Source organism: Pseudomonas pergaminensis (genome assembly GCF_024112395.2).
Classification (GTDB): Bacteria; Pseudomonadota; Gammaproteobacteria; order Pseudomonadales; family Pseudomonadaceae; genus Aquipseudomonas; species Aquipseudomonas pergaminensis.
This window is the reverse complement of sequence record NZ_CP078013.2, coordinates 4,520,620-4,576,476: the sequence shown is the minus strand read 5'-3', so window position 1 is coordinate 4,576,476 and position 55,857 is coordinate 4,520,620. Positions and strand designations below refer to the sequence as shown.

The 55,857-nt window shown below is 61.0% G+C and carries 53 protein-coding genes, 4 tRNA genes and 1 riboswitch (2 of these 58 cut by a window edge); of the genes, 34 read left to right on the top strand and 23 right to left on the bottom strand.

Annotated features, from left to right (window positions below):
• Positions 1-673, bottom strand: the 5' portion of a protein-coding gene (locus KUA23_RS20675) for an Ldh family oxidoreductase (protein ID WP_214497913.1). 374 nt of this gene lie to the left of the window's left edge; 673 of the gene's 1,047 nt are visible here — the first part of the coding sequence; the start codon lies at positions 671-673; its stop codon lies beyond the left edge, outside the window.
• A 94-nt stretch (positions 674-767) separates the two neighbouring features.
• Here KUA23_RS20675 and KUA23_RS20670 point away from each other — a divergent pair, with 94 nt between their 5' ends.
• On the top strand, positions 768-1,655 hold the full coding sequence (locus KUA23_RS20670) for a LysR family transcriptional regulator (RefSeq protein ID WP_214497912.1): 888 nt from the start codon (positions 768-770) through the stop codon (positions 1,653-1,655).
• 2 nt (positions 1,656-1,657) lie between these two features.
• Here KUA23_RS20670 and KUA23_RS20665 read toward each other — a convergent pair whose 3' ends face one another.
• A complete protein-coding gene (locus KUA23_RS20665; RefSeq protein WP_252992765.1) occupies positions 1,658-1,924 on the bottom strand; it encodes a LysE family translocator in 267 nt (88 codons plus the stop codon).
• A gap of 304 nt (positions 1,925-2,228) precedes the next feature.
• Here KUA23_RS20665 and KUA23_RS20660 point away from each other — a divergent pair, with 304 nt between their 5' ends.
• Positions 2,229-2,963: a BPL-N domain-containing protein gene (locus KUA23_RS20660; RefSeq protein WP_252992764.1), complete on the top strand. Its 735-nt coding sequence runs from the start codon at positions 2,229-2,231 to the stop codon at positions 2,961-2,963.
• A 181-nt stretch (positions 2,964-3,144) separates the two neighbouring features.
• Here the strand turns inward: KUA23_RS20660 and KUA23_RS20655 are convergent, their stop codons facing one another.
• A complete protein-coding gene (locus KUA23_RS20655) occupies positions 3,145-4,401 on the bottom strand; it encodes a hypothetical protein (protein WP_252992763.1) in 1,257 nt (418 codons plus the stop codon).
• 146 nt (positions 4,402-4,547) lie between these two features.
• On the opposite strand from KUA23_RS20655, the gene KUA23_RS20650 reads away from it, so the two are divergent.
• The gene (locus KUA23_RS20650) at positions 4,548-5,267 is read left to right on the top strand and encodes a hypothetical protein (protein ID WP_252992762.1); all 720 of its coding nucleotides are present in this window, start codon (positions 4,548-4,550) and stop codon (positions 5,265-5,267) included.
• On the opposite strand, the gene KUA23_RS20645 is transcribed toward KUA23_RS20650, so the two are convergent.
• The 3 genes from KUA23_RS20645 to KUA23_RS20635 form a co-directional block, all read right to left on the bottom strand.
• Entirely contained in the window at positions 5,251-5,631 is a 381-nt protein-coding gene (locus KUA23_RS20645; protein WP_252992761.1) for a hypothetical protein, read from the bottom strand. The two genes, KUA23_RS20650 and KUA23_RS20645, sit on opposite strands and share 17 nt — an antisense overlap.
• Positions 5,632-6,502: 871 nt before the next feature.
• Complete coding sequence (locus KUA23_RS20640; protein WP_252992760.1) at positions 6,503-7,198, bottom strand: DUF1963 domain-containing protein; 696 nt, start codon at positions 7,196-7,198, stop codon at positions 6,503-6,505.
• 41 nt (positions 7,199-7,239) lie between these two features.
• Positions 7,240-8,103 (bottom strand): LysR family transcriptional regulator, encoded by an 864-nt coding sequence (locus KUA23_RS20635; RefSeq protein WP_078049457.1) that lies wholly within the window; start codon positions 8,101-8,103, stop codon positions 7,240-7,242.
• A gap of 111 nt (positions 8,104-8,214) precedes the next feature.
• On the opposite strand from KUA23_RS20635, the gene KUA23_RS20630 reads away from it, so the two are divergent.
• Entirely contained in the window at positions 8,215-8,823 is a 609-nt protein-coding gene (locus KUA23_RS20630; RefSeq protein ID WP_252992759.1) for a LysE family translocator, read from the top strand.
• Positions 8,824-8,938: 115 nt separating this feature from the next.
• On the opposite strand, the gene KUA23_RS20625 is transcribed toward KUA23_RS20630, so the two are convergent.
• The 5 genes from KUA23_RS20625 to KUA23_RS20605 form a co-directional block, all read right to left on the bottom strand.
• Positions 8,939-9,415, bottom strand: a complete 477-nt coding sequence (locus KUA23_RS20625; protein WP_100490155.1) for a DUF3757 domain-containing protein — start codon at positions 9,413-9,415, stop codon at positions 8,939-8,941.
• A gap of 135 nt (positions 9,416-9,550) precedes the next feature.
• Positions 9,551-9,700 carry a hypothetical protein gene (locus KUA23_RS20620; RefSeq protein ID WP_252992758.1) on the bottom strand — a complete coding sequence of 50 codons (150 nt, stop codon included), beginning with the start codon at positions 9,698-9,700 and terminating at the stop codon, positions 9,551-9,553.
• A 135-nt stretch (positions 9,701-9,835) separates the two neighbouring features.
• A complete protein-coding gene (locus tag KUA23_RS20615; protein WP_252992757.1) occupies positions 9,836-10,351 on the bottom strand; it encodes a flavin reductase family protein in 516 nt (171 codons plus the stop codon).
• A gap of 8 nt (positions 10,352-10,359) precedes the next feature.
• Positions 10,360-11,388, bottom strand: coding sequence for a methionine synthase (locus tag KUA23_RS20610; protein WP_252992756.1), 1,029 nt, complete (start codon positions 11,386-11,388; stop codon positions 10,360-10,362).
• Positions 11,389-11,415: 27 nt separating this feature from the next.
• Complete coding sequence (locus KUA23_RS20605) at positions 11,416-12,399, bottom strand: DUF1852 domain-containing protein (RefSeq protein ID WP_252992755.1); 984 nt, start codon at positions 12,397-12,399, stop codon at positions 11,416-11,418.
• A gap of 279 nt (positions 12,400-12,678) precedes the next feature.
• Here KUA23_RS20605 and KUA23_RS20600 point away from each other — a divergent pair, with 279 nt between their 5' ends.
• A complete protein-coding gene (locus KUA23_RS20600; protein ID WP_100490160.1) occupies positions 12,679-12,912 on the top strand; it encodes a hypothetical protein in 234 nt (77 codons plus the stop codon).
• A 50-nt stretch (positions 12,913-12,962) separates the two neighbouring features.
• Here KUA23_RS20600 and KUA23_RS20595 read toward each other — a convergent pair whose 3' ends face one another.
• Together KUA23_RS20595 and KUA23_RS20590 are read right to left on the bottom strand one after the other, a co-directional pair.
• Complete coding sequence (locus KUA23_RS20595) at positions 12,963-14,495, bottom strand: GMC family oxidoreductase (protein WP_099493017.1); 1,533 nt, start codon at positions 14,493-14,495, stop codon at positions 12,963-12,965.
• A gap of 96 nt (positions 14,496-14,591) precedes the next feature.
• Positions 14,592-15,347 (bottom strand): alpha/beta hydrolase, encoded by a 756-nt coding sequence (locus KUA23_RS20590; RefSeq protein ID WP_252992754.1) that lies wholly within the window; start codon positions 15,345-15,347, stop codon positions 14,592-14,594.
• A gap of 104 nt (positions 15,348-15,451) precedes the next feature.
• Here KUA23_RS20590 and KUA23_RS20585 point away from each other — a divergent pair, with 104 nt between their 5' ends.
• The 7 genes from KUA23_RS20585 (at position 15,452) to KUA23_RS20555 (ending at position 20,849) form a co-directional block, all read left to right on the top strand.
• Complete coding sequence (locus KUA23_RS20585; protein WP_078049449.1) at positions 15,452-16,891, top strand: HD domain-containing phosphohydrolase; 1,440 nt, start codon at positions 15,452-15,454, stop codon at positions 16,889-16,891.
• Positions 16,892-16,953: 62 nt separating this feature from the next.
• Positions 16,954-17,523, top strand: a complete 570-nt coding sequence (locus KUA23_RS20580; RefSeq protein ID WP_099493018.1) for a nucleotidyltransferase family protein — start codon at positions 16,954-16,956, stop codon at positions 17,521-17,523.
• Positions 17,524-18,186: 663 nt separating this feature from the next.
• The gene (tspO, locus tag KUA23_RS20575; RefSeq protein ID WP_078049447.1) at positions 18,187-18,627 is read left to right on the top strand and encodes a tryptophan-rich sensory protein TspO; all 441 of its coding nucleotides are present in this window, start codon (positions 18,187-18,189) and stop codon (positions 18,625-18,627) included.
• A complete protein-coding gene (locus tag KUA23_RS20570) occupies positions 18,627-19,571 on the top strand; it encodes an alpha/beta hydrolase fold domain-containing protein (RefSeq protein ID WP_252992753.1) in 945 nt (314 codons plus the stop codon). The genes tspO and KUA23_RS20570 overlap by 1 nt, the downstream gene beginning before the upstream one ends.
• Before the next feature lie 35 nt (positions 19,572-19,606).
• Positions 19,607-20,086: a GNAT family N-acetyltransferase gene (locus KUA23_RS20565; RefSeq protein WP_346356353.1), complete on the top strand. Its 480-nt coding sequence runs from the start codon at positions 19,607-19,609 to the stop codon at positions 20,084-20,086.
• A 44-nt stretch (positions 20,087-20,130) separates the two neighbouring features.
• Positions 20,131-20,355 carry a hypothetical protein gene (locus KUA23_RS20560; protein WP_252992751.1) on the top strand — a complete coding sequence of 75 codons (225 nt, stop codon included), beginning with the start codon at positions 20,131-20,133 and terminating at the stop codon, positions 20,353-20,355.
• Positions 20,352-20,849 (top strand): GNAT family N-acetyltransferase, encoded by a 498-nt coding sequence (locus tag KUA23_RS20555; RefSeq protein ID WP_252992750.1) that lies wholly within the window; start codon positions 20,352-20,354, stop codon positions 20,847-20,849. The genes KUA23_RS20560 and KUA23_RS20555 overlap by 4 nt, the downstream gene beginning before the upstream one ends.
• A gap of 47 nt (positions 20,850-20,896) precedes the next feature.
• Here the strand turns inward: KUA23_RS20555 and KUA23_RS20550 are convergent, their stop codons facing one another.
• The 3 genes from KUA23_RS20550 to KUA23_RS20540 are packed head-to-tail and all read right to left on the bottom strand — an operon-like array spanning position 20,897 to position 23,669.
• Positions 20,897-21,661 (bottom strand): ABC transporter ATP-binding protein, encoded by a 765-nt coding sequence (locus KUA23_RS20550; protein WP_252992749.1) that lies wholly within the window; start codon positions 21,659-21,661, stop codon positions 20,897-20,899.
• Positions 21,658-22,662 carry a FecCD family ABC transporter permease gene (locus KUA23_RS20545; protein ID WP_100490166.1) on the bottom strand — a complete coding sequence of 335 codons (1,005 nt, stop codon included), beginning with the start codon at positions 22,660-22,662 and terminating at the stop codon, positions 21,658-21,660. The genes KUA23_RS20550 and KUA23_RS20545 overlap by 4 nt, the downstream gene beginning before the upstream one ends.
• The gene (locus tag KUA23_RS20540; RefSeq protein ID WP_100490168.1) at positions 22,659-23,669 is read right to left on the bottom strand and encodes an ABC transporter substrate-binding protein; all 1,011 of its coding nucleotides are present in this window, start codon (positions 23,667-23,669) and stop codon (positions 22,659-22,661) included. The genes KUA23_RS20545 and KUA23_RS20540 overlap by 4 nt, the downstream gene beginning before the upstream one ends.
• Before the next feature lie 116 nt (positions 23,670-23,785).
• Positions 23,786-23,980: riboswitch (cobalamin riboswitch) on the bottom strand.
• A 103-nt stretch (positions 23,981-24,083) separates the two neighbouring features.
• Here KUA23_RS20540 and KUA23_RS20535 point away from each other — a divergent pair.
• Positions 24,084-24,527, top strand: a complete 444-nt coding sequence (locus tag KUA23_RS20535; protein WP_078049441.1) for a hypothetical protein — start codon at positions 24,084-24,086, stop codon at positions 24,525-24,527.
• 958 nt (positions 24,528-25,485) lie between these two features.
• Here the strand turns inward: KUA23_RS20535 and KUA23_RS20530 are convergent.
• Positions 25,486-26,412: a DNA/RNA non-specific endonuclease gene (locus tag KUA23_RS20530; RefSeq protein ID WP_078049440.1), complete on the bottom strand. Its 927-nt coding sequence runs from the start codon at positions 26,410-26,412 to the stop codon at positions 25,486-25,488.
• 128 nt (positions 26,413-26,540) lie between these two features.
• On the opposite strand from KUA23_RS20530, the gene KUA23_RS20525 reads away from it, so the two are divergent.
• Positions 26,541-27,605: a M4 family metallopeptidase gene (locus tag KUA23_RS20525; protein WP_252992748.1), complete on the top strand. Its 1,065-nt coding sequence runs from the start codon at positions 26,541-26,543 to the stop codon at positions 27,603-27,605.
• 14 nt (positions 27,606-27,619) lie between these two features.
• On the top strand, positions 27,620-27,925 hold the full coding sequence (locus tag KUA23_RS20520; RefSeq protein WP_252992747.1) for a protealysin inhibitor emfourin: 306 nt from the start codon (positions 27,620-27,622) through the stop codon (positions 27,923-27,925).
• 3 nt (positions 27,926-27,928) lie between these two features.
• On the opposite strand, the gene KUA23_RS20515 is transcribed toward KUA23_RS20520, so the two are convergent.
• Positions 27,929-29,128, bottom strand: a complete 1,200-nt coding sequence (locus KUA23_RS20515) for an MFS transporter (RefSeq protein ID WP_252992746.1) — start codon at positions 29,126-29,128, stop codon at positions 27,929-27,931.
• Positions 29,129-29,239: 111 nt separating this feature from the next.
• Between KUA23_RS20515 and KUA23_RS20510 the strand changes: the two genes are divergently transcribed.
• Complete coding sequence (locus KUA23_RS20510; protein WP_252992745.1) at positions 29,240-30,145, top strand: LysR family transcriptional regulator; 906 nt, start codon at positions 29,240-29,242, stop codon at positions 30,143-30,145.
• Between the two features lie 34 nt (positions 30,146-30,179).
• On the opposite strand, the gene KUA23_RS20505 is transcribed toward KUA23_RS20510, so the two are convergent.
• Positions 30,180-31,562, bottom strand: a complete 1,383-nt coding sequence (locus tag KUA23_RS20505) for an aldehyde dehydrogenase family protein (protein WP_252992744.1) — start codon at positions 31,560-31,562, stop codon at positions 30,180-30,182.
• Between the two features lie 103 nt (positions 31,563-31,665).
• Here KUA23_RS20505 and ptrR point away from each other — a divergent pair, with 103 nt between their 5' ends.
• Positions 31,666-32,535, top strand: a complete 870-nt coding sequence (gene ptrR / locus KUA23_RS20500) for a putrescine utilization regulator PtrR (RefSeq protein WP_078049434.1) — start codon at positions 31,666-31,668, stop codon at positions 32,533-32,535.
• Between the two features lie 26 nt (positions 32,536-32,561).
• Here the strand turns inward: ptrR and KUA23_RS20495 are convergent, their stop codons facing one another.
• Both KUA23_RS20495 and KUA23_RS20490 read right to left on the bottom strand, forming a co-directional pair.
• Positions 32,562-32,771: a hypothetical protein gene (locus tag KUA23_RS20495; protein WP_017847720.1), complete on the bottom strand. Its 210-nt coding sequence runs from the start codon at positions 32,769-32,771 to the stop codon at positions 32,562-32,564.
• 157 nt (positions 32,772-32,928) lie between these two features.
• On the bottom strand, positions 32,929-34,125 hold the full coding sequence (locus KUA23_RS20490; protein WP_078049433.1) for an amino acid aminotransferase: 1,197 nt from the start codon (positions 34,123-34,125) through the stop codon (positions 32,929-32,931).
• Between the two features lie 344 nt (positions 34,126-34,469).
• Between KUA23_RS20490 and uvrB the strand changes: the two genes are divergently transcribed.
• From uvrB to KUA23_RS20430, 12 genes are all read left to right on the top strand, one after another.
• Complete coding sequence (gene uvrB / locus KUA23_RS20485; protein WP_078049432.1) at positions 34,470-36,485, top strand: excinuclease ABC subunit UvrB; 2,016 nt, start codon at positions 34,470-34,472, stop codon at positions 36,483-36,485.
• Between the two features lie 200 nt (positions 36,486-36,685).
• A complete protein-coding gene (gltX, locus tag KUA23_RS20480; protein ID WP_025856465.1) occupies positions 36,686-38,167 on the top strand; it encodes a glutamate--tRNA ligase in 1,482 nt (493 codons plus the stop codon).
• Positions 38,168-38,314: 147 nt separating this feature from the next.
• Positions 38,315-38,390, top strand: a tRNA-Ala gene (locus KUA23_RS20475).
• 78 nt (positions 38,391-38,468) lie between these two features.
• Positions 38,469-38,544, top strand: a tRNA-Glu gene (locus KUA23_RS20470).
• Positions 38,545-38,594: 50 nt separating this feature from the next.
• A tRNA-Ala gene (locus KUA23_RS20465) sits at positions 38,595-38,670 on the top strand.
• Between the two features lie 78 nt (positions 38,671-38,748).
• Positions 38,749-38,824 (top strand) — tRNA-Glu (locus KUA23_RS20460).
• A gap of 180 nt (positions 38,825-39,004) precedes the next feature.
• Positions 39,005-39,544 (top strand): TetR/AcrR family transcriptional regulator, encoded by a 540-nt coding sequence (locus KUA23_RS20455; protein ID WP_252992743.1) that lies wholly within the window; start codon positions 39,005-39,007, stop codon positions 39,542-39,544.
• Between the two features lie 14 nt (positions 39,545-39,558).
• The gene (locus tag KUA23_RS20450; protein ID WP_099494215.1) at positions 39,559-40,392 is read left to right on the top strand and encodes an alpha/beta hydrolase; all 834 of its coding nucleotides are present in this window, start codon (positions 39,559-39,561) and stop codon (positions 40,390-40,392) included.
• Positions 40,393-40,432: 40 nt separating this feature from the next.
• A complete protein-coding gene (locus KUA23_RS20445) occupies positions 40,433-40,867 on the top strand; it encodes an acyl-CoA thioesterase (RefSeq protein ID WP_100490178.1) in 435 nt (144 codons plus the stop codon).
• A gap of 55 nt (positions 40,868-40,922) precedes the next feature.
• Entirely contained in the window at positions 40,923-41,882 is a 960-nt protein-coding gene (locus KUA23_RS20440; RefSeq protein WP_078049431.1) for a tRNA dihydrouridine synthase, read from the top strand.
• A 543-nt stretch (positions 41,883-42,425) separates the two neighbouring features.
• Positions 42,426-44,138, top strand: a complete 1,713-nt coding sequence (locus KUA23_RS20435) for a hypothetical protein (protein ID WP_252992742.1) — start codon at positions 42,426-42,428, stop codon at positions 44,136-44,138.
• A 163-nt stretch (positions 44,139-44,301) separates the two neighbouring features.
• Complete coding sequence (locus tag KUA23_RS20430; protein ID WP_346356352.1) at positions 44,302-46,242, top strand: hypothetical protein; 1,941 nt, start codon at positions 44,302-44,304, stop codon at positions 46,240-46,242.
• Here KUA23_RS20430 and KUA23_RS20425 read toward each other — a convergent pair.
• Both KUA23_RS20425 and KUA23_RS20420 read right to left on the bottom strand, forming a co-directional pair.
• The gene (locus tag KUA23_RS20425) at positions 46,239-49,535 is read right to left on the bottom strand and encodes an EAL domain-containing protein (protein WP_252992739.1); all 3,297 of its coding nucleotides are present in this window, start codon (positions 49,533-49,535) and stop codon (positions 46,239-46,241) included. The genes KUA23_RS20430 and KUA23_RS20425 overlap by 4 nt on opposite strands.
• Before the next feature lie 66 nt (positions 49,536-49,601).
• Positions 49,602-50,492 (bottom strand): LysR family transcriptional regulator, encoded by an 891-nt coding sequence (locus KUA23_RS20420; RefSeq protein ID WP_099494213.1) that lies wholly within the window; start codon positions 50,490-50,492, stop codon positions 49,602-49,604.
• Between the two features lie 140 nt (positions 50,493-50,632).
• Between KUA23_RS20420 and leuC the strand changes: the two genes are divergently transcribed.
• The 5 genes from leuC to asd form a co-directional block, all read left to right on the top strand.
• Positions 50,633-52,051: a 3-isopropylmalate dehydratase large subunit gene (gene leuC / locus KUA23_RS20415; RefSeq protein ID WP_252992738.1), complete on the top strand. Its 1,419-nt coding sequence runs from the start codon at positions 50,633-50,635 to the stop codon at positions 52,049-52,051.
• Between the two features lie 10 nt (positions 52,052-52,061).
• Positions 52,062-52,706 (top strand): 3-isopropylmalate dehydratase small subunit, encoded by a 645-nt coding sequence (leuD, locus tag KUA23_RS20410; RefSeq protein WP_033901804.1) that lies wholly within the window; start codon positions 52,062-52,064, stop codon positions 52,704-52,706.
• 127 nt (positions 52,707-52,833) lie between these two features.
• A complete protein-coding gene (locus tag KUA23_RS20405; RefSeq protein WP_099494214.1) occupies positions 52,834-53,598 on the top strand; it encodes a class I SAM-dependent methyltransferase in 765 nt (254 codons plus the stop codon).
• 53 nt (positions 53,599-53,651) lie between these two features.
• Positions 53,652-54,734, top strand: coding sequence for a 3-isopropylmalate dehydrogenase (gene leuB, locus KUA23_RS20400; protein ID WP_021491199.1), 1,083 nt, complete (start codon positions 53,652-53,654; stop codon positions 54,732-54,734).
• Between the two features lie 64 nt (positions 54,735-54,798).
• Positions 54,799-55,857 carry the 5' portion of an aspartate-semialdehyde dehydrogenase gene (gene asd / locus KUA23_RS20395; protein WP_034107599.1) on the top strand. Its footprint extends 54 nt past the window's final position, so 1,059 of the gene's 1,113 nt are visible here — the first part of the coding sequence; it begins with the start codon at positions 54,799-54,801; the stop codon falls past the right edge of the window.

Below are 55,857 nucleotides of genomic sequence, written 5' to 3'. Positions count from 1 at the left end.
AGCCATCCAAGGCCGCGCGAGGATCGGTGGTGGGTTTACCGTTGGCGTCCGTGGCCCAGTTATCCGGAATGCTTTGCTGGCGGGTGAGTGCGTTGCGGATCTTGGCGCGGGCAACCACGCTCATGGCCATGTCGAGCATGAAGTGATTGCCATCCGGGTTCGGCACGCCAAAACCCAGCGGGCTATTGCCCAGGCGCGCATCGCTGCCGCCCGAGGGGGCAATGGTCGTGGTGGCGTTACTGCCAATGATGCTGGCGAAACCTTGCTCGGCCGCGAGGTAGGCGTACGGCGACACCGGACCGAAGTGATTGCTGCCGCGCGCCAGGACCAAGCCAATCCCGAACTGTTTGGCCATCTGCAGGCCGGCGTCCAGCGCCGCCATGCCGACCAGCGGGCCGACGGCGTTGCGCCCATCCACCCGTGCGATCGCCGGTGCGACGGTTTCGACCACTGGCTCGGCCGAGGCACTGATACCGCCGCATTCTAGCCGCTCGCCATAGGACTCAAGGCGGCTCAAGCCATGGGTGGTCAAACCGAACAGATCGGCCAACACCAATACCTGGCAGACCTGTTCGGCGGCGTGTTGTGTGAGACCCAACCCCTGAAAGGCAAGGCGGCCTTGTTGGCGCAGGTCTTCAAACGCAATGGCAGGCAATTCGTTGTTGTTGTTCATGGTTAAGGCTCGTTGATTCGACTGAGTTGACAGCGTGCAGGGGGGCGATTAAAAAGAGAAATGCAAATAAAAGTGCGATCTATGAGGTAAATGCATGAATTTTGATCTCGCGGACCTTCGCGGTTTTCTCGCGGTGGCCGACCTGGGAAGTTTCAGCGCGGCTGCCCAAGCGTTGCACTTGTCGCAATCCGCACTCTCGCGGCGCGTCGACAAACTGGAGCAGGCGCTGGGTGTGCAGTTGTTCGAACGCACCACGCGGCGTGTGGAACTCTCTACGATCGGGCGAGGTTTCCTGCCGCGTGCGCGCAACGTGCTGAATGAGCTGGAGAGCGCGCTGATAGGCTTTCACGACCTGGCCTTCCGGCTATCCGGTGAAGTCACGATTGCCTGTGTGCCCTCTGCCGTGGCGTATTTCCTGCCGGACGTTATTCGGCACTACCACGCCAAATACCCGGGTATCCGGGTGCGGGTGATCGATGAGTCTTCATCGGCGATCTTGACGGTCGTAGCCAGGGGCGAGGCGGACTTTGGCCTGACCTACATCGGCACCCAGGACGCCGACGTGGTCTTCCAGCCGTTGCTGGAGGAAGACTTCGTGGTTGCGCTGCAGGTCGGTCACCCGCTGACCCAGCGCCCTTCCCTGACCTGGGATGACCTGGCCGGGGTCGACTACATCAGCCTGGCGCAAGGCAGCGGCAACCGCTTTTTGATCGACCAGGCGCTGGCCCATCGTGATGTGCGGCCACGCTCATTCTGCGAAGTGAAGCATGTGCCAGCGCTGGTCAGCCTGGTGGAAGCGGGATTGGGCGTTGGCGTGGTGCCCAAGTTGGCCATGCCGGCCAACGGGCATGCGACGCTGGTTACGCGGCCGCTGAGCGACCCAGCGATCAGCCGCACGCTGGGGCTCATATCCCGACGAGGGCGAGCGCTGTCGCCCGTGGCGCAGTTGCTGTTTGACCTGCTGATGGCGGTGAAAAAGTAGTCTCAGCGCTGCTGCAACGCCACATTCAGCCCCAGGCCCATAAACAGCGTGCCAATGATTTTGCCTTCCCAGCGGCGCAGCCGGGAAAGCCCTTTGACCCCACGACTCAAGGGGCGGATGGCGAGCGCCAGCAAGCTGGTGTACACCGCACTGAGCCCGGAAAAGATCAGGCCCAGCACCGCGAATTGCACCAGCGACGACGCGGATTCCGGGTGCACGAATTGCGGCAGGAAGGCCAGGAAGAAAATCGCGGTTTTCGGGTTGAGCACCTCGGCACCGACCGCCTGGAAAAACGCCTGGCGTGGGGTGACGGTTGGTAGCGTCAGCCCCGACTCTGCGGCCGCCCTCTACGGTGCGGGTGATCACCAGTAACACGGACGGGCCGGGGATCTAGAACAGACCGATCACAACGGCGACATAGGTGAGGAGGGAGGCGAGTTCAAACATGGCGGACGCTCTCTAAGTAGGGCCCGACCGCCAGTTATGCTGATGTGAATGGTGTTTACAACTGTTAACGGATTGATTGGCGCAATCGCTATAGGCTGTGCGTTGTCCGTACAGGAGCCCCCGGCCATGAACCTACGCGCTGTCGCCGCCACGTTGTTTGCATTCGCGCTGTTGTTGCCCTCGCAGTCCGAGGCTGCGACGCCCATTACCCACGTCGCCATCTACCGGGGCCCGGCAGGCTGCGATGACTGTTCCGAGAACGTGGCGAAGGCTTTGCACCGTCTCAACCCCAGCTATCAGATCGATTACGTGGGCGCGGATGAGGCCATCGACATCACGCCCAAAACCCTGGCGCGCTATGACCTCTACGTGCAACCCGGCGGCGGCCAGGACATTCCCGGCGCCCTCGATAGCCTGGGGGATGCACGTATCGAGGCCATCCGTGGCTACGTCGCCAACGGCGGGCGCTACCTGGGCCTGTGCATGGGCGCCTACCTGGCGGATGACAGCAACCTCGGCCTGATCCCCCGGGACCTCGACGCCGAAGCCGGCCGCCCCGGCTTTGAAGTGCCCGGCATCGCCGACGCGGCCGTGCAGGTCACGTGGGAGGGCAAGCCTGATCACGTCTTCTTCCAGGACGGCCCGTACTTCCCCAAAGCCGACCCGGCCGCGCCCTACAAGACCATCGCGACCTACCGCAACGGCGACGTCGCGGCGGCGCGGTATACCTATCAGAAGGGCGTGGTGGTACTGAGCGGCCCACACCCCGAGGCCGGGCGCGAGTGGTTCGAGAATGCCGACATCCCGTTGAGCAAAATGCCGCAGGGTGATCTGTTCGGAGCGTTAATCCGCAACTTCTAAAGGCTCGCTCACCACAAAAAATTCGCTTTCAACCGCTAACCCCGTCGACCGGCGACCTTTACGCCGGTTTTCGCCAGCGGGTACACCGTGGCGGCACCCATGGCGCCCAGGCCGATGACCAGCGATTCATATCGTTCCAAGGTTGATACTCGCCTGAGAGGCTGAGTTGGGAAACCACACGTCAGCGCACCACATCCAGGGCCGTGAACTCATTCACATAGTGCGTCTGGCTCGATGTCGACTCCAGCGTCAACGCGACGCCCAGGTCCTCGATAAAGGCGCGATTGGACTTATAGTCGTCCTGTTCGCAAGCCAGCCGAATGGCATCCCCCGTCAATGAAGCAAACACCTGGCGTGCCGGGAAGCGCTCGCCCACTGTGCAGGTGAGCGTCGTTTCGGTGGGTGGGTCAGTGGGCTTGGTGGGCACATAGGCCATTTGCAGGTGGGCACTCAGGGTCTGGCCGGGCGTCCAGTGGGTGGGGACCTTCAGTTCGGCGTCGCGGGTCTGCAGGACCTGGCCTGCGCCCACACCGTTCATTTTGGATTTCAACTGGAACAGGTCCGCCAACATCAGGCGGTCCACATTGAAGGCGCGGCCATAGGCTTCGTTCTTCACCAGCAAACCGCCCTCTGCCTTCAATGTGACCGTTACCGGCGCGTCCTTGCCATCGCCATTCCTGGACAGGTACGTGTAGGTCAATGTCTTGAACCTGGGCTGCAACAGCGGCGCATCAAGGCGCTGGAGCACGTTGGGCGGTACGGCAACGTCACCGAGAGTGGTTTCGACCACCGTGCGCGGGTAGTCAACCGGCGCAATGTCGGGCCGCAACAGCGCCAGCAGCCCGGCGTTGACGCCACCCTGCACCGAGCAACTCACGCGCGATTGCGTGCCGAGCTTGCCTTCCGGCTCCACGATCAGCACCCGCTCCACGTTACGCAGGCCCGGCGCCTTGCCCGGCATGGGCTTGATCCCCTGCCAAGTGTTGCCAACCTTGAGTTCACTGCGCGTGTATTCGCCATCGCCTTTTTGCAGTGCCCCAGGCTGGTCGAGCAGTGCTGCGAAGTGCTTGGCCACCTCATCGACACCGCCATCGACAATAAAGCCCCAGTAATAGTAAAGGCCCAGCGGGCCGAGGTCGGCGACTTCATCGTTGTAAGACAGCAGCTTCAACCCGGCGATGGCCGGCGCGCTCACCGGCACTGCGTTGGCCTTGCGGTCAGTGCGATCCCTCACCGCGATCCAGGTGAAGTCCTTTTCCTGCTTGAGCGGCGCATAGGCCTGCCAGGCGTCGCGGTGGCTGTTCAGGCTGCTGAAGAAACTGGCGTCGCAGCGGGTGAAGGCCTTGAGCGTGTCGACCAATGCGGCGTCGTCGGCGTGGGCGAGGGAAGGAAGCAGCAAGGCTGAGGCGAGGACGACGGCGGACGCGGGCAACTTCATTGAGCGGGATTTCCGTATCGAGGCGGGAGGGGGGCATTATCCAGGGATTGACGAGTAGGCTCTAGCGCTTATCGGGACTACTGACTTAAAGCCTTATCCATCGTCGCCGATACCCCGGATGAACCCGCCAATCATGGACCGATTAAATGGCACTCACCGTCAGCTCAGCCTACGTCCCATCGGCCAACCCCGTCCTTACGGTTTCCGGCCAGGCAATCGCACCCGCGCCACTAACGGATACCGCCGAGGCAGCCTTGGCAAACGCCGCCCCGGCGGCTGTCTATCACCCAAGTGAAGCTGCCCAGACCCTGGCGCAACCCCTGGAGGCTATCGACACCTGGGTCGGCCGGTCGGCATCGCCGGAACTGCCTCGATTCGAAAAACTGTTTGAGGGGGCACAAAGCGTGCTGAAGGCCGCAGTTGAGCGCTTCGAGGCAGCACTGCCAGCGGACTTGGCCGGCAAAAAGTTCGGCTTCACCGTCGAGGCCGATGACCGCTGGAAGGTCCTCGACACGGCCGGCCAGCTCAGCCGTGCGGATATTCAGCGGCTGACCGACCTGCTCAACCAGGCCTCTGACCTGAAGCCCGCCGTGATCAAATTCCGCGACGCCACCATTGACCTGCTGGACGCCGACTCGCCTTGGTCGGGAAACTTGATGGGCTACTACAGCCTGACCCAGGAGAATTTTGCCGCTTCCTTTGACTTGGCGGCCTTGTTCAACCGCCCCGGCTCCTTGCCGCCCAAAGAGTATTCCGCAGGGTTATTCATCAACCAGTTGGCCTACAAAGGACAAGTGGCCACGCGCGAAACCGAAGAGGCGATGTTCGCGCGGCGTGCTGCGCAGCGGTTTAGCGCACAGGCCTGACAGCACTTGTCGCGCGAGCCAGGCGCGCACGCCAGTCGCCGCCGTGCTGCGAGTGGCAGGCCTCTTCAGAATCAAAGTGCACGCAGCGGTCCAACGGCATGGCGGGGACGCCTGCCGCTTGCAACGCAGCCCCGGTCAACTCGCGCATGCGCTGGTCGACGCCGCTGGCCAGGGCGTGGTCCTTGCTGGCGCGCGTGTCGAATACCCAGGTGACACGCAGGCTTTGGGGGAACGCGGCGTAATCGACGGTATGCGTCAGCCATTCAAACCCCGGTAGTTCAGCCTTGGCCGTTTCGCACGCCTGCGTCAGTGTGGCGATCAGTCGGCGTTCAATACCGGCGGTTTCGCGTTTGGATAGGGCCATGCTAACGCTCCGAATGCAGACAAGCGCCGCAGATTAACAGGGTGCAGGCACCTGTGGGAGGGGTGATGAAAATGCTGGATTCTCAGGGTGGGAACTGTTTTGCTCGGTGGATTGCAGTCGTGCCTGCACATGCAATTTAAGCAACGACAACAATCAAGTGTGGGAGCTGTCGAGCCCTGGCGAGGCTGCGAAGGCGGCACTGCGGGCATATTTATCGACTGATCCACCGCTTTCGCAGCCTCGCTAAAGCTCGACAGCTCCCACAGGGGAGCGGTTGTGTGGGTGGGATTTGTGCCACGACGAAGATCAAGTGTGGGAGCTGTCGAGCCCCGGCGAGGCTGCGAAGGCGGCGGCACTGCGGGCATTTTTATTGACTGATCCACCGCTTTCGCAGCCTCGCTAAAGCTCGACAGCTCTCACAGGGGATCGGTTGTGTGGGTGAGATTTGTGCCACGACGAAGATCAAGTGTGGGAGCTGTCGAGCCCCGGCGAGGCTGCGAAGGCGGCGGCACTGCTGGCATTTTTATCGACTGACCCACCGCCTTCGCAGCCTCGCTAAAGCTCGACAGCTCCCACAGGGGATCGGTTGTGTGGGTGGGATTTGTGCCACGACGAAGATCAAGTGTGGGAGCTGTCGAGCCCTGGCGAGGCTGCGAAGGCGGCGGCACTGCGGGCATTTCATCGACTGATCCACCGCTTTCGCAGCCTCGCTAAAGCTCGACAGCTCCCACAGGGAATCGGTTGTGTTGGCGCAATCTTGGCGGCGACGGAGATCTAATGTGGGAGCTGTCGAGCCCTGGCGAGGCTGCGAAGGGATCACCTCGGTGTCCGTGTAAACACGCAGCGCCTGTATCGCCTCCAGCCTGACGCCTCAGTAAAAATCATAATAAAGCGCCCACTCCCCCGTGACGCTGTGCTTCCAGAACATCAGGCTTCCGCTGTCCACCACATTCAGCTGGATTTTCGCGTCCGACGAAATCTGGAACACAAACTCAAAACCTTCGCCCGGATCGACACCCGACTGGCAAAACGACGGGTAACCGCCGATCTTGTGCTCATAGGTGTGTGTCACCAGGTCATAGTAACTCTGTATCTCGCCCGCGCGTTCCAGCTTGAGTATTTCGTCCTCAAGCTCGGAAGGAACGCCACCGCCATCCCACAACGGGTAATCCTCCGGCACGTTTTCCGTCTTCAAGGGGAATGGCTTGAGAAAGGCGCCTGCCACCGGCAGTGTTTTACGCACCAGCACCTCGTCCGGCCCGTATTCGCGTATCAGCCAGTTATCCCCCATGGGTTCAAAATGCTCGGGAAACGGGTTCGACATAAACAACGTCAATACCCGAACCCCCTCCAGCGCCGGGCTGTTGAAGGGCAGGGCGGGCAAGTAGAACTGCGCGTAGGGCAGCAACTGTTCACCGGCCTTGTTGGTGGGGATGCCTTCATCGGCGCGGAACAGAAAGACGTGACCCAGCCAGCTTTCTTCATCGGTGCCCGCAGGGCGAAAGCCGCCAGCGATGAGTTTGAGCGCCGGGCGGGCCAGGCGTTGTTTGATTTCCTGAATATCCATGGGTGTGTGAACCTTCCTTTTGATAGCGGTACGCAAGGGAGCTATGCCTGAACCCGCAGCGCACTGATGATAAACCCGTGCAGGCTATTGACCGCCTTGGACCCGCGAGAGGCCCGGCTACGTAGAATCGACACCTCCATAGGTTCGATAATCCCCAAACCCTGTTCGCCGCTCAAGACCTGCAGTGAGGGCTGCACGGTGCATTGGGTGATCGCAGCAATCGCGAGCCCACCCTCCACGGCGGCGACCTGGCCGGCCAGGCTGGAACTGTTGTACACCACCTTGAATTGACGGCCCTGTTGCGCCAGTGAATTCACCGCGTACCGGCGCGCCAGGCTTTCGCTTTCGTAGACGGCGATAGGCACCGGGTCTCGGCGCCACAGTTCGAACTGCGGGGAGCCTACCCAGACCATCGGCTCCTTGAACAAAAAAGTCCCCGTGTGCGGCGAGTCCCTGGACACCAGCGCAAGATCAAGGTCGCCACTGCGCACACGCGGGATCAGGGCGGTCGACTGTTCACAGGTCAGCTCAATGTCCACACCCGCATATCGCGGCGCAAATCGTTTCAGCACCGGCGTGAGGTACTTGGCCGCGTAGTCCTCGGCAACGCCCAGGCGGATGCGCCCGGTCAACGCTTCACCATGAAACGCCGCCTGGGTTTCGGCGTGCAGGGCGAGCATGCGGCGGGCATAGCCCAGCAACGTCTGGCCGTCATCGGTCAGCTGAAGGTGGCGGGGGCCACGGTTCAGCAAGGGCCGTCCCAGCGCGGCTTCCAGTTTTTTCATCTGCATGCTGACGGCAGACTGCGAGCGGTTCACCTCATGGGCCGCGCCCGACAGCGAACCGGCGTCCACCACTGCCACAAAGCACTTGAGCCAATCGATCTGCAAATCGCTGGAAGACATGGTGGTTACCTTTATTCGTTAATCGAATGGCTGTGGCGTGAATTATGCGCTTTCCACTGTCGTTGTTCATTCGCAAGATAGCGGCCAGAACTACCCACCTCGGACCTGATCATGCCCTTCGAAACCTGGTTGCTCTACCTGTTCACCTGCTGCGGAATATCCGTGGTGCCTGGGCCGAATGCATTATTGGTGCTGACCCACGGCGCGCTTCACGGCAGTCGCAAAACGCTGTTCACCATCAGCGGCGGCGTGCTCGGCTTCGCTCTGGTGCTTGCGCTGTGTGCGCTGGGCCTTGGGGCCCTGATCCAGACCTCGGCCAGTTGGTTCACGGCCTTGAAGATTGCCGGTGGGCTTTACCTGATCTGGCTCGGCTTCGGACTGTGGCGGTCCGCCCCCGTCACCCTGGAGACGGCGGCTACCACCCACTTGCGAAGCTGGTCACTGTTTCGCCAAGGGCTGGTCTCGGCCCTCTCAAACCCCAAGGCGCTGCTGCTGTTCACCGCGTTTATCCCACCGTTCCTGGACCCCCACAGAAGCATCATCACGCAGACGGCCATCATCGCGCTGACCTACGCCGTGGTGGAATTCGTTGTCGAATACATGGTGGCCAGCGCCGCGCACCGCGTACGGCCCTGGTTGGCACGAACCGGGCGCCGGTTCAATAAAGTTTGCGGTGGGTTTTTTGTGATGTTTGGGGTGGTGTTGCCGATGCATAGCTGAGGGGACGGTGTGAGTCAGGCGTAAGTGCATGAATTGAATAGCGTGCTTTCACCCAACGGCATGCGGGCTTTTATCCTGGCGATCAACTCTGTCCCCTTTAATGTGTCTTCGAAGATCATGGCAACGGGTTCAGGACGGTGAATTGGCATTCCTCGACGGAGTCAGCTTCACAGTAGTCTTGCGCAGTCCAGTTCGGCCCCACTGCGCGGGGGCGATCGGGGAAATGCTTGGCCAGTCTCAAAAACGCAAGCGGCTCTGGCCCCACATAGTCACAGGCCACGAAATGATATTCAGGGCGAGTCGGGCTTTGCGCGACGGTAAGGATAGCGGCCGATTCAAATACCAGACCCTTGAGGTAATGTTCTTGGGCTTGAGGGTTCTCGCCACTCCACCCCCCGCCGGGTGAAATAGCGTAATAGCTATAGCCTTCTTGCTGTTTGACTTGCTCGATGCTCCTCACGCCTGGGCACATGCCGATAGCATTAGGTAAGTGGGTTCCGGTTGTGCAGGCGATAAGGCTGGCCAGTAATAAAGGGACCCATGTGGCCTTCAGGCCGGTGCCAAGGGGCAGTGAGTGGGCAAGGGTGCGCATGGTTCGGATCTCCATTGAGTAGTCTTCACTCTGGAGGGCGAGGAGCGTGGCGGGTACTGTGATTTATGACAGTTTTATAGACGGGTTCGGAATAAGGGACGGGCCTGCCTCAAACAGGCCCATCCCTTGTGTCATTTAAGGAAGCACCTTAACAATTGCATCAAACGCAACCATGTCATCAATCACCTCACCCCCAGTCGGCTGGGTCTGCGCCTGCCACACCACAATCACCACATTTTTGGTCGGGTTGATGTAGAGGCGGTCGGTATTGCTGAAGGTGGTCACCGCCAGTTCGGGGCTGAGTTTGCCGTCTTAGATGGTCTGCACGTCTCCAATCGGTTCCTGGGCATGCGGGTAGGGTGGGGCGGGGTGGCGCAGACGGACAGCCACAGTGCGAGTGTTGAAGCGCACACCATGACGCTAAAAGGGGGGCGCGTCAGGCGCGGCGATCTTGCAATATTGCCCTTTGAAATACAGCAACGGCTGCGTCGCCGTTGCCTCTTGCAGGTTCAGTGCTTTCACTTCGCCAATCACGATCAGGTGATCACCGGCGACGTGTTCGGCGTGAATGTCGCAATCCAGCCAATGCAGGCTGCCGTCGATGATCGGGTTGCCCAGCGGTGATGCCTGCCAGTCGACGTCATGCCACTTGTCAGTGCCACGCCGCGCGAACTGGTTGGAGATCCTGACCTGCTCACCCGAGAGGATATTGACGGCGAATCGACCGGCCTGGCGGATTTTGGGATAACTGGCGGAATTGGACATGACGCTGAAGGACACCAGCGGTGGGTTCATCGACACGCTGTAGAACGACTGGCATGTGAAACCAATCGGCTCACCCTCGATGTGCGACGTGATCACCGTGATGCCGGAGGCGTAGTGCCCGAGCGCTTCGCGAAAGCTCAATGGCTCGATGGCCAGGCTGTGACGTGGCATGGTGGGCACTAGTTCGACAGTTCTCGGCGGATGATGTCTGCGCCGGCACTCAACGCGTTCAGCTTGCCTCTCGCAACCTGACGGGGCAGGGGCGCCATGCCGCAGTTGGTGCACGGGTATAGCTTGTCAGCATCCACGAACTGCAGGGCTTTGCGCAGGGTATTGGCGACTTCCTCGGGTGTCTCGATGGCATGGTTGGCCACGTCGATGGCACCGACCATCACTTTTTTACCGCGAATGAGTTCGATGAGCTCCATGGGCACATGGGAGTTGTGGCACTCCAGCGAGACGATATCGATGCTGGATTTTTGCAGCTTGGGAAACGCCTCTTCGTATTGGCGCCACTCTGATCCGAGTGTCTTTTTCCAATCGGTGTTGGCCTTGATGCCATAGCCGTAGCAGATATGTACCGCGGTTTCACATTTAAGGCCTTCAATTGCGCGTTCCAGGGTGGCAACGCCCCAGTCATTCACCTCATCAAAGAACACGTTAAAGGCTGGCTCGTCGAACTGGATGATATCGACGCCCGCCGCTTCCAGTTCCCTGGCTTCTTCATTGAGGATCTTGGCGAATTCCCAGGCCAGTTTTTCGCGACTTTTGTAGTGGTTGTCGTACAGCGTATCGATCATGGTCATGGGGCCTGGCAGCGCCCATTTGATGGGTTGCGTGGTTTGCTGGCGCAGGAACTTGGCGTCTTCGACAAACACTGGCTTTTGACGCGTGACCGCACCCACCACCGTCGGCACGCTCGCGTCATAACGGTCACGGATTCTGACGGTTTCGCGCTTCTCGAAATCAACGCCGCCGAGGTGCTCGATAAAGGTGGTGACGAAGTGTTGGCGCGTTTGTTCACCATCGCTGACGATATCGATGCCCGCGTTTTGCTGTTCTTGCAGTGACAAACGCAGGGCGTCTTGTTTGCCCTCGACCAGCTCGTTTTCTTGCAGTTTCCAGGGTGACCAGAGCGTCTCGGGTTGTGCCAGCCAGGACGGTTTAGGCAAGCTGCCGGCGGTTGAAGTAGGCAATAACTTTTTCATTACGGGTGACCTTGTCTTTTAAATGAATCAACGCGCGTGGTTGGCAGACCATTGCTCCAGCACCGACTGGTAGGGCTTGATGAAGTTTTCTTCAACAAACTTGCCCTGTTCAATGGCCAGTCGGCTGCGCTCTTCGCGGTCATAAACAATCCGCGTCAGTGAATAGTCCTGGTGTTGCAGACTGGGCTGAAAGGATTTGCCGGCTGCAGAGTTGGCGTTGTAGATCTCCGGGCGGTAAATCTTCTGGAAGGTGTCCATGGTGCTGATGGTGCTGATCAGCTCAAGCGGGGTGTAGTCGCTGAGCAAATCGCCGGAAAAATAAAAAGCCAGGGGCGCAACGCTATTGGCAGGCATGAAATAGCGGACCTTCAGCCCCATCTTGTTGAAGTATTCATCCGTCAGGGAATATTCATCTTGCTGATATTCAACGCCCAGTACAGGGTGCAGGTTTTCGGTGCGATGGTAGGTCTTGGCACTCGACACACTCAGGCAGATGACAGGCGGCTTGGTGAAGTGCTCTTTGTAAGTGCTTGAATTAACGAAGCTCTTGAACAACTTCCCGTGCAACTCGCCGAAGTCAGCGGGTGTGCTGAAGTGGGGTTGGTCCTTGTTGTGCTCCAGCAAGCGCACGCTGAAGTCGTAGTCACGTACGTAAGAGGAAAAGTTATTGCCGACAATGCCTGCCAGGCGCTCGTTGGTTTTTCGATCAACAATGTTGGTTTTCAATATCTCAATCAAAGGAATGGCATGGCCGCTGCTTTGTGTATCCATGTCCATTTCCACGGAAATGATTTCAAGCTCGACCGTGTAGCGATCGCCTTTGGGGTTATCCCAATGGGCCAAGGCATTGAAGCGGTTGTCAATCATCCTTAACGTGTTGCGCAAGTTTTCTTGACGGCTCGCGCCCCTCGCCAAGTTGGCAAAGTTGGTCGTGATGCGCGTATTTTCGGCGGGGTGGTAGTGCTCGTCGAAACGAACGCTCTTGACCGTAAATGCAAATTCTTTGTTCATTGTGATGCCACACCCTGATTGCCGCGATAGCACCTGAACGTATTCAGGTGCGTGTTCAGCGGTCTATAACTTGTCTTGAAGTAGGGTGCATTCTAGGCAGGCAACAACATGAGCAAAACTGAATTGATTTCACCGCAGCGTTAGCGCTCCTCATGATGGGGTGTAGGCCCGTTGCGCGGCGAGCGCCAAAACCAGCCCCTTTGTGTGCAATCCGGTCTACCATGCCTCCCCGGCAGTGGTTCCACGCGCTACCGATTTCTCTCTCGCAAGGTATCGCCCATGTCCATCGACCAAATCAGCCTGCCGAAAGGCGTCGGCCCTCACGCCACCAAGCTTCTCGACGCCATCACCGGCGCGTCCACCCACGAAGAACTCAACCGAGCGGGCGGGAAGGCAGAGGGTTTTGTCCTCGGGCTGGAAGCCAGCAAAGCCATCAAGAGCCAGATCGCCGAGTCGCTGTATGTGGCCTACGACGACGCAGCGAGTCATCGGGCGGGCGAGCTGAAGGGCTAGGCAGTCTTTTTGGGGAGGATGATCCGGCCGCAGGCTCATGGCTCAGCGGCTCACAGCTGATACAGCGCCCGAATCTCCTCCACCGCGCGCTCGCCGATCACCACGCACGGCGCCATGGTGTTGCCGCTGGTCACGTGCGGCATGATCGAGGCGTCGGCAATTCGCAGGCCCTGCACGCCGTAGACTTGCAGGCGGCTGTTAACCACTGACATCGAATCCCGGCCCATTTTGGCGGTACCGCATTGGTGCCAATAAGTCACGGCGGCATTTCGGGCGTAGTGTGCCAATGCCTGCGAGTCGAGCTTGCCCGGCAGGCATTCACCTTTGACCAGGCCCTTGAACGCGGGCTGTGCACCCAATTCTTGGACGAAGCGCAGGTTGTCCAGGGCGCAACGCAGGTCGTCTGGGTGCGCGAGGGTGTTGGGTTGGATGATCGGCGCGTCGTCCACGCGTGGGCCGGACAACGTCACGAGGCCACGGCTCTGCGGGTGGGCCAGGCCGGCAAACATGGTCCAGCCGTGGGCGGGGACGCCGAGGTGGGCGTTTTCGGCACTGGGCACCGGGAATTCAAGCTGGCAGTGGAACATGTCCGGCAGGCGCAGGGCGCTGTCGCTGCTCCAGTACAGCGTGGCTTCGGAGCCGCCGTAGCCCACGGGTTGGGGCGTGGCGTATTCGAAGATGGCGGCGAAGGACACGTGGTCCTGATGGTTCGCCCCGACACCGGGCAGGTGCTGGCGAAGCGCGATGCCGTGGCGCCGCAATTCCTGCTCAGGCCCGATGCCAGACTGCATCAGCACTTTGGGCGTGTTGATTGCGCCAAGGGACAGGATCACTTCGTGGCCGGCCTGGTAGCGCTGGGTCTGCCCGTCGCGCAACGCTTCAACGCCCACCACCCGCTGGCCGTCGAACAGCAGCCGGCTCACCAGCGTGTCGGTCAGCACGGTGAGGTTGGGCCGTGGTCGCACATAGGCGCGATAAATGGAGTGGCGTTTGCCGTCCTTGATGATCAAGTCGTTGATGGCCGCGCCGCCACGACCTTCCATCATCAGGCCGTTGGGGCTTTCAAAGGTCGGGATGTCCATCGCGCGGGCGGCGTCGAGCAGGGCGTGGGCGATGGGCTGGGCCCCCGACGCCGGTTGAATGTGAACCGGGCCGTCAGTGCCGCGTCGGGTTGGGTCGCTGGTGCCTTGGTAGTGTTCGATGCGCTGGTACAGCTTGAGCACGGAGGCGTAATTCCAGGCCGGGTCGCCGCTTTCTGTGGCGAAGTCTTCCCAGTCGTTTTTGTGCCCTCGCGCCCACAGCATCACATTGATGCTCGACCCGCCACCCAGGCCCCGGCCCATGCTCAGCGGGAGCTGTCGGTGATTGATGTGCGGGTTGGCGGCCGCGGTGAAGTTCCAGTCGCGGTCAGTGCCCAGGTTCAGCGGCCAGTGGCCGGGCTGTTCGATGTCGGGGTGGTCGTCAGTGCCACCGGCTTCGATCAGCAGCACACGAACGTCGGGGTTTTCCGCCAGTCGGCCGGCGACTACAGAGCCGGATGCGCCGGCGCCACATACAATGAAGTCAAAATTATCGCTGGACATGAATCCGTTTCCATCCGCTTGATGCAAGTAAAGTCAGGCACTTACTTTTTCGTGCGTTCTTGATAAGTGCCTGGCCCGTTGTGAGAATGCCGGTCGTTACTGGCTTTGCTGCACGGCCTGGATGATCACCCTGGCCACGTCGGCCGGGCGCGATTGTTGAGGCACATGGCTGGCCGGGATCTCAGTGACCTGTGCTCCGATTTTCTTGGCGAAGGCGCGCTGCAGGTCGGGCTGGATCATGCGGTCGTCACGGGCCACCACGTACCACGACGGCTTGCCTTTCCAGGCGGCGACGCTGGTTTTGTCGTCAAAGGCCGAGGCGCGGATCGGGCCTTGGGTCGCGGCCATCACGGCGGTCTGCTCAGGTGACAGGTCCTGGGCGAAGCCGGTGGCCATGCCTTGCGCGGTCATGTAGAGAAAGCCGTTTTTATCAGCTGTAATGTCTTTGACGCCGGTCGGGGCGGGGTAGTCTTTGCCCAGGTCTTTGCTGGCTTGGCCTGCATCCGGTGCGAAGGCGGCGACGTAGACCAGGCTGCGCACTTTCTTGTCAGTGCCGGCCTCGCTGATCACGGTGCCGCCCCAGGAATGCCCGACCAGTACGACGTTGCCGTCCTGGTTGTTGAGCACGCGTTGGGTAGCGGCGACGTCGTCGGCCAGGGAGGTCAGCGGGTTTTGCACCACGGTCACCTTGATACCTTGGGTTTGCAGCAGCGGCACCACCTTGGCCCAGTCGGAACCGTCGGCAAAGGCACCGTGCACGATCACCACCGAGGGTTGGGCGGCGAAGCTGGCGCTGGCGAAAAGCGAAGTGGTCATGGCGAGTGCGAGGGCGATTGCTTTGGGCTTGAACATGGCGGTGTCTCCGGTTGGGGGTGACGCCAGTGTCGGCATTGCGGGGGCGCGCGGGTATCGGTCGTTTATCCGAGGCCGGCCAAATAATCTGAGCGGAGAGGCGTATGGACGACACTGACTGCATTGAGATGGACGGCGCGATCCTGGCGTTGTCCATGGTCGGCGACTTGAGCATGGGCCAGCCGTTCGGCCAGTCGCGCCGCACGGCACGCCTGGTGCAGCTGCTGGGCCAGGCCTGCCACGGCGACGGCGAGCACATCGACATCGGCCGCCAGGTGGCGCTGCTGCGCTGGTCGGGGTGCACGGCCAATGCGGACGGTTTTACCGCGTTGCTCGGCGACGACGTGCAGGGCCGCAACGCGATGCTCAGCCAGACCCTCGACGCGGCGGGCGTGCGCGCTGTGGGCCAGGCGACGGGGTTGGCGCAGGTGCATTGCGAGGTGTCCGGCGACATCGCGCGCACCTTGGGGCTTAACGCCGGCGTTGAGCGCGGCCTGCGCAATGTGTTCGAGCAGTTCGACGGCGGCGGCAGACCCTTTGGCCTGCGCCATCCACAGGTGCCGGAAGTGGTCTATTGGGTGGTGCTGGCGGGCGACCTGGAGATTCTGTCGCGGGTGCACGGCCTTGAGATGGCGTTGCAATGGATCGCAGGCCAGCGTGATCAACGCTATCCGGGTGCACTGATCGCCGAGCTGTCGCGGCACGCCGAGGACTGGCTGGAGCAATTGCGTTCAGTACCGGAGGGGTTGGCTTGCGCGCGCACCGAGCTACGTGAGGTGCCGTTGACCCTGGTGGGCGACGTGATCGACCTCAAGTTGCCCTGGCTCGCCGGGTATTCGCGGCGTTCGGCCGAATTGGTGCGCGTGGCGGCGGGCCTGTGTGGCCTGTCGCACACCACTACCAATCACCTGAGCCAGGCGGCATTGATTCACGGTATCGGCCGGGCGGCGGTGCCCAATCGCATCTGGAACAGCCCCAGTGCGCTGCTGGACGACGACCTCGAGCAGGCCCGTTTGGTGCCCTACTGGACGTCCCGCGTGTGCGGCCAGATTCCCGCGCTCGCGGTGCCGGGGCAATTGGCAGCCCACGCCTATGAGCGGCTGGACGGCAGTGGGTACTTCCGCAGCCTCAGCGGCGATGCACTGACGGACGAGCACCGCTTGCTCACCGCCACGCTGGCCTGGGAGGCCTTGCGCAGCGAGCGTCCGTGGCGGCCAGCGTTCAGCGAGGAAGGGGCTGAACGCGTGCTGTTGGATGAGGCGCAGCAGGGGCGCTTCGACCCTCGCGCGTGCCAGGCGGTGATCGCTGCGGCGCGGGGCGAGCTGTCGGTCAAAGGCTGCAAGGCCAGCAATGGCCCGCTGACCGAGCGCGAAACCGAGATTTTGCAGCGCATCAGTAAAGGTGGCAGCAACAAGGAAGTGGCGCGCCAACTAGGCATTAGCCCGAGCACCGTGCGCACCCACGTGGAAAGCGTGTTTCGCAAATTGGAGTGCACAACGCGTGCGGCCGCCACGCTGAAGGCACTGACGCTGGGTTTGATTTAGGCGTGTCGGTCACGAAATCCTCTTCTCGGTCGTGTAGGCTGGTGACACCTCAAGGAGTGCCCATGACATTGACCGTCGAAACCCTGATCAACCTGGCCATGGCCAACCCCATCAACGCCGAAATCACCGCGCGCCTGCCTGACTTGGAGGTAGACCAGTGTTTTCTCACGGCGGGCTGCCTGTTCCAGGCGGTGTGGAATCATCAGTCGAATCTGCCTGCAGCCCAGGGCGTTAAGGACTACGACGTCTTCTACTTTGATACCGACCTGTCCTACGAGGCCGAGGACAGGGTGATCCGCAGGGCCGAGGGGTTGTTTCAGGACCTGGGCGTGAATGTGGAAGTGAAGAACCAAGCGCGGGTTCATCTCTGGTACGCCGAGCGGTTTGGTCGACCTTATCCGCCGTTGCACTCGGCCAAACAAGGGATTGATCGTTACTTGGTGGCGGGTACGTGCATTGGGTTGGAGATTGCCACGGGCGAACTGTACGCGCCGTATGGGCTGAAGGATGTGGCGCAGGGCGTGCTGCGCATCAACCCGGTGCATCGAGAACCTGAGTTGTTCGCGCAAAAGGCCCGCAGTTATCAAGCGCGCTGGCCTTGGTTGAGAATTGTGGGAGCTGTCGAGCTTTAGCGAGGCTGCGAAAGCGGTGTATCAGTCAACGAAAATGCTGGCAGTGCCGCCGCCATCGCAGCCTCGCCGGGGCTCGACAGCTCCCACATTAGATCTGGGGCGTGGCTGACATTTGCACAGATGGCTGAAACTCCGCCAGGTACGCGGCCCCCTGTGGGAGCTGTCGAGCTTTAGCGAGGCTGCGAAAGCGGTGTATCAGTCAACTAAAATACTGGCAGTGCCGCCGCCATCGCAGCCTCGCCGGGGCTCGACAGCTCCCACATTAGATCTGGGGCGTGGCTGACATTTGCACAGATAGCTGAAATTCCGCCAGGTACGCGGACCCTTGTGGGAGCTGTCGAGCTTTAGCGAGGCTGCGAAAGCGGTGTATCAGTCAACGAAAATGCTGGCAGTGCCGCCGCCATCGCAGCCTCGCCGGGGCTCGTCAGCTCCCACATTAGATCTGGGGTGTGGCTGACATTTGCACAGACGGCTGAAACTCCACCAGGTACGCGGCTCCCTGTGGGAGCTGTCGAGCTTTAGCGAGGCTGCGAACGCGGTGTACCAGTCAACAAAAATACTGGCAGTGCCACCGCCTCGCAGTCAGCTTTACATTGAAACCGCAGTGAACTTTTACCCGCGTCCTGCACGTCCAAGCTTGAAATGCCCAGCCAAGGACCGACTATGACCTTCTTCATCTTCCTGCTCGCCTGCGCCGCTGCCGCCAGCACCGGCATTATTTTCAAGCCGGGTGCCTGGTACGAATCCCTGGTTAAACCCAGCTTCACCCCGCCCAATTGGTTGTTCCCGGTGGCGTGGACGATTATCTACTTGCTGCTGGCTTGGGCCGGATACCGCCTCAGCCTGATTCCAGGCAGCCAAATGGTGCTGGCCTTGTGGGCGGCGCAGATTGCGTTGAACACCCTGTGGACGCCGGTGTTCTTCGGTGCCCATCGCATCCTCGCCGCGATGGTGATTATCACGGTGCTGTGGGTCACGGTGGCGGCGATGGTGGTGTTGGCGGTGCGTCTGGATCTGATCACTGGCTTGATTCTGTTCCCTTACCTGGCGTGGCTGTGCGTGGCGGCGGCGCTGAACTTTTCGATCCTGCGCAATAACCGCTGATGGCCGTTAAACCCTGGCCCGCCAGTGAGCCCGAACTGGCCGAGATGCGCCGATTCAACCAGAAACTCGCCTGGTTGCCGCGCTTCAAGATCCGCAATCGCGTCACGCCGCGTTTGATCCAGGCGCTGTTGCGGGTCAGTCAGAAGATCAAGCAAGCCCCTGTGGCTGAAACCCATTACGTCGATTCAGTCCCCGTGCGCATCCTGCGCCCCAGCGGCAAGCCTAAAGGTGTGGTGCTGGATATCCACGGCGGCGGCTTGGTGATCGGCAATGCGCAGATGGATGACGACCTGAACCTGGGGATGGTCAATGCCTGCGACGTGACGGTGGTGTCGGTGGATTATCGGCTGGCGGTCGACACGCCGGTCGAAGGGCTGATGGACGACTGCCTGGCGGCCGCGCGTTGGTTGCTCACCGCCGAGGAATTCGCTGGCCTGCCGGTGTTCGTCGTCGGTGAATCGGCCGGTGGGCACCTGGCAGCGGCCACCTTGCTCGCGCTGAAGCAATGGCCAGCGCTGCTCCAGCGGGTGAGCGGGGCGGTGTTGTATTACGGCGTCTACGACTTGACCGGCACACCCAGCGTGCGCGCGGCGGGGCCGGACACGCTGTTGCTGGACGGGCCGGGCATGGTCGAGGCGCTGCGCATGCTCACGCCGGGGTTGAGCGATGACGAGCGCCGCCGGCCGCCGCTGTCACCATTGTACGGCGACTTCGAGGGCCTGCCACCGGCGTTGATGTTTGTGGGAGAGCTGGACCCTTTGAAGGATGACACACTGTTGATTGCTGAGCGCTGGCCAGGGGCTGAAGCGTACCTGTTGCCGGAGGCGGCGCATGGGTTTATTCATTTTCCGGTGGTGATGGGGAAGGAAGTGCTTGCCTGTTGCCGTGAGTGGATAAGCCAGCGAGTGAGCGGGGAAGTACTCAACCTTACATCGTCCAAGTAATCTTGCGCCTTCCAATAAAGCGCCAAGGAAAATACGTGCCTGTGAATGCACTGAGCCTACGCCCAGCGATTGTCACTGACCTACCGTCAATCTACCGAGGGGAGTTGGCCTACATCCAACAGTGGGAGCCTACTCACGAAGCCGGTTGGCGCTCGCAGGTGGAGCGCAACCTCGCGCTGTGGGTCGATAACTTCGAGCTGCTCACGGTCGCGGTGCTGGACGGTCAGTTTGTCGGGTATTCGCTATGGAAGCCCGAGGACGGTTTCGCCGAGCTGTACACGATCAATGTCAGCGAAGCTCATCGGCGCAAAGGGATAGGTCGGGCGTTGCTGGACGCTTATGGGGTTGCGGCGTTGGGCAGCGGCTGCACTCACCTGAGTTTGAGCGTGCGCCCTGATAACCCTGCCCGGCTGATGTATGAAGGTGCAGGGTTTATCACGGTGGGGACAGACGCCCATGGCTACCTTCGCTATGAGCGCGCAAATGGGTTTGGGAACTTAAAACCTGATCGATGAGTCAGGTTAATCAGTTGCTCTTCTTCTATAAAAAGGACTCCCCCATGCGCGAATTCACCCTCGACTACTTGTTCAACAACGAGCCCCGCACCCAGGTATTCGAACTCAAGCAACTTCAATTGCCGGTGCATGAAGCGGCGTTGCACCTGCTGCAGTTGCATTTTGGCGATGCGGAGAATGGCTTGATCCTGCCGCCTGCGGATGCGACGCCGGAGGAAATTCTGGAGCAGGCACAGGTGGTAGGGATTACGCAGATCGAGGTTGCATGAGCCCAGGGCCCATCATTCAGGCGGTCACGGCGGCGGATATCCCTGAGGTAGTGAGGTTTGTGCTGCAAGCCCGTGCCGAGCTGTTTCCCACGCTCACTGCGACAGGCATGCCGGCGGACCTGGCGCATTTCGAGGCGATTTATCTGCACGGCGATGGGCGATTTCTGATCGCGCGTGATGAGGGCCAGATCGTCGCTGCCATCGGCTACCTGCCCTATGACGGGCGTTTCCCGCAGTTGAATTACCACGGCTACAGGACCGTGGAGGTGGTGCGCCTGTTTGTGCTGCCGGCGTTTCGCCGCTTTGGCCTGGCGGGCGAGTTGTACCGTGCGCTGGAGGCGCAGGCCAAAGCACAACGGGTCGCGGTGATGTACCTGCACACCCATCCGTTTTTGCCGGGGGCGATTGATTTTTGGCTTCGGCAGGGGTTCGAGGTGGTGGATGTGGACGCTGACCCGGTGTGGCGCACGACGCATATGCAGCGCACCCTCTAACACCAACGCCCACTGTCGGAGCCGACTCCTACAGTGGGATGCGTTGATCAGTTTGGGCGTAGCCGCAGTATCTGCGCCCCATCGAACGGGTCTGTCAGGTAATGCGCCTGCACCCCGAACGTCTCCTGCAACCGTTGCGCGGTCAGCACTTCCAGCGGTTCTCCCAGGGCGACCAACCGCCCGTGATCCAGCACCGCCAGGCGGTCGCAGGTGAGCGCCTGGTTGAGGTCATGCAGGGCAATCAGGGTGGTGACGGGCAAGCCTTGTACACCCTTCAAGATCCCCAACTGATGCTGGATATCCAGGTGATTGGTCGGCTCATCCAACAACAGGATCTGCGGCCGTTGCGCCAACGCACGGGCGATGTGCACCCGTTGGCGTTCACCGCCCGAGAGACTGCGCCAGGCGCGTTGGCTCAGGTGGATGGCGTCGACGTCATGCAAGGCCTGGTTCACGATGGCGTCGTCGTCACTGGACCACGGGCTCAGCGCCGACAGCCACGGTGTACGGCCCAGCGCCACGGCGTCGAACACGCGGATGGCGTCGTCGGTGTCGGCCTGCTGTTCCACCACGGCCAGTTGTTGTGCGATGGCGCGGCGCGATAGCGTGCCCAGGCGCTGGCCGCCCAGCAACACGTCGCCGGCCGCCGGCGTGCGCAGGCCGGCGAGCAGCTTGAGCAAAGTGGACTTGCCGGAGCCGTTCGGCCCGACAATTCCCAGGGTTTCACCCAGATGAACGTCCAAGTGAATATCGCGCAGCAACTCGACCTCGCGTACTTTGAAGCCTAACCCCGTGCAGCTCAGTACCGTCATCGCGCATTCCTCCGGCCGATCAGGATCAGCGCAAACACCGGCGCGCCGACCAGCGCAGTGACCACGCCGACCGGAATCACCTGGCCCTTGATCAAGGTGCGTGAAAGCACGTCCGCCGCAATCAAAAACAGCGCACCGCCCAACGCACTCGCCGGCAGCAGGCGTGAATGCCCGGTGCCGAGCAGCAAGCGCACGGCGTGGGGAATCACCAGCCCGACAAAGCCGATGGAGCCGACAATCGACACCATCACCGCCGTCACCAGGGCCGCGCATCCCACCAGCACAAATTGCACGCGGCGCACCGGGATACCAAGGGACGCCGCCGAGTCGCTGCCGAAGGTAAACGCATCCAGCGCCCGCCGGTGCCACAGGCACACGGCCAACCCAGCGACCGCTACCGGCACCGCCAGCCACACCGAGGGCCAGCGCACGCCGCTGAGGTTGCCCAGCAGCCAGAACATGATGCCGCGCGCCTGTTCGGAACTGGCCGACTTGGTGATCAGAAACGCGGTGAGTGCATTGAACAGCTGCGAGCCGGCAATGCCGGCGAGGATGATCTGGCCGGTGCCACTGGCCGAACCACTGGCACGCGCCAATAGGATCACCAGCGCAAATGCCGCCATCGCGCCGACGAAAGCGCCGGCCGATAACGAAATCAAGCCACCGCCCACGCCCATCAACGCCACCAACACCGCGCCAGTCGAAGCGCCAGCGCTGATGCCCAGCAGGTACGGATCGGCCAGCGGGTTGCGCAACAGCGATTGCAGGATCACCCCGCAGGTGGCCAGCCCCGCACCGCACGCGGCTGCGACCAGGGCACGGGTGAGGCGGTAATTCCACACCACGCCTTCGTCGATGGGGTCGAGCACGTAGCCGGCCGCCCACAGTTTGTTGGCGAGTACCTGGAGCACCACGTGCGGCGAGATGGCGGTTTCACCGATGGCCACGCCGGCCAGTACGGCGGCCAGGAGCAGGGCCAGGGCGAGTAGGGTGCGCATCATTTCGGCAGGTCGTAGCCGTCGATGGCCGTGGCCAGTTGTTCAAGACCGTCGAACATGCGGATGCTGGCCTGCAATGCCAGGGCGTCGAGGATGATGATACGGTTGTTTTTCACCGCATCCATGTTGCGCGTCACCGGGTCGCTGCGCAAAAACGCCAGTTTCTTTTCATGGTCGTCGGCGGGGTAGCGGCGGCGGTCCATGCGCGCGATCACCAGGAAGGTCGGGTTGGCCTTGGCAATGGTTTCCCAGCCGACGGCGGGCCACTCTTCATCGGACTGCACCACGTTGGACAGGCCGAGGGTTTGCAGCATGAATTCGGGAATGCCTTTATGGCCGGCCACGTACGGGTCGCTGGCCATCTCCGAACTGGAGAACCACACCAGCGCGCTGGCCTGCTTGAGGCCTTTGCCTTGCACGGTGGCGACGGACCTGGCCAGGCGTGCCTTGAGCTCATCGTTCAACTGCTGGCCGCGATCCTGAACGTCGAAAATCTGCGCCAGTTGGCTGATGCTCTTATAGATAGTCTCGATACGGAACGGCTCCAGCCGCGTGCCGTCGGCGCCCACCAAGTTGTCCTTGCCTTCACAGTCGGAGGGCAGCAGGTAGGTGGGGATCTTCAGTTCATGGAATTGCTCGCGGGTGCCGACCACGCCTTGCGGCCCGACCACCCATTCCAGCTCGGCGGCCACCAGTTGCGGGCGCTTGGCGATCACGGCTTCGAAGCTCGGCTCGTTGTTGGCCAGGCGCTCGATGCGGTCGTTCTGCGTTTTGTATTGCGGCAACACACTGTTGAACCACAGCGAGGTGCCGACCACTTTGTCGCCCACGCCCAAGGCATACAGCATCTCGGTGGCGGCTTGGCCGATGGTCACACTACGGGCGGGGGCTTGTTGGAAGCTGAGGCTGCTGCCGCAGTTTTCCACGGTCAGCGGGTAGTGGGTGGGCGCGGCGTGGGCCAGGGCACAGCAGCCAATGCCGGTGAGCAGGGCGGTAACGCGTGGCAGCATGGGGCTATCTCCGAATGAACCGTACGTGGAACTGGGGAGGTACGGTTCGGAAACACACCCTCGAGCGCTGTGGTAGAGACAGGCAAGAATGTCCTTCCCGGACACCCCGCCGGTTAGTGATTGAGCATGAGCCGGCAGGTCTCCTGACTGATGCGTCGTCGCCACGCTCCGGCCTTCCCGGACAAGGTCCAGTGGCATCGAGGAGCAGGCTCAGCACCTACAGTTGCGGGGGCAGTTCCGATTGGCGCGCAGGTACCGCGCTTCGAATTCCCTATTAGTCCCGTTTGGGAACCGGTGCGGTATGGTAGTCGATCGCGAGGTTGAACGGGAGGCCGAAAAGCCAGTGGTAGCTCTTTGACGGTGGGGCTCCTATGATGCGCAGCCAATGGATCGCTTTATCACAAGGAATACACAGTGAAATCTTTCATCGCGCTCGTCCTCGTCGCCACGCTCGCCGGTTGTGCCACCCAGGGTAAATCTGAAAAGCAGATTTTTGATGAGGCCACCACCGCTTATGTCAAATCGATGCCGGCCGGGTCGGAACAGCTCCGTTTGCACACGACGAGCATCCCCAAGAGCGGTATGTTCGGCGATACCTTGGCGATTTCCATGGCCGGTGAGCAGAACGCTGCGCAACTGCGGGGAGAGCTGCTCAATGCCAAGCGCTTGGGCGATGGGTTCTTTTTGATTATCGGTGCCAGTACGCCGGTTGATGTTGCCGTGATTGGCAAGGCGGTTGAAGGGCAGGATTTGAAGGGCATGCAGATTTATTACTCGGGCACCGATGCGCAGAAGGATAAAGTGCGTACGGCGGTTGAGAAGACCCAGGCGCAGTTTCATTACATCAATGCGCAATGAGGGGCGGCCAACGGGCGCAGGTATCGACACCACGCTGGGTACGGCGCTGGCGGCTTGACGGCCGGGCGCAACCTTACTGTTAACCGCCGCGATCCAGAGTGTGGGAGCTGACTTGCTCGCGAAGGCGGCCTAACTGCCGACCACTCTTTTACTGTTGCCCCGCGATCTAAATGTGGGAGCTGGCTTGCCTGCGAAAGCGGCCTGACAGCCGACCACAAACTAACTGTCGCCCCGCGATCCAAAAATGTAGGAGCTGGCTTGCCTGCGAAGACGACCTGACAGACGACCACACTCTAACTGTCCCCCCGCGATCCAAAAATGTGGGAGCTGGCTTGCCTGCGAAAGCGGCCTGACAGCCGACCACAATCTAACTGCCACCCCACGATCCAAATGTGGGAGCTGGCTTGCCTGCGAAGACGGCCTAACAGCCGACCACGCTCTAACTGCCACCCCACGATCCAAATGTGGGAGCTGGCTTGCCTGCGAAAGCGGCCTGACAGCCGACCACACTCTAACTGTCACCCCACGATCCAAATGTGGGAGCTGGCTTGCCTGCGAAGGCGGCCTGACAGCCGACCTAGATGTTGGATCTTACCGGGTACATATCCGTTATTTAGGTAAGGGCTGCTATGGGTTCCGTCCTTACGGCGGGTCACTTTGGAAAAGAGCCCCAAAGTAACCAAAGGGCTCTTGCCCCAACACTCGGCACCTCGCCTAGGCTCGGTGTGCCCGTAATCCGACAGGTATTTGGGGGGCCGCCGCCACGCGCCATCCATGGCGCGGGGCGGCTAAACCGGCATCCCTGCCGGTTTACCCCCCAAATCCCTGTCGAATTCCGGCCAGCGTGTTTGACGGGGCGCCTGAGATCAAAAGCAGGATCAAGAGCAAGAGCAAGAGCGGCTCGCTTCGCATCGTGGTTGGTGTTGGGTGTGACGCCGTTCAACATGTGAAGCCTCGGTCAGAGACGAATGTCCTCTGGACCTTGTATCAGCGCTTCAATGCGCGTGCCGGTGGCGCGTTCTTCGTTGCTGAAACCGTCGTAGTCGGCCAGGTTGGCGAAGCGGATGCCGGTCAGGCGTTCTATCTGGATCACGCTGCGCTGGTAGGTCCTGAGTTGGCCGAACACCAGGTCGAGTTGGCCCAGTTCGCGGCTCTGATCGATCATGTAGGCACTGGCCGAAGGCTTGCCGTCATCGCTGAGGTAGGCGACGACTTTCCAGAATGCCTTGGGGATCTGCACGCCTCGGTACACACGGTCGTCGTCGGCGAACACCGGGCCGCTGAACACGGTGGCCCGGGCTTTCCAGCGTTGGGTGTTGTCGAGGATGTAGTCTTCGAGCTCCAGCCAGGTCTTCTGGTTGAACCCGCTCATCTGCGGCGAACAGTTGGTGAAATGGAAGGTGTCGAGGTTGGCGGTTTGCGCCGTGTCGCCCCAGTTGGGGTCTTGGCGGCGGACCAGGTGGCCGCGGTCCAGGCCATTGCTGGCATAGAGCGCTTCGCCCACCTGTGCGTCCGTGGGCAAGCGGCCGTCATAGGCCCAGGTGTCGTTGCTGCGGATGATGTCTACGTGCTGGCCGCCGTCGATGTTGACGCCCACGTACAGTGCGAGGCGCTTCGCGCGTGACATCGTGATTGAGAAGTGCGTGTAGTCCAGGCGTTTCTGTGTATCAGCCGCCAAGGCCTCCTCGACCGTGGGCCAGGGCACCGCGAAGCTGCCGAGAAAGTCGTCAGCGTAACCGCGCCGGTCCTTCAAGTCTTTGGCCGGTGTGACGCGGGGTGTCGCCGCTCGCGCCGCCAGTAACGTGGGGCTTGGTGCGATCAATGGGCGCAGGTCGGCGAGCCGGGGACGGTACGAAAGGTCGATTTTGGTTTTACGTGCGGGCATCGGTAAGTCCTCCTTGGATAAACACGACTGCAACATACGTTAATGACAATTGATGATGCGCGTTAGCCCCCTGGGTCTATCCTGAATCGATTACTCGGACGTTGTCACATGCCAAATGGAGCCAGCCAATGTGTGTTCGTCAGCAGCATCGCAATCCGATTTTCTGCCTCATCCCGCCCTATATGCTCGACCAGATCGCGCGCAACGGCGACAAGGCGCAACGGGAGGTCGCGCTGCGCACCCGCGCCAAGGACAGCACGTTCCGCTCGTTGCGCATGGTCGTCGTACCGGCCCAAGGCCCGGCGCGCATGGCCCTGGCCATGGGCGCCGGCAAGCGTCGCTCGATCTACAGCGCCGCAGGTACCGATAGCCTGCCCGGCACGCTGATCCGTGGCGAAGGGCAGCCTGCCAGCGGTGATGCGGCGGTGGACGAGGCCTATGATGGCTTGGGCGCCACCTTCGATTTTTTCGACGAGGTCTTTGACCGCAACTCCATCGACGATGCCGGCATGGCATTGGACGCCACCGTGCATTTTGGCCAGAACTACAACAACGCGTTCTGGAACTCGACCCAGATGGTGTTCGGGGATGGAGACGCGCAGTTGTTCAACCGCTTCACGGTGGCCCTCGACGTGATTGGCCATGAGTTGGCCCATGGCGTCACCGAAGACGAGGCCAAGCTGATGTATTTCAACCAGTCCGGGGCGTTGAACGAGTCGCTGTCGGACGTGTTCGGTTCGCTGATCAAGCAATACGCGTTGAAGCAAAGCGCGGAAGACGCCGATTGGCTGATCGGCAAAGGGCTGTTCACCAAGAAGATCAAAGGCACCGCCCTGCGTTCGATGAAGGCCCCCGGCACCGCGTTTGACGACAAACTGCTGGGCAAGGACCCGCAGCCCGGGCACATGGATGATTTTGTGCAAACCTACGAGGATAACGGCGGGGTGCATATCAATTCCGGCATTCCCAACCATGCGTTCTACCAGGTGGCGACAGCGCTGGGCGGGTTTGCCTGGGAGCGCGCCGGGCGCATCTGGTATGACGCGCTGCGCGATGCGCGGCTGCGGCCCAACTCCGGCTTCCTGCGCTTTGCGCGTATCACTTACGATGTTGCGGGCCGACTCTACGGCGCAAACAAGGATGAACAGAAAGCGGTCAAGGACGGTTGGAAGGCGGTCGGCATTGCTGTCTGACGCGAGGAACAACCATGCAAATTTCAATCAAGGAAAATGGCGGGCCTGGGTTCTTTCCGGGCCTGGCCAAGCCACAGACGGTGGAACTGGACGCGCTGCCGGAGCAGGACCAGAAGGAGTTGCGGCGGCTTGTCGAGGCCTGCGACTTCTTTCAATTGCCGCAAAGCAATGCACCTGCCACTGGTAATCCGGGCCAGGTGCATTACACCCTGACGGTGAAGGAGGCTCAGCGCGAGCACACGGTCTGCGTGCTGGCGCCGGTGAAGTCGCAGGCGCTGGACGGGCTGGTGCAGTGTGTGCGTCGGCATGTGCGCTGCTGATGTTCAGGTGGCAGCTTTAACCCTGCCTGCCAGGCACGCGCCCAGGCTGTAGAGCAACCCGCCCGCGACCACAAACAGCGCCAGCATGTAGAACATGGCGTGGGCGGGCTGTGTCGCCAGCACCATCCCGCACAGCACCGGCCCTAGGGCTGCGCCGACGTTGCCGAGGTTTTGCGCGCCGTAGTACATGCCCCGCAGAGGCTCGGGCGCGATGATGTCGATGAACATGTACTCGGCAGGGAACACGATGATCTCTCCCAAGGTGAAGATCGCCATGGACAGCACCCAGCACATCAGTGAGGTGGACAAGCCGAACCCCGCCAGCCCGGCGATAAACATGCCCAGCCCACCAGCAAGCCACAGGTGCAGGTGTTGATGGGTGATGCGCTTGCCGATCATGTATTGCAGGCTGATCACCATCAGCGCGTTGGTGGCCACCACGCTGCTGATAATCCGGTACGCCGCCTCGGCCGTGGTGGTGACGACCAGGTATTGCGAGAGGTAGGCGGTGAACTGGCCAAACACCACTGCGCTGAGCATCCCGCCCAAGGTAAAGCACACCAAGCGGTAGTCCCGCAGCAGTCGTTTGCCGACCGCCAGGAACGCCGCGCCATGCTGGTTGGCAGGGGTCGGCACCCAGTGCCTGTCGCCCCACACGCAATACACCGTAAAGCACCCGGCCCCAAGCACCGCCGACGCCAGGAAGGGCAGGCTGATAGCGAGCGTGGCCAGCCCTGCACCGAGAAAGGGGCCGACGGCATAGCCGACATTGGTCAGGGTGTATTTGATCGAAAACGCTTCGCTGCGCGCATCAACGGGCAGTAGCCGGCCAAATCCGGATTTGACCGCAATGTCGATCACGGCATACGCCAGGTTGATCGCGACCAGGCAGGTGAAGAACACCCACAGTTCTCGCGCGATGAACGCGCCCAGAAAGCCCACGGTGAAAACTGCGCAACAGCCCAGGAGCAAACGATAACCGGGCAGGCTGTCCACCAGGTAACCGCCATACAGGCTCATCACGGAGCCGATGATCAGCGAGCTGCCGATCACCAGGCCGATGTCGCCCACGCCCAAGCCGAACTCGCCCGACAGGTAGATCACCAGGTAGGGCAAGGTGATCGCCCTGGCGAGCGTCAACACCAGTGACGCACCTACCAGCAGGTTGACGGTCAGGGGGTAGTTTTTCAGCGTGGTCAGCATCCGGGCCTCAGTGTCAGCGTTTGTCGGGCATAGCTTACTGTTGAGTTGAATTCTGATTTAGGATGCTTTTTACCGAGTTACCTGAATTGAATTCACGAATACAGGACGTCCATGTTTTCTTCCGAACGCTTGAAAGGTATCGATGTGTTTGTGTGTGTCGCGGACTACGGCAGCTTTACCGCCGCTGCTGAGAAGATGAACCTGACGGCGTCGGCCATCAGTAAAAGCATCGCGCGGCTGGAAAAACGCCTGGGCGCTCGGCTGTTCCTGCGTACGACACGGCGCTTGTCCCTCACCGAGGCCGGCGTGGCGTTTTACCGTACCTGCACGGGCGTGCTGGCTGACCTAGAGGACGCCGAGCTGTCGCTGCGCGCCGAGCAAAGTGAACCGCGCGGACGTGTGCGCATTGACCTGCCCAGTGTGTTCGGGCGCGTCCGCGTGTTGCCGATGCTGCTGCCTTTGCTGCAGGCATTTCCGTCCTTGGTGCCGCACATTTCCTTCAGTGACGGGTTAGTGGACCCATTCAAAGAGGGCGTGGATGTGGTGGTGCGCATCGGTGGTGCGGATGTCTGGCCGGAAACGGTGGAGCAGCGTGTGCTTGCGCGTGAATGGCACACCCTGTGCGCCTCGCCAGCCTATTTGGCGAATCATGGCGTGCCGACATCCGAACAGGCACTTGAGCAGCATCAGTGCATCACCTACGGCTGGGTGGACGGACGCATCAGCCCCTGGGACTTTGCCTGTGAACCGGGCACTCCGCGGCGTTGGCAGATGACGCCGCACCTGGTGATCGGCAATGGCGATGGCTTGATGCAGGCTGCGTTGGCCGGTTGTGGGATCGTGCAACTGCCGTCGTGGGTGGTCCGGCCATCGCTGGAGGAGGGCAAGCTGGTTGAGGTGTTGCCGCAGTTGGCCACTGAAGGGGCTGCGATCAGGCTGGCCTGGGTCAAGAATCGCCAGGCGTTGCCCAAGGTCAGTGTGGTACTGGAAGCCTTGGCGGCGGGGCTGAGTGGTTGATAGCCACGACCCGTGCCCGCGCCGCCGAAGCGTCTTACTTGCGATCCAGCCACACCGTCTGTGCGTTGCAGAACTCCCGCACGCCGAAGTGCGACAACTCACGCCCGAAACCGCTCTTCTTGATCCCGCCAAACGCCACCCGAGGGTCGGAGACGCTGAAGGCATTGACGAAGATGCCGCCGGTTTCCAGCTGGTTGGCGATAACGCGCGCCTTTGCCGGGTCGGTGGTGAAAATGCTGGCGGTGAGGCCGAACTCGCTGTCATTCGCCAGGGCCACGGCGTGGTCGGCGTCGCGGGCGGTGATGATCGAGGCGACGGGCCCGAACAGTTCCTGTTTGAACGAGGTCATCTGGTCGGTGACGTTGGCCAGCACGGTCGGCGCATAGTAGTTGCCGGCGCCGGGTACTTTGTTGCCGCCGAGCAGCAGGGTAGCACCTTCTTCCAGGGTGGCCTGGACCTGGCCGTGCAGCTCGTCGCGCAGGTCGAAGCGGGCCATCGGGCCGATGTAGGTGGCGGCTGACGTCGGGTCGCCCATCACCATCGCACGGCTGGCCTCCAGGAATTTGGCGGTGAAGGCTTCGACCACACCCGCTTCGATGATCAGGCGTTTGGCGGCGGCGCAGACCTGGCCGCTGTTCTGGAAGCGGCCGATCAGCGCGGCTTGCACGGCGGCTTCGAGGTCGGCGTCGTTGAGCACGATGAAGGGATCGGAGCCGCCCAGTTCCAGCACGCATTTTTTCAGCGCGGCGCCGGCCTGGGAGCCGATGGCGATACCGGCACGTACGCTGCCGGTGAGGGTGACGGCGGCGATGCGTGGGTCGGCGATGGCTTTGGATACGCCGTCGTTGGTGACGTTGACCACTTCAAACAGGCCCTCGGCAAACCCGGCTTTGTGGAAGGCCTGCTGGATCAGGTACGCGCTGCCCATGACGTTCGGTGCGTGTTTGAGCACATAGGTGTTGCCGGCCAGCATGGTCGGCACGGCGCCGCGCAGTACTTGCCACACCGGGAAATTCCACGGCATCACCGCGAAGATCGGGCCCAGCGGGCGGTACTCGATCTGGGCGCTGCCGTTGTCCACCAGCGTCGGTTCCGGGGCGAGCATGGCCGGGCCGTGGGCGGCGTACCATTCGCTGAGCTGTGCGCATTTTTCGATTTCGGCACGGGCCTGGGCGATGGGTTTGCCCATTTCCAGGGTGATCATCTGCGCCATGTCTTCGGCTTGCTCGCGCAGGGCACTGGCCAGGCTCAGCAGCAACTCGGCGCGCTGGCTCACCGGCTGGCGGCGCCAGGTGCGGAAGGCGCGAGTGGCACGGTCGAGGGCGGCGTCCAATTGCTGCTCGGTTTCGTAGGGATAGCTGCCGACCGTTTCGCCGTTGGCAGGGTTGATCGAGAGAGCGTGGGTGGTCGCGTTCATGGCACCGTCCTGCTGAATGATTAAGTTGGGTTCAGCGTACGGGGCTGGCTCTTTTCTGGAAACTGAATAATATTAAGCAATACATTCACGATTGGAGAATGACTTGGACCTGGTGCAGCTGGAAATCTTCAAGGCCGTTGCCGAGCAAGGCAGCATCAGCGCCGCCGCGCAGTTGATTCATCGCGTGCCGTCGAACCTGACCACGCGTATCAAGCAACTGGAGCAGGACCTGGGCGTGGAATTGTTCATCCGCGAGAAAAGCCGCTTGCGCCTGTCACCGGCGGGGTGGAATTTCCTCGGTTATGCGCGGCGCATCCTCGACCTGGTGCAGGAAGCCCGCGCGACCGTGGCGGGGGAGGAGCCCCAAGGCGCGTTTGCCCTTGGCTCGCTGGAAAGTACCGCAGCGGTGCGCATCCCGGCGCTGCTGGCGGCGTACAACCAGAAGCACACCAAGGTTGAGTTGGACCTGAGCACCGGCCCCTCGGGCACCATGATTGAAGGCGTGCTGTCGGGGCGGCTGACGGCGGCGTTTGTCGACGGGCCGGTGCTGCATTCCACCCTGGAAGGCGTGGCGGTGTTTGAAGAGGAGATGGTGGTGATTGCGCCGCTGCACCACGCGCCGATCAAACGCGGCCAGGACGTGAATGGCGAAAATATCTACACCTTTCGCTCCAACTGTTCGTACCGGCATCACTTTGAGCGCTGGTTCTCACAGGACGGCGCGGCACCGGGCAAGATCTTCGAGATAGAGTCCTACCACGGCATGCTCGCCTGTGTCAGCGCCGGGGCGGGGCTGGCGCTGATGCCGCGCAGCATGCTGGAGAACATGCCTGGGTTCGCGGCGGTGAGTGTGTGGCCGCTGGCGGACAACTTCCGGATATTGAACACCTGGCTGATCTGGCGGCGGGGGACGGTGTCGCAGAGCTTGAACAGCTTTGTGACATTGCTGGAGGAGCGCGTCCCCCCACTGTAGGGAGTGTCAGCCAGTAATCGGGGGTGTCAGCCGCCGAATTGCAGGGTACCCATGGCCAATTTTGCCATGATTGCCGTCGCGCCCAGTTGCACCAGCCACAAGGCCAGGCCGCCCAGAAACACGCCCAGGGCGACTTGCAGCACCAGGCTCTTCTGGCGCTTGGCTTGCGGTGCGCGTGGGGTGAAGTGGTCCAGCTCGTCGCGGTCGGCACGCAGGTCCAGGTCGTCGTTTCTCATAAGGCTCTCACAGCAAAGGGGCAGTCAGGGTTCAGTCTAGGGGTTGCGCGTTACGCCCAGTGAATTTTTTGCAAGCTCGCTCACCACAGGTTCAGTGTTCCCTAACAAAAAAGGGGAAGCCCATGAATGGCTTCCCCCCTCGTCACCTGCTCAAGGCTTACAGCACCTGAACAATCGCCTTGGTCACCGCACCAATGTTCGACTGGTTCAACGCCGCCACGCAGATACGCCCGGTATCCAGCGCGTAGATGCCAAACTCGCTGCGCAAGCGGGTGACTTGCTCAACGGTCAGGCCGGAGTAGGAGAACATCCCGCGCTGGCGACCGACGAAGCTAAAGTCGTGGCCCGGAGCAGCCTTGGCCAGTTCGGCCACCATCTGCTCGCGCATGCCACGGATGCGCAGGCGCATTTCAGCCAGTTCGGCTTCCCACTGGGCACGCAGCTCAGGGTTGTTCAGCACGGCAGCAACGATGGCCGCGCCGTGGGTCGGCGGGTTGGAATAGTTGGTGCGGATCACGCGCTTGACCTGGGATAGGATGCGCGCGCTTTCTTCCTTGGACTCGCCGACGATGGACAGTGCGCCCACACGCTCGCCGTACAGGGAGAACGACTTGGAGAACGAGCTGGACACAAAGAAGGTCAGGCCCGACTCAGCGAACAGGCGCACTGCGGCGGCGTCTTCGTGGATGCCGTCGCCAAAGCCCTGGTAGGCCATGTCGAGGAACGGCACCAGGTTCTTGGCCTTGACCACGTCCAGCACGTTCTGCCAGTCGGCCGGGCTCAGGTCGACACCGGTCGGGTTGTGGCAGCAGGCGTGCAGCACCACGATGGACTGTGGCGGCAGGGCGTTGAGGTCTTCGAGCAGGCCGGCACGGTTAACGTCGTGGGTGGCGGCGTCGTAGTAGCGGTAGTTCTGCACCGGGAAGCCGGCGGTTTCGAACAGGGCGCGGTGGTTTTCCCAGCTCGGGTCGCTGATGGCAACGACGGCATTTGGCAGCAGTTGCTTGAGGAAGTCTGCGCCCAGCTTCAGGGCGCCGGTGCCGCCCACCGCTTGCACGGTGACGACACGGCCGGCTGCCAGCAGGGGCGAGGTCTCACCGAACAGCAGCGTCTGCACAGCTTTGTCGTAGGCTGCGATGCCGTCGATCGGCAAGTAGCCACGGGCGGCGTGTTGCGCCACGCGAATGGCTTCCGCTTCGGCAACGGCACGCAAGAGTGGAATCTTCCCCTCCTCGTTGCAGTAAACGCCCACGCCAAGGTTGACCTTGGTGGTTCGTGTGTCGGCGTTGAATGCTTCGTTGAGGCCCAGGATAGGATCGCGTGGTGCCATTTCGACAGCGGAGAACAGGCTCATTTTTGCGGCAGCTCTATGGGGGAATGGAGGGACGTGTCGCGCTCCAGCCGAATGCACTAGAGCGGTGCACAAACGGGGAGCTAGTATAGAGGCCATCACCGTCAAGGGCGACAGCCGAAATGGCTTTTCGGCCAAGTTTTTCGGTTTATTTGCCGACCGTTAGTCTTATTGCAACATTGGTCCGCGACGGCAGGTAGGACGATTGCCTTGAAACCCGTCACATTCGCCACCACTTCTATGGCTATCATGGTTTTTTCCTACGGCCCGCTTTGAATCTTCGCGGGTGGTGGTCTATTTCGTCCTCGACGGGTTTACAGTCTGGGGGTGACTACACGAGGTACGTTATGTCGGATTTCCAACTCGTCACCCGCTTTGAACCCGCTGGCGATCAGCCAGAAGCGATTCGCCAGATGGTCGAGGGCATCGAAGCCGGCCTGGCCCACCAGACGCTGCTTGGGGTGACCGGTTCAGGCAAGACCTTCAGCATCGCCAACGTGATCGCGCAGATCAATCGTCCTACCCTGGTGCTGGCACCGAACAAGACCCTGGCCGCGCAGCTCTATGGCGAGTTCAAGGCGTTCTTCCCGAACAATGCGGTGGAGTACTTCGTTTCCTACTACGACTACTACCAGCCCGAAGCCTACGTGCCGTCCTCCGATACCTTTATCGAGAAGGATGCGTCGATCAACGACCATATCGAGCAGATGCGGCTGTCGGCGACCAAGGCGCTGCTGGAGCGCAAGGACGCGATCATCGTCACCACGGTGTCGTGCATCTACGGCCTGGGCAGCCCGGAAACCTATCTGAAGATGGTGCTGCACGTCGACCGCGGCGACAAACTCGACCAGCGCGAGCTGCTGCGCCGCCTGACCAGCCTGCAGTACACCCGCAACGACATGGACTTTGCCCGCGCCACCTTCCGCGTGCGGGGCGATGTCATCGACATTTACCCGGCGGAATCGGACCTGGAAGCGATCCGCATCGAGCTGTTCGACGATGAAGTCGAGAGCCTGTCGGCCTTCGACCCGCTGACCGGCGAGGTGATCCGCAAACTGCCGCGCTTCACCTTCTATCCGAAAAGCCACTACGTGACCCCGCGTGAAACCCTGATGGGCGCCATCGAGGGCATCAAGACCGAGTTGGCCGAGCGCCTGGAGTACCTGCGTTCCAATAACAAGCTGGTGGAAGCCCAGCGTCTGGAGCAGCGCACCCGCTTTGACTTGGAGATGATCCTGGAGCTGGGGTACTGCAACGGTATCGAAAACTACTCGCGCTACCTGTCGGGCCGTGAGTCCGGCGCGCCGCCGCCGACCCTCTACGATTACCTGCCGCCCGACGCGTTGCTGGTGATCGACGAATCCCACGTCAGCGTGCCGCAAGTGGGCGCGATGTATAAGGGTGACCGTTCGCGTAAGGAAACCCTGGTGGAATACGGCTTCCGCCTGCCGTCGGCGCTGGATAACCGGCCGATGCGCTTTGATGAGTGGGAAGCCATCAGCCCGCAGACCATCTTTGTGTCCGCCACGCCGGGCAACTATGAGGCCGAGCATGCCGGTCGCGTGATCGAGCAGCTGGTGCGCCCGACTGGCCTGGTCGACCCGGAAATCGAAATCCGCCCGGCGCTGACCCAGGTCGACGACCTGCTTTCGGAGATCACCAAGCGCGTGGCCCTGGAAGAGCGTGTGCTGGTGACCACGCTGACCAAGCGCATGTCCGAAGACTTGACCGACTACTTGGCCGACCACGGCGTGCGTGTGCGCTACCTGCACTCGGACATCGACACTGTGGAGCGTGTGGAGATCATCCGCGACCTGCGCCTGGGCACCTTTGATGTGCTGGTGGGGATCAACCTGCTGCGCGAAGGCCTGGACATGCCGGAAGTGTCGCTGGTGGCGATCCTCGATGCGGACAAGGAGGGCTTCCTGCGCTCCGAGCGTTCGCTGATCCAGACCATTGGCCGTGCTGCGCGGAACCTCAATGGCCGGGCGATTCTTTACGCAGACCGCATCACCGGCTCCATGGAGCGTGCGATTGGCGAAACCCAGCGCCGTCGCGACAAGCAGATTGCGTTCAACCTGGAAAATGGCATCACCCCGAAAGGCGTGTTCAAGGATGTTGCCGACATCATGGAAGGCGCCACCGTGCCGGGCTCGCGCAGCAAGAAGCGTAAGGGCATGGCCAAGGCCGCCGAGGAAAGCGCCAAGTACGAAAACGAACTGCGCTCGCCGAGTGAGATCACCAAGCGTATCCGCCAGTTGGAAGAGAAGATGTACCAGTTGGCGCGAGACCTGGAGTTTGAGGCTGCGGCGCAGACGCGGGATGAGATTGGCAAGTTGCGTGAGCGGTTGCTGGCCGTTTGATCTTGCAGGGGCGGTGCTGGCTTCTTCGCGAGCAAGCCCGCTCCTACTGTTGACCGCATTCTCATGTCGGAAATCGGTCAAGGGTGGGAGCGGGCTTGCTCGCGAATGCAGGCACCTCGGTCTGCCAGAATCACCCAAGCTGGTGTTACCATTCGCCCCTTGTTTCAATTTTCAGTTATATCGCCCATTCGAGACCTGCCATGACCACCGTCCGCACGCGCATCGCGCCATCGCCTACTGGGGATCCCCACGTCGGCACTGCTTACATCGCCTTGTTCAACTACTGCTTTGCCAAGCAGCACGGCGGTGAATTCATCCTGCGGATCGAAGACACCGACCAACTGCGCTCCACCCGTGAGTCGGAACAGCAGATTTTCGATGCCCTGCGCTGGCTGGGCATAACCTGGGCGGAAGGCCCGGACGTCGGCGGCCCGCACGGCCCGTATCGCCAGAGCGAGCGCAGCGACATCTACAAGCAGTACACCCAGCAGCTGGTCGACATGGGCCACGCGTTCCCTTGTTTCTGCACCGCAGAAGAGCTGGACCAGATGCGCGCCGAGCAACAGGCCCGTGGCGAAACCCCGCGCTACGATGGCCGCGCGTTGCTGCTGTCGAAAGAAGAAGTCGCCCGTCGCCTGGCCGCTGGCGAGCCGCATGTAATCCGCATGAAAGTGCCAAGCGAAGGCGTGTGCGTGGTGCCGGACATGCTGCGCGGTGACGTCGAGATCCCGTGGGACCGCATGGACATGCAGGTGCTGATGAAGACCGACGGCCTGCCGACGTACTTCCTGGCCAACGTGGTCGACGACCACCTGATGGGCATCACCCACGTGCTGCGCGGCGAAGAATGGCTGCCGTCGGCGCCGAAGTTGATCCTGCTCTACGAGTACTTCGGCTGGGAACAACCGCAGCTGTGCTACATGCCGCTGCTGCGTAACCCGGACAAGAGCAAGCTGTCCAAGCGCAAGAACCCGACTTCGGTGACGTTCTACGAGCGCATGGGCTTCATGCCTGAGGCGATGCTCAATTACCTGGGCCGCATGGGCTGGTCGATGCCGGACGAGCGCGAGAAGTTCTCGCTGCAGGAAATGGTCGACAACTTCGACCTGTCCCGCGTGTCCCTGGGCGGGCCGATCTTTGACATCGAGAAGCTGTCGTGGCTCAACGGCCAGTGGCTGCGTGACCTGCCGGTGGAAGAGTTTGCCAGCCGCGTGCAGCAGTGGGCGCTGAACCCTGAGTACATGATGAAGATCGCGCCGCTGGTGCAGGGCAGGGTGGAGACGTTCAGCCAGGTCGCGCCGCTGGCCAGTTTCTTCTTTGCCGGGGGCGTTAACCCGGATCCCAAGCTGTTCGAATCCAAGAAGCTCTCGGGTGACCAGGTTCGCCAGCTGATGCAGTTGATCCTGTGGAAGCTGGAAAGCCTGCGCCAGTGGGAGAAGGATGCGATCACCGCGACGATCCAGGCAGTGGTGGAGTCTCTGGAATTGAAACTGCGCGATGCCATGCCACTGATGTTTGCCGCGATCACCGGGCAGGCCAGTTCGGTGTCGGTGCTCGATGCGATGGAAATTCTCGGCCCGGACCTGACGCGTTTCCGTCTGCGCCAAGCCCTTGATTTGCTTGGTGGTGTGTCGAAGAAAGAAAACAAAGAGTGGGAAAAGCTGCTGGGCGCCATCGCCTAAGCACGCGGTTGAAACGACGAAACCCCGGTTTTCCGGGGTTTCGCCGGTAAGTGATTGTTATCCCGGCAAAAAATTTTGGAAATTGTTGAAAATAAATTTGACACACTTCTAAACCGCCATTAAGATTCGCCCCGTCCTCACCGATGAGGGGCTATAGCTCAGCTGGGAGAGCGCTTGCATGGCATGCAAGAGGTCAACGGTTCGATCCCGTTTAGCTCCACCAATTTACAGGTTCAAGGTCTGGCCACACCGTCCTTGAATCGATCAGGTCTCAGCCCTGATCAGTTGTACAGAAGGTTTTGTCCCCTTCGTCTAGTGGCCTAGGACACCGCCCTTTCACGGCGGTAACAGGGGTTCGAGTCCCCTAGGGGACGCCAGTTTCAACAAGCAGTTCGAAAGGTCTGCTGCGTCGCGAGACGAAAAATCCGGGGCTATAGCTCAGCTGGGAGAGCGCTTGCATGGCATGCAAGAGGTCAACGGTTCGATCCCGTTTAGCTCCACCAATTTACAGGTTCAAGGTCTGGCCACACCGTCCTTGAATCGATCAGGTCTCAGCCCTGATCAGTTGTACAGAAGGTTTTGTCCCCTTCGTCTAGTGGCCTAGGACACCGCCCTTTCACGGCGGTAACAGGGGTTCGAGTCCCCTAGGGGACGCCACGATTACCCGCTCTGCGGGATTTTTAAGGGTCATTCAATTATTGAATGGCCCTTTTGTTTGTCTGGCGTTTGGCCAATTCTTTTCCCTCCCTCGTTTTTCTTCTGACCAGCGGTCATGCCTGTCGCTTGCCAAATATTATTATGGTAATAATATTCAACCCATGAACATCGGAGGCAATGATGAGCGATAAAAAAGCGCAAACCCGCGAACGCATTTTGCAGGCTGCCAGCGCCGCGTTGATCCAGCGTGGCCCGGCCGAACCGAGTGTGGGTGAAGTCATGGGCGCGGCGGGGCTGACCGTCGGTGGTTTCTACGCGCACTTTGAAAGCAAGGACGCGCTGATGCTGGAGGCCTTCACTCAGCTGCTGGCCAAGCGTCGTGCGTCGATTGACGACATGGACTCAACCTTGACCGGAGAAGAGCGCAGGGCCCTGGTGGCGGCGTTCTACTTGTCGCGCAAGCACCGTGACTCCACCGCCCAGGCCTGCCCGATCCCGGCGACCGTAGGCGAAATGAGCCGCCTGCCAGATGAGTTCCGCCAGGCGTTGAACGAGCACTGTGAGCTGATGGCCGCCCAGTTGGCTGCCAGCCCCGAGGACACCGATAAAGCCTTGGCTGACATGGCGCTGATGATCGGTGGCCTGGCCCTGGCCCGCGCCTTGGGGTCAGGTGAGTTGTCTGACCGTGTGCTGCGCGCCGCCAAGTCGGCTGTACGCTAGAAGAGGGCTGCATGATGGGCACGCTAACCTGGATTCGTCGCTTCAACGGCACGCTGGGGCACCTGGCACCGCAAACGGTCGCCAACCGCATGCGTCGCGCCTTCATGACGCCACGCGACCTGCCGCCACGTGATTGGGAGCTGCCGCTGCTGGCGCAATCGGAGCGCATCACCTTGCGCTTCGGTTTGTCTGCGCTGCGTTGGGGCCAGGGGCCGGCGGTGTTGTTGATGCACGGTTGGGAAGGTCGGCCCACACAGTTTGCCAGCCTGATCACGGCGTTGGTCGACAACGGTTACTCGGTGATTGCCCTGGACGGTCCTGCCCACGGCCGCTCGCCGGGGCGTGAGGCCCACGTGCTGCTGTTTGCCCGCGCCATGCTTGAAGCCGCCGCCGAGTTGCCGCCGCTGCACGCCGTAATCGGCCACTCCATGGGTGGCGCCAGTGCGATGCTGGCGGTGCAGTTGGGGCTGCGTACCGAGGCGTTGGTGAGTATCGCCGCTCCGTCGCGATTCCTGGATGTGCTGCGCGGCTTCACCCGGATGGTGGGTTTGCCAGCGCGGGCGCGTTCGGCGTTTATCCAGGAGGTCGAGCTGACCTTCGGCATGCCGCTCAAGCACTTGGACGTGGCCCACTACCAGATGAATATCCCCGGCCTGATCGTGCACGCCGAAGACGATACCTTCGTCCCGGTCAAGGCGTCTCAAGCCATTCACGAAGCCTGGTTCGACAGCCGCCTGTTGCGGCTGGAGCAGGGCGGGCACCAGAAAGTACTGGCCGATCCGCGCCTGATCGACGGTGTGCTGGCGTTGCTGGCTGGCGCTCGTTTACAGGTGCGGCAAACCGCCTGATACACTCTCCCCGCCGACATTAATCGACTGGGAGCAAGGCATGGGCTGGGATTTGGCAACGCCGTTTATCATCGATCTGCAGGTCGCCCCTGAAGACATCGACGGCCTGGGGCACGCCAACAACGCGGTATACGTGTCCTGGCTGGAACGCTGCGCCTGGCGCCACTCCCAGCGCCTCGGGCTGGACCTGACCGAATATCGCCGCCTGGACCGCGCCATGGCCGTGGTGCGCCATGAGATCGACTACCTGGCCGCAGGCTATGAGGGCGACGAGCTGCAACTGGCCACCTGGATCGTCGACTGGGACCAACGCCTGAAGATGACCCGGCGCTTTCAACTGGTCCGGCCCCGCGACGGTGTCACCTTGCTGCGTGCCCAAACCACGTTTGTCTGCATCGAACTGTCCACCGGCAAGCCCAAGCGCATGCCTGCCGAATTCCTCGACGGTTATGGCCCCGCCCTGACAGGGGGTTAACGGTTGCTGTGGGAAACCCAGTAAACTGCGCCACGATTTTTGTTGAGTGTTTTCCATGCAAATTGCTTTGGCGCCCATGGAGGGGTTGGTCGACAACATCCTGCGGGACGTGCTGACCCGCGTTGGCGGTATTGACTGGTGCGTGACCGAGTTCATCCGCGTCAACGACCGCCTGCTCACCCCGGCGTATTTCCACAAGCTCGCCCCGGAACTGCTGCACGGTGCCCACACTGCTGCCGGCGTGCCGCTGCGCGTGCAATTGCTCGGCTCCGACCCAGTGTGCCTGGCGGAAAACGCCGCCCTGGCGTGTGAGCTGGGTTCGCAAGTCATCGACCTCAACTTCGGCTGCCCGGCCAAGACCGTCAACAAGTCCCGTGGCGGCGCGGTGTTGCTCAAGGAGCCGGAGCTGCTCAATCAAATTGTCGAGCACGTTCGCCGCGCCGTACCGGCCCACATCCCGGTCACTGCCAAGATGCGCTTGGGTTTCGACAGCCCGGACGGCGCACTGGTCTGCGCCACGGCGCTGGCTGAAGGCGGCGCAGCCCATATCGTGGTGCATGCGCGTACCAAAACCGATGGTTACAAGCCGCCAGCCCATTGGGAGTGGATCCCGCGGGTACAAGACGTGGTCAAGGTGCCCGTGTTCGCCAACGGTGATATCTGGAGTGTTGAAGACTGGAAGCGTTGCCGCGAAGTCAGTGGTGCCGAAGACATCATGCTCGGCCGTGGCCTGGTTGCCCGCCCGGACCTGGCGCGGCAGATCGCAGCGGCGCGGGCCGGTGAAGAAGTGGTCGAGATGACCTGGGCGCAGATGCAGCCCATGCTCCAGGACTTCTGGACCCAGTCGGTGGCGCAGTTGACCGAGCGTCAAGCGCCGGGGCGTTTGAAGCAATGGCTGGCTATGTTGACGCGTAACTACCCGGAGGCGGTGGAGTTGTTCAATGCGATGCGCCGCGAGACCGAACTGGACAAGGTGGCGTTGCTGCTCGGGATGGCGCCTGTTCTGAAAGATTAAGTTCGCATTTATAAACGTTACAAGCAGCTTGAAAGGGGCGCCATTGGCGCCCTTTTTTTTGGGCGCGTTTAAGCGTGATCTTCTTGAGCGTGGGGTGCTAGAAGGTGGGTGTTTATTGTTGTTTTTAGGGCGGGTAACAGTGTGAGGTGTATGTTTTTATTTTATTGCCACATTGGGTTTGTTTGTTTTGCAGGTTGTTTTGTTATCTGTGTGTGCGTGGGGGCGGACTAACATAAGTTGGCGTGACTGGTTTGATTTAATGATTGCATTATTTATACGGTCGGGCGCCTTATTACCTTATGTCTCTGTGGTGGGGTTGGTTAATGGGTGCGGGCTGTAGAGTTTCGTAAGTAGTCATGGGGTAAAGTCTGATTTTTCATTTTGGTTTCCTTATATGAATAAGGATTTTTGGAACTCGATAGCGCCGCGCCCCACCAATCGTGGGACTGCGAAGTGATGATGATTATTTCCAGTTCTAATTTATCGCTGCCAGGTTTAATGGGTTGTTGACGGGTGGCACCACACAAAGAGTGAGAAAAGTACATGTCCAATATATCGGCGAACAATTTCCAAGGTTTTAAGCCAGAACTTCACGCGGCAGACCAATCCGCGACTGAAACGTTGAAGGATATAGAAAAAAACAATACCTCTCGCGCAGAGCCGGGTTCGAAAAACAGCACGTTACCGCGCAACGACACCACCCAAGTGATTGGGAAGGAAGTGACGGTTAACTCCGATGCGTTGGAAAAGTTATTTGAGATGTTTGAGCTCGTCTTCAAGGCAATGCGCAGTTTGTTATCAGGCAGGGGGTTTAACGCAAAGTTACCAGCCGATACGACCACGGTGCTCCCAGCTAGCGATACGCAGGTGAGGGCTAGCACTGGCGGTAGCGTGCATATAGCCGCGAAAGCAAAAGGCACAGAGTCGGCGCCGAATGCTGATAATGGTACACATGTAAAACTTGGCACTGACGGTAGCATTCAGCTGGGTGTGAATGGCAAAGGCACTGAGTCGGCGCCAAATGCTGATAAAGGTACGCATGTAAAACTTGGCACCGACGGTAGCATTCAGCTAGGTGTGAATGGCAAAGGCACTGAGTCGGCGCCGAGTGCTGATAAAGGTACGCAGGTGAAACTTGGCACCGACGGTAGCATTCAGGTAAGTGTGAATGGCAAAGGCACTGAGGCGACGCTACCGACGGCAGGCAAAGGTACGCAGGCTGACCTCGGCGCAGGCCTGAGAGTGCAGGGTTTCAGGACAGACAAGCGCGCTGATTCGGCGCAAACAAGCGCTGGGAAAGATACGCAGACTAATATCGACGCCAATGTCAGCGTGCAGGCTGGCGGGAAAGACAAAGTCACTGATTCGGCGCAGCCAAATACTGAGAAAGATACGCAGACTAACCTCGGTGCCAGTGCTAGCGTGCAGGCTGGCGGGAAAGACAAAGTCACTGATTCGGCGCAGCCAAATACTGGGAAAAATACGCAGACTGGCCTCGACGCCAACGTCAGCGTGCAGGCTGGCGGGAAAGACAAAGTCACTGATTCGGCGCAGCCAAATACTGGGAAAAATACGCAGACTAGCCTCGACGCCAACGTCAGCGTGCAGGCTGGCGGGAAAGACAAAATCACTGATTCGGCGCAGCCAAAGACTGAGAAAGATACGCAGACTAACCTAGGTGCCAGTGCTAGCGTGCAGGCTGGCGGGAAAGACAACGTCACTGTTTCGGCGCAGCCGAGTGCCGGAACCGCTTCCCAAGTCAGCATCGGGTCCGAGGGTGATGCCAAGGTCACGGTCCTGCCAGATGGCAGCACGCAGGTGAGCCTGACGCCTGATAACGGCAGGCAGTTCAATATCAATCTGGCTGCCGGTATCCAAGTCAGGGTGAGTTCGGAGGACTTGTCTGGCCCTCGTCCGTTGCGCAATCCGCAGTTGAATACTGATGTAGCAAAAGTGGAGGTTCGACCCAATACGGCGGCCACTATCGCAAACAAAACCGATACCAAACTAAGCGCTGACGCGACACCCAGTAATGAGGCAAGTGCAGAAGTGAAGACTGCTGCTGCACCCCTCGTTGAGGTGAAGGCTGGTGGCAAGACGGATGAAAGCGTTGTGGCTGTTGTTGAGCCGAAGATTGAGACCAAAGCCGCTGACAAGTCCAAGCTTTCCACCGGTATGACACCTCTGACACCTCTGGCATCCGGTGCTGAAGGTCCTGCCCCTCGTGGTCCCGGCGCCTCCCAGCGCGCGCTATAACGGCCGACGGTCCGTTATCTTCACTCGCTGAGTGATAACTAAGGCTCTCTGATTGCTAGCGCAGTGGGGGAGCCTTTTTTGCAACGTAGAGGCGCCTGTTTGCACGGGTTTAAGTATGTTCAATCGACGGCGCGACTGACTACTGCTTTTAAGAGTGGTTGCTATGAATACGTTTGCGATTGGATCCTCTGCGCGCTCGACTTCCACGGCGTCGCAGTTTTCCAATATCTCGGAGAAAGAAACGTCTCTCTTCCACGCCTTTGAGTTCCCTGAACGCGCTTTCGGCGAGCATTACGATGCCAGCTCACACAGCGCAGTCATCAAACTGATGATGCACACCTTTGGCAAGCAGCCTGAGGCTATGTTCAGCCGTGTGCGCAGTAATCGCGGGGGGTATGACGTCACGATGAAAGATGGCTACAGGCTGCACCTTTCCCGGCAGGAGCTGCAACAAGCAGGGGCGGCATCACGTTTTACCGGCAGCGACAACGAAGTACTGGGCGGTGCCCATTTCGCACTGGCGGTATTCATCAAGCGCAAACAGCTGGGAAGTGGCAATGCCGCTGATTTGCCAAGTTTTACGTCAGTCCTGACCGCTTCTTTGCAGGGTGAGACAACCTTAAACATGTTCAAAGGCATGGGCTTATCCGGCCATCTCAAGTACGAGCCTACTGCCACGGTTGTCGGCGAAGGGCGGTGGGGGGTGGCCCACAGTCATAACCTGGGTTCATCGTTGATATACGCCGGCAAGGCGCACCGCGCGGGCAGGGGGCGTTCACCCGATCAAAGCTACATGTATACGCTGCAGAGCCATAGCGCGCCGAAGCCTCCTACCGCCCCTGTCCCTGTCGTACCCATGCCTGTGGTGAGGATCACGCCCCAGGTTGGCCAGGCCAAGGGTATCCGTCCCCAGGTCGCAGAGGTGTTGCAAGGGTTCATTGCCCCCTCGGGTCATTTCGGTGAGGTGTTCGACCTCAGCAGCCACGCAGCCGTCATCAAGATGATGATGCTCAGGTTTGGCCGGTCGCCGTCCGATGTCTTCGAAAGGATCAACGCCACGGGCAATGGGTACAGCATCACCCTGAAAGATGGTTTTGAGCTGACGTTGTCGACGCAGGAGCTGCAGCGCACCGCCGAGGCGACGCGGTTTACAGGCCCTGACACGCAAATGCGCAACGACGCCAACCTGATCCTGGCCGCCTACGCAAAGCGCAAGCAGCTCATCCGCAACGTGCAGTTTGATGCAGCGCTGTCCGTTACGCTGCGGGGTGAGAGCATCTACAGGGTCTTGACGGGGATGGGCTTGATCGGCTTTTTGCGGATTGTGCCTCCCGCCAAGCTTCAAGAACCCCACAGTATTGGCGTCACCGAGACCTCCAGTTTTTCGGGGGCGTTGGTGGTGGAGGGTGTTAAACATAGCCACGGCAAGAAAGATGCGGTCGGTAAAGACTACGGCTACCAGCTCGCCGCAGACCTACCCCACGATCAAGACGGTCAACCTGCGCGATTCCCGGCTGCGCCCATTGGCGTCGAGCCCGACGATATCTGGAGTGGTTTCTATCAGGGCATGGAGGGTAACTGTGTCACGGTGTCCGCCATCAAAGCGGCGATGATGAAGTACGGGCAAAACCCTTTGGGTATTTTCAAACGTGTCACCGAAACGGCGGGAGGCTACTCCATCACCATGCGCGATAACTGCACAGTGCGGCTCACCTTCGCCGAGCTGGAAAGGGCCCGGGCAGCCGCCCACTTTCGTGGTCCGAATGCTGGCCTTATTGACAATGCCGTGTTCCTTTATGCAGCGAGCGCCAAGCGGGCACAGTTGGAAAATCACGAGTTTCGCGCCGGCGTCAGTTTTGACGTCGCCCTGCAAACGCTGAACGACGGCGAGGTTCCTGGCGATGCATTACGCCGCCTCGGCTTGTACGCCTTTACGCGCGCCAGTAGCGTGGATGAATTGGCATCAGGCGTACCTGGCACCCTGGCGAACTTTGGGCATTCGGTTGTCGTGATAGAGGGTAAATTCGATGAGTATGGCGCCAAGCGCGACTTGAATAGCTCGCACTGGAATCAAGCCGACGGCGTCGCACTGAAATTGGTTTAACCCCGGCCATCCCCCGCGATCAAGCGTTCCCTGAAACCGATCATGGGCAGTGGCCGGCTGTGCAGATACCCTTGGTACAGATGGCAACCCAGGCCCTGCAGGAAGGCCAGTTGCTCCTGGGTTTCCACGCCCTCGGCAATCACTTCCAGGTTCAAACTGCGGGCCATGGCCACGATGGCGCGGATGATTTCGGCGTCGTTGGGGTCATGGGTGGCGTCACGCACGAAGGACTGGTCGATCTTCAACGCATCCACGGGCAAGCGCTTGAGGTAAGTGAGCGACGAGTAACCGGTGCCGAAGTCATCCATCGCAAAGCTCACGCCGAGCTTTTTCAGGCGGCGCATTTTGCTGATGGTGTCGTCCAGGTTCTGGATCACGATGCCTTCGGTGATTTCCAGTTTCAGCAGGCTGAACGGCAGTTGGTGCTGCTTGAGGCTGCGTTCCACCCGCTCAACGAAGTCGTTCTGGCGAAACTGCCGGGGGCTGATGTTCACGCACAGGCTGAAATTCAGCGGGTCCACCAAGCCTTCCGCGATCAACTGTTGAAAGGCCGCGCAGGCTTCGTCCAGGATCCAGGTGCCGACTTCCAGGATCAGGCCGCTGTCTTCGAGCACTTTGATAAATTCAGACGGTGACTGTGCCCCAAGCTGTGGATGCTGCCAGCGCACCAGGGCCTCGGCACCGACGATCCGATTGCCACGCGCATCGACCTGGGGCTGGTAATGCACGCTGAACTCGCCGCGCGACAGGGCCAGGCGCAGGTCGGTCTCCATGCGCAGGCGTTCGCTGGCGGTTTTCTGCATGCTGTTGTGGAACATCTGCGTGGTGTTGCGCCCTGAGTCCTTGGCGCGGTACAGGGCAATGTCGGCCCGTTTGAGCAAGTCCGCAGGCGTTGAACCGTGATCGGGAATCAGCGCCACGCCAATGCTCGGCGTGACCTGCAAGCGATGCCCGTCCAGGAACATCGGCTCCGAGAGCAATTCGCGCAGGGTATCGGCCAGCTCCTGCACCTGGCCGCTGACTTCCGTGCGCGTGCCGTCAAGGCCGCTGAGCAGTACCACGAACTCATCGCCACCCAGGCGCGCCACGGTGTCCTCCATGCGCACGCTGGCTTCCAGGCGGGCGGTGACGATCTTCAGCACCGTGTCGCCCACCGGGTGGCCGAGTGAATCGTTGATGTGCTTGAAGTGGTCAAGGTCGAGGAACAGCAATGCGCCGCGCAGGCTATGCCGCTTGAGCAAGGCGATCTGCTGGCTCAGGCGGTCCATCAGCAGGGCGCGGTTGGGCAGGTTGGTCAGCGGGTCGTGGTAGGCCAGGTGGCGGATCTGCGCCTGGGCGTTTTTCAGCAAGCTTACGTCCCGGGCGGTCAGCAGCAGGCAGGGCGTTTCATTCAGGGTGATGGGCTCCACCGAAACTTCCACTGCCAGCACTTCGCCGCGTTTGTTGTGCCAGAGCATCTCCAGATGGTGGATACGGCCTTTGATCTGCAATTCCGCCAGCAGCGCCGCGCGCTGGTTTTCATCGGCCCAAATGCCGATCTGGTAGAGGGTCAGGCCGATGGCTTCATCGGCACGGTAGCCGGTCAGGCGGCAAAAACCGTCGTTGACCTCCACGTAGCGGCCGGTATCGCGCTCGGTGATGGAAATCGCGTCGGGGCTGGAATGGAAAGCCTTGGCGAATTTCTCTTCGCTGGCCTTCAGTGCTGCCTCCGAGCGTTGCTGCTGGGTGATATCGCGCAGCGTGGTGACGATGCAGGGCTGGTCGCCGACCTTGATCAAGCGGCTGGAAATCATGCAGGTCAGGCTCTGGCCACCCTTGTGATGCACCACGATGGCCACATTGCTCAGCGCCTGCTCGCGGATCACCCGCTCGATACGCTGCAGGCGCTTGCTCGACTCGTCCCACAGCCCGATCTCTTCGGCGCTTTTGTCGATGACCTCGGCCGCCGTCCAGCCAAAGGTCTGGGTGAAGGCCGGGTTGATTTCGATAAACGCGCCGCTGTCCAGGCAAGTGACGCAGATCGGGTCCGGGCTGGCCTGGAACAGGCTGGCGAATTTTTCTTCGGAGGCCGTCAAGCGTTGTTCACGCTCCACCTGGTCGGTGATATCCAGCAACGTGCCGGCCATGCGCAGCGGCGCACCGTGTTCATCGCGGTACAGGCGCGCGCGGCTTTCGAGGTAGCGCGAGCTGCCGTCTTCCATCGGCACGCGGTAGGTCAGTTGATAGTTGCCGGCCGGGCCTTCGCGCAGGGTGCGGTAGGCGTTGCGCATGCTATCGCGCTCTTCATCGGGCATGCCCTCGAAGAAGGCGTCGAAGGACTCATGGAATGGCTCCGGTGGCAGGCCGTGCAGTTGGGCGGCGCGCGCCGAGCCGTAGAGCATGCCGGTGGGAATGTGCCAGTCCCAGGTGCCCAGTTGCGCCGAGTCCAGGGCCAGGTCGAGGCGCTCCTGGCTGTCCTTGAGGGCCTGCTCGGCGTTTTTGCGCTCAGTGGTGTCGAGAAACGTACTGATCAGGTAGGCCTCACCCTCCAGCTCGACTTTTTGTGCGCTGAGCGTGCCGTCGTGGATCTGGCCGTTACTGGCGCAAAATTGCACCTCCATGGTGATGGGCTCGCCCTTGCGCTGGGTGGCCTTGACCAGCTGCGCGCGTTGCTCGGGGTGGCGCCACAGGCCCAGGTCCAGGGTGGTGCGGCCGATGGCGTCGGCCACCGGCCAGCCGAAGAGCATCTCGAAGTACTGGTTGGCTTCACTGATCAGTCCATCGGACTGGCGCGTCAGCAAGACCATATTGGGGCACAGGTGAAACAGCGTGGCGAAGCGTTTTTCCGAGTGGCTGAGGGCGCGCTCCCGCTCGCGTTGGCGGGTGGTCTCGCGGATCACCCCGATCATGCGCCGTCGTCCGGCTTTGTCAGGTGCCAGGCTGCCATTGATTTCCAGCCAGTGGTGGGTGCCGTCCGGCCACTGGATATGGTGATGCATGGCCTGCTCGAACGGCTCGCCGGCCAGAACCGCGTGAAAGGCCCGCACCACGCGGGCGCGATCCTGTGGCGCGAGCAGGTCGAGGTAGTCCAGGTCCTTGGGCAGTGGCTGGCGCGGATCAAAGCCAAACAGCGCCTGGGTGCCGCGTGACCAACTGATTCTGCCGGTGTCGATTTCCCAGCACCACGCGCCCAGCCGGGCAGCATTGAGCGCTGCCAGCAATTGCGGGGCGCTGTCCCAGCTTTGTTCCGCCTCTTGAGGGTCAAGGGCGTAAATACGGGGCAGGGGTGGCAAGGAGTCGACGGGGTTGCGCATTATCACAGGGCCTTGGCTCGATGGGCGTAAGGCGCGGTTCAGTTCAGACCTTGAGGCCGCACAGGTTCATGCCGGAATCCCTGGCAGATCGACTTGTGCATCCAATAGGCTCATGAAAGCCCGCGCAGCATTCGACAGCGTCCTTTCGGTGTGCACGATATAGCCTAGCTGGCGACTGAGCTGTATGCCCGGCAAAGCGATACTTGCCACCTGTTCATCCAGCATCGTGCGCGGCAACACGCTCCAGGCCAGGCCGATAGACACCATCATCTTGATAGTTTCCAAATAGTTAGTGCTCATCGCGATGTTTGGCGTAAGGCCCTGGGCCTCGAACAGCCGGCTGACAATATGGTGGGTAAAGGTGTTGCCGCCGGGGAAAACCGCCGGGTGGCCGGCAATGTCCGCCAAGCTGACCTTGCCGTTGCTGGTCAGGCTGTGCTCCGGCGCCACCACGAAATCCAGCGGGTCGTCCCACACCGGGGTGGCCCGCACCAGGTGGTGGGGATCGGGCGCCAGGGTGATCACCGCCACTTCGGCGCGGCCATGGAGGATTTCTTCGTAGGCCACTTCTGAATCGAGGAACTGAATATCCAGCGCCACATTCGGGTATTCCCGTGTAAAGGTACGCAGGATCGGCGGCAGGCGGTGCAGGCCGATATGGTGACTGGTGGCTAAAGTGAGGCGCCCGCTGACCTCGCCGGTCAGGTTGGTAAGGGCGCGGCGCGTATCGTCCAGCACGTTGAGGATCTGATAAGCGCGCGGCAGCAAGGCTCGGCCGGCTTCTGTCAAGCCGACTTCACGGCCCAGGCGGTCGAACAAACGCACCTTTAATTGTTGCTCCAGGCCGGCGATGCGTTTGCTGATGGCCGGTTGGGTCAGGTGCAGACGCTCGCCGGCGCCGGAGAAGCTGCCGGTCTCGGCGATGGCTATAAAGGCATTGAGGTTGGCCAGGTCCATGGTGGTATTCCAGTTGGTAATCCAAAGCATAAAAAATATGAATTTGAGTTATTTAATGTAGCGCCATACCATCAGCCTCACAAGCCAAAGGGTTATTGAAAAGCCCGGCATAAAGAAACACCGCTGATGAGGACCGACTGATGGCCGGCAAAACGCTTTACGACAAGCTTTGGGATTCCCATGAAGTGAAACGGCGCGACGATGGCTCGTCGCTGATCTATATCGACCGTCACATCATCCATGAAGTGACCTCGCCCCAAGCGTTCGAAGGCCTGCGACTGGCCGGGCGCAAGCCTTGGCGCGTCGACTCCATCATCGCCACGCCAGACCACAACGTGCCCACCACGCCAGAGCGCAAAGGCGGCATCGAAGCCATTGCCGACCAGGTGTCGCGTTTGCAGGTGCAGACCCTCGACGACTACTGCGACGAATATGGCATTACCGAATTCAAGATGAATGACGTGCGTCAAGGCATCGTTCACGTGATCGGCCCGGAGCAGGGCGCCACCTTGCCGGGCATGACCGTGGTCTGCGGTGACTCCCATACGTCGACTCATGGTGCCTTTGGCGCCCTGGCCCACGGCATCGGCACCTCCGAGGTGGAACATGTGTTCGCCACCCAGTGCCTGGTCGCCAAGAAAATGAAGAATATGTTGGTGAAGGTCGAAGGCCAGTTGCCATTTGGCGTGACCGCCAAAGACATCGTACTCGCCGTGATCGGCAAGATCGGCACCGCCGGCGGTAACGGCCATGCCATCGAGTTCGCCGGCAGCGCGATTCGCGACCTGTCCATCGAAGGCCGCATGACCATTTGCAACATGTCCATCGAAGCCGGTGCCCGCGTGGGCATGGTGGCGGCGGACGACAAGACCGTCGAATACGTAAAAGGCCGCCCATTCGCCCCGCAAGGCGCGGATTGGGACGCCGCCGTCGAAGCCTGGAAAGACCTGGTCTCCGACGCCGACGCGGTGTTCGACACCGTGGTCGAACTCGACGCTGCCCAGATCAAGCCACAAGTCAGCTGGGGTACTTCGCCGGAAATGGTCCTGGCCGTCGACCAGAACGTGCCGGACCCGGCCAAAGAAGCCGACCTGGTCAAGCGTGGTTCCATCGAGCGCGCTTTGAAGTACATGGGTTTGCAGGCCAACCAGGCGATCACCGATATCCAGTTGGATCGCGTGTTCATCGGTTCCTGCACCAACTCGCGGATTGAAGACCTGCGCGCAGCGGCGGTGATCGCCAAGGGACGCAAAGTGGCGTCGACCATCAAGCAAGCCATCGTGGTGCCTGGTTCGGGCCTGGTCAAAGCGCAAGCCGAAGCCGAAGGCCTCGACAAGATCTTCCTTGAAGCCGGTTTTGAATGGCGTGAGCCAGGCTGCTCGATGTGCCTGGCGATGAACCCGGACCGTTTGGAATCGGGCGAGCATTGCGCGTCCACCTCCAACCGTAACTTCGAAGGGCGTCAGGGTGCCGGCGGGCGTACCCACCTGGTCAGCCCGGCCATGGCCGCTGCGGCGGCCGTCAACGGTCGTTTCATCGACGTTCGCGAATTGATCTGAGGAATACCCGATGCGTGCTTTTACTCAACACACCGGCCTTGTCGCCCCTTTGGATCGCGCCAACGTCGACACCGACCAGATCATCCCCAAGCAGTTCTTGAAGTCGATCAAGCGCACCGGTTTTGGCCCGAACCTGTTCGACGAGTGGCGCTACCTGGACGTGGGCTACGCCTACCAGGACAACTCCAAGCGCCCGCTGAACAAGGACTTCGTGCTCAACGCCGAGCGTTACCAAGGCGCCAGCGTACTGCTGGCCCGTGAGAACTTCGGTTGCGGCTCCAGCCGTGAACACGCGCCGTGGGCCCTGGAAGAATATGGCTTTCGCAGCATCATCGCGCCGAGCTACGCCGACATCTTCTTCAATAACAGCTTCAAGAATGGCCTGCTGCCGATCATCTTGACCGACGCAGAAGTCGACGAGCTGTTCAAGCAGGTGGAAGCTGAAGAAGGCTACCAACTGACCGTCGACCTGGCCGCGCAAACCGTGACCCGTCCGGATGGCAAGGTGTATCACTTTGAAGTGGATGCGTTCCGTAAGCACTGCCTGATCAACGGCCTGGACGATATCGGCCTGACCTTGCAGGACGGCGATGCGATAGCGGCGTTTGAAGCCAAGCACCGGGCGAGCCAGCCTTGGTTGTTTCGCGATGCCTGATTTGCGGTAACCGTGCGGGCCCCATCGCGGGCAAGCCAACTCCCACATTGGAATGCATTCCAACTGTGGGAGCTGGCTTGCCTGCGATAGCGCCCGTACAGCCACCCCAAAACCCAAGGAAACCACCATGACCAGCACCGCCCACACCCAAGTCGTGCAAAAACAATTCGGCGAGCAAGCCTCAGCCTACCTGAGCAGTGCCGTGCACGCCCAAGGCACCGAATTCGCGCTGCTGCAGGCCGAACTGGCCGGGCAGGGGAGCGCGCGCTTGCTGGACCTTGGGTGCGGTGCCGGTCATGTCAGCTTCCACGTGGCGCCATTGGTTAAAGAAGTGGTGGCCTACGACCTGTCCCAGCAGATGCTTGACGTGGTCACCGCCGCTGCGGTGGACCGTGGCCTGGGCAATATCCGTACGGTGCACGGCGCTGCCGAGCGCCTGCCGTTCGCCGATGGGGAGTTCGACTTCGTGTTCAGCCGTTATTCGGCCCATCACTGGAGCGACCTCGGCCTGGCCCTGCGCGAAGTGCGCCGCGTGCTCAAACCGGGCGGCGTAGCGGCGTTCGTCGACGTCTTGTCACCGGGCAGCCCGCTGTTGGACACTTACCTGCAAACCGTCGAAGTGCTGCGCGACACCAGCCACGTGCGCGATTACGCCGCCGCCGAGTGGATGCAGCAGCTCAGCGAGTCCGGCCTGCATGTGCGCAACAGCAGCCGCCAACGCTTGCGCCTGGAATACACCTCCTGGGTCGAGCGCATGCGCACGCCAGAGGTATTGCGCGCAGCGATACTTGAGCTGCAACAGGCGATGGGCCAGGAAGTGCGCGATTATTACGAAATTCAGGCCGACGGCACCTTCAGCACCGACGTGCTGGTGGTCTTTGCCGAACGCTGATTGATTTTTCCCGACCTGCCCACGGGCGGGTCGCTTGATGAAATGAGGAACGCATGAGCAAGCAGATTCTGATTCTCCCTGGCGACGGTATTGGTCCGGAAATCATGGCCGAAGCGGTCAAGGTCCTGGAACTCGCCAACAGCAAGTACAGCCTGGGCTTCGAACTGAGCCACGACGTGATCGGCGGCGCTGCCATCGATAAGCACGGCGTACCGCTGGCCGACGAGACCCTGGACCGTGCGCGTGCGGCCGACGCTGTACTGCTCGGCGCCGTCGGCGGCCCGAAATGGGACAAGATCGAACGCGATATCCGCCCTGAGCGCGGCCTGCTGAAGATCCGCGCGCAACTGGGCCTGTTCGGCAACCTGCGCCCGGCGATCCTCTACCCGCAACTGGCCGACGCGTCGAGCCTCAAGCCGGAAGTGGTCGCGGGCCTGGATATCCTCATCGTGCGCGAGCTGACCGGCGGTATCTACTTCGGCTCGCCGCGCGGTGTGCGTGAGCTGGAAAATGGCGAGCGCCAGGCCTACGACACCCTGCCGTACAGCGAGAGCGAAATCCGCCGTATCGCCCGCGTGGGTTTCGACATGGCCCGCGTGCGTGGCAAGAAGGTCTGCTCGGTGGATAAAGCCAACGTGCTGGCCTCCAGCCAACTGTGGCGCGAAATCGTTGAAGAAGTGGCCAAGGACTACCCGGACGTCGAACTGAGCCACATGTACGTCGACAACGCCGCCATGCAACTGGTGCGTGCACCCAAGCAGTTCGACGTGATCGTCACCGACAACCTCTTCGGTGACATCCTGTCCGACCAGGCCTCGATGCTCACCGGTTCCATCGGCATGCTGCCGTCGGCGTCCCTGGATACCAACAACAAGGGCATGTACGAGCCTTGCCACGGTTCGGCGCCGGACATCGCGGGCCAAGGCATTGCCAACCCGCTGGCGACCATTTTGTCGGTGTCGATGATGCTGCGTTACAGCTTCAACCTGAGCGAAGCGGCGGATGCCATCGAGAAGGCCGTGAGCCTGGTGTTGGACCAAGGCCTGCGCACTGGCGACATCTGGTCGCAGGGTTGCACCAAGGTCGGTACGCAAGAAATGGGCGACGCAGTAGTCGCCGCGCTGCGGAATCTGTAATCTCTCGGGCCCGCTTGCAGTTGTTGCTGCAAGGCGGCCCACTTTTTAACAAGGTGTAGTTGCGATGAAACGTGTAGGTCTGATCGGTTGGCGCGGTATGGTCGGTTCCGTGCTCATGCAGCGGATGCTGGAAGAGCAGGATTTCGATCTTATTGAGCCGGTGTTTTTCACCACTTCGAATGTGGGTGGCCAAGGGCCGTCTGTGGGTAAGGATATTGCCCCGCTCAAGGACGCCTACAGCATTGAAGAGCTGAAAACCCTCGACGTGATTCTGACCTGTCAGGGTGGCGACTACACCAGCGAAGTCTTCCCCAAGCTGCGCGAAGCCGGCTGGCAGGGTTACTGGATCGACGCTGCCTCGAGCCTGCGCATGCAGGACGATGCGGTGATCATCCTTGACCCGGTGAACCGCAAGGTCATCGACCAGCAACTGGACGCCGGCACCAAGAACTACGTCGGTGGCAACTGCACCGTCAGCTTGATGCTGATGGGCCTGGGTGGCCTGTTCGAGGCTGGCCTGGTCGAGTGGATGAGCGCCATGACCTATCAGGCGGCCTCCGGTGCCGGCGCGCAGAACATGCGTGAACTGATCAAGCAGATGGGCGCGACTCACGCCGCCGTTGCCGATCAACTGGCCGACCCGGCCAGCGCGATCCTCGACATCGACCGTCGTGTGGCCGAAGCCATGCGCAGTGACGCCTACCCGACCGAGAACTTCGGCGTGCCATTGGCCGGCAGCCTGATCCCGTGGATCGACAAAGAGCTGCCGAACGGCCAGAGCCGCGAAGAGTGGAAGGCCCAGGCCGAAACCAACAAGATCCTCGGCCGCTTCAAGAACCCGATCCCGGTGGACGGCATCTGCGTGCGCATCGGCGCCATGCGCTGCCACAGCCAGGCGCTGACCATCAAGTTGAACAAAGATGTGCCGATCGCCGATATCGAAGCGTTGATCAGCCAGCACAACCCATGGGTCAAGCTGGTGCCGAACAATCGCGACATCAGCATGCAGGAGCTGAGCCCGACCAAGGTCACCGGCACCCTGAATGTACCGGTGGGCCGTTTGCGCAAGCTGAACATGGGCAGCCAGTTCCTCGGCGCGTTCACCGTTGGCGACCAGCTGCTG

What these genes read in the sequence shown, in the direction of transcription:
- KUA23_RS20495 (WP_017847720.1), bottom strand. Translation starts at nt 32,771, where the DNA reads ATGAGAAACGACGACCTGGACCTGCGTGCCGACCGCGACGAGCTGGAC.
- KUA23_RS20610 (WP_252992756.1), bottom strand. Translation starts at nt 11,388, where the DNA reads ATGAAAAAGTTATTGCCTACTTCAACCGCCGGCAGCTTGCCTAAACCG.
- KUA23_RS20635 (WP_078049457.1), bottom strand. Translation starts at nt 8,103, where the DNA reads ATGTCTTCCAGCGATTTGCAGATCGATTGGCTCAAGTGCTTTGTGGCA.
- KUA23_RS20425 (WP_252992739.1), bottom strand. Translation starts at nt 49,535, where the DNA reads ATGCGCAACCCCGTCGACTCCTTGCCACCCCTGCCCCGTATTTACGCC.
- KUA23_RS20600 (WP_100490160.1), top strand. Translation starts at nt 12,679, where the DNA reads ATGTCCATCGACCAAATCAGCCTGCCGAAAGGCGTCGGCCCTCACGCC.
- KUA23_RS20595 (WP_099493017.1), bottom strand. Translation starts at nt 14,495, where the DNA reads ATGTCCAGCGATAATTTTGACTTCATTGTATGTGGCGCCGGCGCATCC.
- uvrB (WP_078049432.1), top strand. Translation starts at nt 34,470, where the DNA reads ATGTCGGATTTCCAACTCGTCACCCGCTTTGAACCCGCTGGCGATCAG.
- KUA23_RS20590 (WP_252992754.1), bottom strand. Translation starts at nt 15,347, where the DNA reads ATGTTCAAGCCCAAAGCAATCGCCCTCGCACTCGCCATGACCACTTCG.
- KUA23_RS20625 (WP_100490155.1), bottom strand. Translation starts at nt 9,415, where the DNA reads ATGCGCACCCTTGCCCACTCACTGCCCCTTGGCACCGGCCTGAAGGCC.
- KUA23_RS20525 (WP_252992748.1), top strand. Translation starts at nt 26,541, where the DNA reads ATGTGTGTTCGTCAGCAGCATCGCAATCCGATTTTCTGCCTCATCCCG.
- KUA23_RS20670 (WP_214497912.1), top strand. Translation starts at nt 768, where the DNA reads ATGAATTTTGATCTCGCGGACCTTCGCGGTTTTCTCGCGGTGGCCGAC.
- KUA23_RS20655 (WP_252992763.1), bottom strand. Translation starts at nt 4,401, where the DNA reads ATGAAGTTGCCCGCGTCCGCCGTCGTCCTCGCCTCAGCCTTGCTGCTT.
- KUA23_RS20510 (WP_252992745.1), top strand. Translation starts at nt 29,240, where the DNA reads ATGTTTTCTTCCGAACGCTTGAAAGGTATCGATGTGTTTGTGTGTGTC.
- KUA23_RS20405 (WP_099494214.1), top strand. Translation starts at nt 52,834, where the DNA reads ATGACCAGCACCGCCCACACCCAAGTCGTGCAAAAACAATTCGGCGAG.
- KUA23_RS20555 (WP_252992750.1), top strand. Translation starts at nt 20,352, where the DNA reads ATGAGCCCAGGGCCCATCATTCAGGCGGTCACGGCGGCGGATATCCCT.
- KUA23_RS20530 (WP_078049440.1), bottom strand. Translation starts at nt 26,412, where the DNA reads ATGCCCGCACGTAAAACCAAAATCGACCTTTCGTACCGTCCCCGGCTC.
- KUA23_RS20630 (WP_252992759.1), top strand. Translation starts at nt 8,215, where the DNA reads ATGCCCTTCGAAACCTGGTTGCTCTACCTGTTCACCTGCTGCGGAATA.
- KUA23_RS20570 (WP_252992753.1), top strand. Translation starts at nt 18,627, where the DNA reads ATGGCCGTTAAACCCTGGCCCGCCAGTGAGCCCGAACTGGCCGAGATG.
- KUA23_RS20550 (WP_252992749.1), bottom strand. Translation starts at nt 21,661, where the DNA reads ATGACGGTACTGAGCTGCACGGGGTTAGGCTTCAAAGTACGCGAGGTC.
- KUA23_RS20450 (WP_099494215.1), top strand. Translation starts at nt 39,559, where the DNA reads ATGGGCACGCTAACCTGGATTCGTCGCTTCAACGGCACGCTGGGGCAC.
- KUA23_RS20445 (WP_100490178.1), top strand. Translation starts at nt 40,433, where the DNA reads ATGGGCTGGGATTTGGCAACGCCGTTTATCATCGATCTGCAGGTCGCC.
- KUA23_RS20660 (WP_252992764.1), top strand. Translation starts at nt 2,229, where the DNA reads ATGAACCTACGCGCTGTCGCCGCCACGTTGTTTGCATTCGCGCTGTTG.
- KUA23_RS20515 (WP_252992746.1), bottom strand. Translation starts at nt 29,128, where the DNA reads ATGCTGACCACGCTGAAAAACTACCCCCTGACCGTCAACCTGCTGGTA.
- KUA23_RS20455 (WP_252992743.1), top strand. Translation starts at nt 39,005, where the DNA reads ATGAGCGATAAAAAAGCGCAAACCCGCGAACGCATTTTGCAGGCTGCC.
- KUA23_RS20440 (WP_078049431.1), top strand. Translation starts at nt 40,923, where the DNA reads ATGCAAATTGCTTTGGCGCCCATGGAGGGGTTGGTCGACAACATCCTG.
- KUA23_RS20580 (WP_099493018.1), top strand. Translation starts at nt 16,954, where the DNA reads ATGACATTGACCGTCGAAACCCTGATCAACCTGGCCATGGCCAACCCC.
- KUA23_RS20615 (WP_252992757.1), bottom strand. Translation starts at nt 10,351, where the DNA reads ATGCCACGTCACAGCCTGGCCATCGAGCCATTGAGCTTTCGCGAAGCG.
- KUA23_RS20420 (WP_099494213.1), bottom strand. Translation starts at nt 50,492, where the DNA reads ATGGACCTGGCCAACCTCAATGCCTTTATAGCCATCGCCGAGACCGGC.
- KUA23_RS20435 (WP_252992742.1), top strand. Translation starts at nt 42,426, where the DNA reads ATGTCCAATATATCGGCGAACAATTTCCAAGGTTTTAAGCCAGAACTT.
- tspO (WP_078049447.1), top strand. Translation starts at nt 18,187, where the DNA reads ATGACCTTCTTCATCTTCCTGCTCGCCTGCGCCGCTGCCGCCAGCACC.
- KUA23_RS20430 (WP_346356352.1), top strand. Translation starts at nt 44,302, where the DNA reads ATGAATACGTTTGCGATTGGATCCTCTGCGCGCTCGACTTCCACGGCG.
- gltX (WP_025856465.1), top strand. Translation starts at nt 36,686, where the DNA reads ATGACCACCGTCCGCACGCGCATCGCGCCATCGCCTACTGGGGATCCC.
- KUA23_RS20645 (WP_252992761.1), bottom strand. Translation starts at nt 5,631, where the DNA reads ATGGCCCTATCCAAACGCGAAACCGCCGGTATTGAACGCCGACTGATC.
- leuD (WP_033901804.1), top strand. Translation starts at nt 52,062, where the DNA reads ATGCGTGCTTTTACTCAACACACCGGCCTTGTCGCCCCTTTGGATCGC.
- KUA23_RS20640 (WP_252992760.1), bottom strand. Translation starts at nt 7,198, where the DNA reads ATGGATATTCAGGAAATCAAACAACGCCTGGCCCGCCCGGCGCTCAAA.
- KUA23_RS20650 (WP_252992762.1), top strand. Translation starts at nt 4,548, where the DNA reads ATGGCACTCACCGTCAGCTCAGCCTACGTCCCATCGGCCAACCCCGTC.
- leuB (WP_021491199.1), top strand. Translation starts at nt 53,652, where the DNA reads ATGAGCAAGCAGATTCTGATTCTCCCTGGCGACGGTATTGGTCCGGAA.
- KUA23_RS20540 (WP_100490168.1), bottom strand. Translation starts at nt 23,669, where the DNA reads ATGCTGCCACGCGTTACCGCCCTGCTCACCGGCATTGGCTGCTGTGCC.
- KUA23_RS20605 (WP_252992755.1), bottom strand. Translation starts at nt 12,399, where the DNA reads ATGAACAAAGAATTTGCATTTACGGTCAAGAGCGTTCGTTTCGACGAG.
- KUA23_RS20560 (WP_252992751.1), top strand. Translation starts at nt 20,131, where the DNA reads ATGCGCGAATTCACCCTCGACTACTTGTTCAACAACGAGCCCCGCACC.
- leuC (WP_252992738.1), top strand. Translation starts at nt 50,633, where the DNA reads ATGGCCGGCAAAACGCTTTACGACAAGCTTTGGGATTCCCATGAAGTG.
- KUA23_RS20490 (WP_078049433.1), bottom strand. Translation starts at nt 34,125, where the DNA reads ATGAGCCTGTTCTCCGCTGTCGAAATGGCACCACGCGATCCTATCCTG.
- KUA23_RS20505 (WP_252992744.1), bottom strand. Translation starts at nt 31,562, where the DNA reads ATGAACGCGACCACCCACGCTCTCTCGATCAACCCTGCCAACGGCGAA.
- KUA23_RS20545 (WP_100490166.1), bottom strand. Translation starts at nt 22,662, where the DNA reads ATGATGCGCACCCTACTCGCCCTGGCCCTGCTCCTGGCCGCCGTACTG.
- KUA23_RS20520 (WP_252992747.1), top strand. Translation starts at nt 27,620, where the DNA reads ATGCAAATTTCAATCAAGGAAAATGGCGGGCCTGGGTTCTTTCCGGGC.
- KUA23_RS20585 (WP_078049449.1), top strand. Translation starts at nt 15,452, where the DNA reads ATGGACGACACTGACTGCATTGAGATGGACGGCGCGATCCTGGCGTTG.